This is a genomic window from Streptomyces sp. NPDC002209 (assembly GCF_042890265.1).
Lineage (GTDB): Bacteria > Actinomycetota > Actinomycetes > Streptomycetales > Streptomycetaceae > Streptomyces.
In genome coordinates this window covers 1-54,957 of sequence record NZ_JBIARX010000028.1, presented here as the reverse complement: position 1 = coordinate 54,957, position 54,957 = coordinate 1, and the positions used below count along the sequence as shown (strand labels likewise).

Annotated in this window: 52 protein-coding genes, 1 tRNA gene and 2 pseudogenes (1 of these 55 only partly in view); 23 read left to right on the top strand and 32 right to left on the bottom strand. The window is 71.2% G+C overall.

Annotated elements, in window-relative coordinates:
• Positions 1 to 217: the 5' portion of a TetR/AcrR family transcriptional regulator gene (locus ACFYXK_RS32065; RefSeq protein ID WP_389414343.1), read on the bottom strand. The gene continues 419 nt to the left of window position 1, outside the view; only the first 217 of its 636 coding nucleotides appear in the window; its start codon is at positions 215 to 217; its stop codon lies off the left edge, out of view.
• Positions 218 to 318: 101 nt separating this feature from the next.
• Here ACFYXK_RS32065 and wrbA point away from each other — a divergent pair, with 101 nt between their 5' ends.
• On the top strand, positions 319 to 930 hold the full coding sequence (gene wrbA / locus ACFYXK_RS32060; RefSeq protein ID WP_389414342.1) for an NAD(P)H:quinone oxidoreductase: 612 nt from the start codon (positions 319 to 321) through the stop codon (positions 928 to 930).
• 81 nt (positions 931 to 1,011) lie between these two features.
• Here the strand turns inward: wrbA and ACFYXK_RS32055 are convergent, their stop codons facing one another.
• From ACFYXK_RS32055 to ACFYXK_RS32045, 3 genes are all read right to left on the bottom strand, one after another.
• Positions 1,012 to 2,679: a PKD domain-containing protein gene (locus ACFYXK_RS32055; protein ID WP_389414341.1), complete on the bottom strand. Its 1,668-nt coding sequence runs from the start codon at positions 2,677 to 2,679 to the stop codon at positions 1,012 to 1,014.
• A 133-nt stretch (positions 2,680 to 2,812) separates the two neighbouring features.
• Positions 2,813 to 3,055, bottom strand: coding sequence for a DUF397 domain-containing protein (locus tag ACFYXK_RS32050; protein ID WP_389414340.1), 243 nt, complete (start codon positions 3,053 to 3,055; stop codon positions 2,813 to 2,815).
• Positions 3,052 to 3,912 (bottom strand): helix-turn-helix transcriptional regulator, encoded by an 861-nt coding sequence (locus tag ACFYXK_RS32045; protein ID WP_389414339.1) that lies wholly within the window; start codon positions 3,910 to 3,912, stop codon positions 3,052 to 3,054. The genes ACFYXK_RS32050 and ACFYXK_RS32045 overlap by 4 nt, the downstream gene beginning before the upstream one ends.
• A gap of 239 nt (positions 3,913 to 4,151) precedes the next feature.
• Between ACFYXK_RS32045 and ACFYXK_RS32040 the strand changes: the two genes are divergently transcribed.
• Entirely contained in the window at positions 4,152 to 4,514 is a 363-nt protein-coding gene (locus ACFYXK_RS32040; protein ID WP_389414338.1) for a hypothetical protein, read from the top strand.
• On the opposite strand, the gene ACFYXK_RS32035 is transcribed toward ACFYXK_RS32040, so the two are convergent.
• The 4 genes from ACFYXK_RS32035 to ACFYXK_RS32020 form a co-directional block, all read right to left on the bottom strand.
• The gene (locus tag ACFYXK_RS32035) at positions 4,439 to 5,323 is read right to left on the bottom strand and encodes an alpha/beta hydrolase family protein (RefSeq protein ID WP_389414337.1); all 885 of its coding nucleotides are present in this window, start codon (positions 5,321 to 5,323) and stop codon (positions 4,439 to 4,441) included. The genes ACFYXK_RS32040 and ACFYXK_RS32035 overlap by 76 nt on opposite strands.
• A gap of 166 nt (positions 5,324 to 5,489) precedes the next feature.
• Positions 5,490 to 6,695, bottom strand: a complete 1,206-nt coding sequence (gene kynU, locus ACFYXK_RS32030) for a kynureninase (protein WP_389414336.1) — start codon at positions 6,693 to 6,695, stop codon at positions 5,490 to 5,492.
• Entirely contained in the window at positions 6,688 to 7,533 is an 846-nt protein-coding gene (locus ACFYXK_RS32025) for a tryptophan 2,3-dioxygenase family protein (RefSeq protein ID WP_389414335.1), read from the bottom strand. The genes kynU and ACFYXK_RS32025 overlap by 8 nt, the downstream gene beginning before the upstream one ends.
• A gap of 203 nt (positions 7,534 to 7,736) precedes the next feature.
• On the bottom strand, positions 7,737 to 8,150 hold the full coding sequence (locus ACFYXK_RS32020; protein ID WP_383506307.1) for a DUF3151 domain-containing protein: 414 nt from the start codon (positions 8,148 to 8,150) through the stop codon (positions 7,737 to 7,739).
• A 199-nt stretch (positions 8,151 to 8,349) separates the two neighbouring features.
• On the opposite strand from ACFYXK_RS32020, the gene ACFYXK_RS32015 reads away from it, so the two are divergent.
• Positions 8,350 to 9,579, top strand: a complete 1,230-nt coding sequence (locus ACFYXK_RS32015) for an IS701 family transposase (protein WP_389414334.1) — start codon at positions 8,350 to 8,352, stop codon at positions 9,577 to 9,579.
• Positions 9,580 to 9,674: 95 nt separating this feature from the next.
• Here ACFYXK_RS32015 and fbaA read toward each other — a convergent pair whose 3' ends face one another.
• The 6 genes from fbaA to ACFYXK_RS31985 all read right to left on the bottom strand — a co-directional run bounded on the left by fbaA (position 9,675) and on the right by ACFYXK_RS31985 (position 15,631).
• Positions 9,675 to 10,697, bottom strand: coding sequence for a class II fructose-bisphosphate aldolase (gene fbaA, locus ACFYXK_RS32010; protein ID WP_389414333.1), 1,023 nt, complete (start codon positions 10,695 to 10,697; stop codon positions 9,675 to 9,677).
• Between the two features lie 245 nt (positions 10,698 to 10,942).
• Positions 10,943 to 11,482: an orotate phosphoribosyltransferase gene (pyrE, locus tag ACFYXK_RS32005; protein ID WP_389414332.1), complete on the bottom strand. Its 540-nt coding sequence runs from the start codon at positions 11,480 to 11,482 to the stop codon at positions 10,943 to 10,945.
• 27 nt (positions 11,483 to 11,509) lie between these two features.
• A complete protein-coding gene (locus tag ACFYXK_RS32000) occupies positions 11,510 to 12,298 on the bottom strand; it encodes an aldose 1-epimerase (RefSeq protein WP_389414331.1) in 789 nt (262 codons plus the stop codon).
• Positions 12,299 to 12,367: 69 nt separating this feature from the next.
• Positions 12,368 to 13,261 carry an SRPBCC family protein gene (locus ACFYXK_RS31995; protein ID WP_389414330.1) on the bottom strand — a complete coding sequence of 298 codons (894 nt, stop codon included), beginning with the start codon at positions 13,259 to 13,261 and terminating at the stop codon, positions 12,368 to 12,370.
• A gap of 47 nt (positions 13,262 to 13,308) precedes the next feature.
• On the bottom strand, positions 13,309 to 14,949 hold the full coding sequence (locus tag ACFYXK_RS31990) for a polyamine aminopropyltransferase (protein WP_389414329.1): 1,641 nt from the start codon (positions 14,947 to 14,949) through the stop codon (positions 13,309 to 13,311).
• Between the two features lie 139 nt (positions 14,950 to 15,088).
• Positions 15,089 to 15,631 carry a DUF2617 family protein gene (locus ACFYXK_RS31985; protein ID WP_389414328.1) on the bottom strand — a complete coding sequence of 181 codons (543 nt, stop codon included), beginning with the start codon at positions 15,629 to 15,631 and terminating at the stop codon, positions 15,089 to 15,091.
• A 697-nt stretch (positions 15,632 to 16,328) separates the two neighbouring features.
• On the opposite strand from ACFYXK_RS31985, the gene ACFYXK_RS31980 reads away from it, so the two are divergent.
• Both ACFYXK_RS31980 and ACFYXK_RS31975 read left to right on the top strand, forming a co-directional pair.
• Positions 16,329 to 17,519, top strand: a complete 1,191-nt coding sequence (locus ACFYXK_RS31980; RefSeq protein WP_389414327.1) for a pyridoxal phosphate-dependent aminotransferase — start codon at positions 16,329 to 16,331, stop codon at positions 17,517 to 17,519.
• Between the two features lie 156 nt (positions 17,520 to 17,675).
• Positions 17,676 to 18,824, top strand: a complete 1,149-nt coding sequence (locus ACFYXK_RS31975; RefSeq protein WP_389414326.1) for a hypothetical protein — start codon at positions 17,676 to 17,678, stop codon at positions 18,822 to 18,824.
• Positions 18,825 to 18,837: 13 nt separating this feature from the next.
• Here ACFYXK_RS31975 and ACFYXK_RS31970 read toward each other — a convergent pair whose 3' ends face one another.
• Positions 18,838 to 19,380 (bottom strand): YbjN domain-containing protein, encoded by a 543-nt coding sequence (locus tag ACFYXK_RS31970; protein WP_383506341.1) that lies wholly within the window; start codon positions 19,378 to 19,380, stop codon positions 18,838 to 18,840.
• Positions 19,381 to 19,509: 129 nt separating this feature from the next.
• Between ACFYXK_RS31970 and ACFYXK_RS31965 the strand changes: the two genes are divergently transcribed.
• Positions 19,510 to 19,806: a hypothetical protein gene (locus ACFYXK_RS31965; RefSeq protein ID WP_389414325.1), complete on the top strand. Its 297-nt coding sequence runs from the start codon at positions 19,510 to 19,512 to the stop codon at positions 19,804 to 19,806.
• Positions 19,807 to 19,878: 72 nt separating this feature from the next.
• Here ACFYXK_RS31965 and clpB read toward each other — a convergent pair whose 3' ends face one another.
• Positions 19,879 to 22,479, bottom strand: a complete 2,601-nt coding sequence (gene clpB, locus ACFYXK_RS31960; RefSeq protein ID WP_389414324.1) for an ATP-dependent chaperone ClpB — start codon at positions 22,477 to 22,479, stop codon at positions 19,879 to 19,881.
• Positions 22,480 to 22,635: 156 nt separating this feature from the next.
• Here clpB and ACFYXK_RS31955 point away from each other — a divergent pair, with 156 nt between their 5' ends.
• The gene (locus tag ACFYXK_RS31955; protein WP_389414323.1) at positions 22,636 to 23,049 is read left to right on the top strand and encodes a pyridoxamine 5'-phosphate oxidase family protein; all 414 of its coding nucleotides are present in this window, start codon (positions 22,636 to 22,638) and stop codon (positions 23,047 to 23,049) included.
• Between the two features lie 171 nt (positions 23,050 to 23,220).
• Here ACFYXK_RS31955 and ACFYXK_RS31950 read toward each other — a convergent pair whose 3' ends face one another.
• Positions 23,221 to 23,535 carry a hypothetical protein gene (locus ACFYXK_RS31950; protein WP_030299141.1) on the bottom strand — a complete coding sequence of 105 codons (315 nt, stop codon included), beginning with the start codon at positions 23,533 to 23,535 and terminating at the stop codon, positions 23,221 to 23,223.
• A 326-nt stretch (positions 23,536 to 23,861) separates the two neighbouring features.
• On the opposite strand from ACFYXK_RS31950, the gene ACFYXK_RS31945 reads away from it, so the two are divergent.
• Positions 23,862 to 24,875, top strand: coding sequence for a helix-turn-helix transcriptional regulator (locus tag ACFYXK_RS31945; RefSeq protein ID WP_078987796.1), 1,014 nt, complete (start codon positions 23,862 to 23,864; stop codon positions 24,873 to 24,875).
• Positions 24,876 to 24,959: 84 nt separating this feature from the next.
• Here the strand turns inward: ACFYXK_RS31945 and ACFYXK_RS31940 are convergent, their stop codons facing one another.
• The 4 genes from ACFYXK_RS31940 to dnaK are packed head-to-tail and all read right to left on the bottom strand — an operon-like array spanning position 24,960 to position 29,171.
• A complete protein-coding gene (locus ACFYXK_RS31940; RefSeq protein WP_383506354.1) occupies positions 24,960 to 25,430 on the bottom strand; it encodes a heat shock protein transcriptional repressor HspR in 471 nt (156 codons plus the stop codon).
• A gap of 1 nt (position 25,431) precedes the next feature.
• Positions 25,432 to 26,613 (bottom strand): molecular chaperone DnaJ, encoded by a 1,182-nt coding sequence (gene dnaJ / locus ACFYXK_RS31935; RefSeq protein WP_383506357.1) that lies wholly within the window; start codon positions 26,611 to 26,613, stop codon positions 25,432 to 25,434.
• A gap of 39 nt (positions 26,614 to 26,652) precedes the next feature.
• Positions 26,653 to 27,324 carry a nucleotide exchange factor GrpE gene (gene grpE / locus ACFYXK_RS31930; RefSeq protein ID WP_389414322.1) on the bottom strand — a complete coding sequence of 224 codons (672 nt, stop codon included), beginning with the start codon at positions 27,322 to 27,324 and terminating at the stop codon, positions 26,653 to 26,655.
• Positions 27,324 to 29,171, bottom strand: a complete 1,848-nt coding sequence (gene dnaK, locus ACFYXK_RS31925) for a molecular chaperone DnaK (protein WP_389414321.1) — start codon at positions 29,169 to 29,171, stop codon at positions 27,324 to 27,326. Before dnaK ends, grpE begins: the two co-directional genes overlap by 1 nt.
• 582 nt (positions 29,172 to 29,753) lie before the next feature.
• Between dnaK and ACFYXK_RS31920 the strand changes: the two genes are divergently transcribed.
• Complete coding sequence (locus tag ACFYXK_RS31920) at positions 29,754 to 30,236, top strand: sugar transferase (protein ID WP_389414320.1); 483 nt, start codon at positions 29,754 to 29,756, stop codon at positions 30,234 to 30,236.
• A 110-nt stretch (positions 30,237 to 30,346) separates the two neighbouring features.
• Positions 30,347 to 32,554 (top strand): annotated as a pseudogene (locus ACFYXK_RS31915) ((Fe-S)-binding protein); the annotation flags it as partial.
• A gap of 703 nt (positions 32,555 to 33,257) precedes the next feature.
• On the opposite strand, the gene ACFYXK_RS31910 reads toward ACFYXK_RS31915, so the two are convergent.
• On the bottom strand, positions 33,258 to 34,277 hold the full coding sequence (locus ACFYXK_RS31910) for a hypothetical protein (RefSeq protein ID WP_389414319.1): 1,020 nt from the start codon (positions 34,275 to 34,277) through the stop codon (positions 33,258 to 33,260).
• A gap of 315 nt (positions 34,278 to 34,592) precedes the next feature.
• Between ACFYXK_RS31910 and ACFYXK_RS31905 the strand changes: the two genes are divergently transcribed.
• The gene (locus ACFYXK_RS31905) at positions 34,593 to 35,516 is read left to right on the top strand and encodes a Yip1 family protein (RefSeq protein WP_389414318.1); all 924 of its coding nucleotides are present in this window, start codon (positions 34,593 to 34,595) and stop codon (positions 35,514 to 35,516) included.
• 48 nt (positions 35,517 to 35,564) lie between these two features.
• Here the strand turns inward: ACFYXK_RS31905 and ACFYXK_RS31900 are convergent, their stop codons facing one another.
• Positions 35,565 to 36,065, bottom strand: coding sequence for a phosphoribosyltransferase (locus ACFYXK_RS31900; protein ID WP_030152914.1), 501 nt, complete (start codon positions 36,063 to 36,065; stop codon positions 35,565 to 35,567).
• Positions 36,062 to 36,649, bottom strand: coding sequence for a dCTP deaminase (gene dcd, locus ACFYXK_RS31895; protein WP_352216878.1), 588 nt, complete (start codon positions 36,647 to 36,649; stop codon positions 36,062 to 36,064). Before dcd ends, ACFYXK_RS31900 begins: the two co-directional genes overlap by 4 nt.
• Before the next feature lie 481 nt (positions 36,650 to 37,130).
• Here dcd and ACFYXK_RS31890 point away from each other — a divergent pair.
• Positions 37,131 to 37,204, top strand: a tRNA-Gly gene (locus ACFYXK_RS31890).
• Between the two features lie 164 nt (positions 37,205 to 37,368).
• Here ACFYXK_RS31890 and ACFYXK_RS31885 read toward each other — a convergent pair.
• Positions 37,369 to 38,088, bottom strand: coding sequence for a DUF4232 domain-containing protein (locus tag ACFYXK_RS31885; RefSeq protein WP_389414317.1), 720 nt, complete (start codon positions 38,086 to 38,088; stop codon positions 37,369 to 37,371).
• Positions 38,089 to 38,404: 316 nt separating this feature from the next.
• Between ACFYXK_RS31885 and ACFYXK_RS31880 the strand changes: the two genes are divergently transcribed.
• The 3 genes from ACFYXK_RS31880 (at position 38,405) to ACFYXK_RS31870 (ending at position 41,618) form a co-directional block, all read left to right on the top strand.
• Positions 38,405 to 39,925 (top strand): helix-turn-helix domain-containing protein, encoded by a 1,521-nt coding sequence (locus ACFYXK_RS31880; RefSeq protein WP_389414316.1) that lies wholly within the window; start codon positions 38,405 to 38,407, stop codon positions 39,923 to 39,925.
• Between the two features lie 371 nt (positions 39,926 to 40,296).
• On the top strand, positions 40,297 to 40,644 hold the full coding sequence (locus ACFYXK_RS31875; RefSeq protein ID WP_389414315.1) for a GntR family transcriptional regulator: 348 nt from the start codon (positions 40,297 to 40,299) through the stop codon (positions 40,642 to 40,644).
• A complete protein-coding gene (locus tag ACFYXK_RS31870; protein WP_389414314.1) occupies positions 40,641 to 41,618 on the top strand; it encodes a DUF1648 domain-containing protein in 978 nt (325 codons plus the stop codon). The genes ACFYXK_RS31875 and ACFYXK_RS31870 overlap by 4 nt, the downstream gene beginning before the upstream one ends.
• Before the next feature lie 206 nt (positions 41,619 to 41,824).
• Here the strand turns inward: ACFYXK_RS31870 and ACFYXK_RS31865 are convergent, their stop codons facing one another.
• Positions 41,825 to 42,505 carry a response regulator gene (locus ACFYXK_RS31865; RefSeq protein WP_389414313.1) on the bottom strand — a complete coding sequence of 227 codons (681 nt, stop codon included), beginning with the start codon at positions 42,503 to 42,505 and terminating at the stop codon, positions 41,825 to 41,827.
• Positions 42,506 to 42,741: 236 nt separating this feature from the next.
• Between ACFYXK_RS31865 and ACFYXK_RS31860 the strand changes: the two genes are divergently transcribed.
• The 3 genes from ACFYXK_RS31860 to ACFYXK_RS31850 all read left to right on the top strand — a co-directional run bounded on the left by ACFYXK_RS31860 (position 42,742) and on the right by ACFYXK_RS31850 (position 46,241).
• On the top strand, positions 42,742 to 43,680 hold the full coding sequence (locus ACFYXK_RS31860) for an ABC transporter ATP-binding protein (RefSeq protein WP_389414312.1): 939 nt from the start codon (positions 42,742 to 42,744) through the stop codon (positions 43,678 to 43,680).
• On the top strand, positions 43,677 to 44,495 hold the full coding sequence (locus ACFYXK_RS31855) for an ABC transporter permease (protein WP_389414311.1): 819 nt from the start codon (positions 43,677 to 43,679) through the stop codon (positions 44,493 to 44,495). The genes ACFYXK_RS31860 and ACFYXK_RS31855 overlap by 4 nt, the downstream gene beginning before the upstream one ends.
• Positions 44,496 to 44,618: 123 nt before the next feature.
• The gene (locus tag ACFYXK_RS31850) at positions 44,619 to 46,241 is read left to right on the top strand and encodes a sensor histidine kinase (RefSeq protein WP_389414310.1); all 1,623 of its coding nucleotides are present in this window, start codon (positions 44,619 to 44,621) and stop codon (positions 46,239 to 46,241) included.
• Positions 46,242 to 46,532: 291 nt separating this feature from the next.
• On the opposite strand, the gene ACFYXK_RS31845 is transcribed toward ACFYXK_RS31850, so the two are convergent.
• Together ACFYXK_RS31845 and ACFYXK_RS31840 are read right to left on the bottom strand one after the other, a co-directional pair.
• Positions 46,533 to 47,039 carry a hypothetical protein gene (locus ACFYXK_RS31845; RefSeq protein WP_389414309.1) on the bottom strand — a complete coding sequence of 169 codons (507 nt, stop codon included), beginning with the start codon at positions 47,037 to 47,039 and terminating at the stop codon, positions 46,533 to 46,535.
• A 120-nt stretch (positions 47,040 to 47,159) separates the two neighbouring features.
• Positions 47,160 to 48,668: an MFS transporter gene (locus tag ACFYXK_RS31840; RefSeq protein WP_389414308.1), complete on the bottom strand. Its 1,509-nt coding sequence runs from the start codon at positions 48,666 to 48,668 to the stop codon at positions 47,160 to 47,162.
• Between the two features lie 141 nt (positions 48,669 to 48,809).
• Here ACFYXK_RS31840 and ACFYXK_RS31835 point away from each other — a divergent pair, with 141 nt between their 5' ends.
• A complete protein-coding gene (locus tag ACFYXK_RS31835) occupies positions 48,810 to 49,529 on the top strand; it encodes a TetR/AcrR family transcriptional regulator (RefSeq protein WP_389414307.1) in 720 nt (239 codons plus the stop codon).
• Positions 49,522 to 49,596, top strand: coding sequence for a DUF6204 family protein (locus ACFYXK_RS31830; RefSeq protein WP_389414349.1), 75 nt, complete (start codon positions 49,522 to 49,524; stop codon positions 49,594 to 49,596). Before ACFYXK_RS31835 ends, ACFYXK_RS31830 begins: the two co-directional genes overlap by 8 nt.
• Before the next feature lie 303 nt (positions 49,597 to 49,899).
• Here ACFYXK_RS31830 and ACFYXK_RS31825 read toward each other — a convergent pair whose 3' ends face one another.
• From ACFYXK_RS31825 to ACFYXK_RS31810, 4 genes and pseudogenes are all read right to left on the bottom strand, one after another.
• A complete protein-coding gene (locus ACFYXK_RS31825; RefSeq protein ID WP_389414306.1) occupies positions 49,900 to 50,337 on the bottom strand; it encodes a hypothetical protein in 438 nt (145 codons plus the stop codon).
• A 29-nt stretch (positions 50,338 to 50,366) separates the two neighbouring features.
• Positions 50,367 to 51,254: a restriction endonuclease fold toxin-2 domain-containing protein gene (locus tag ACFYXK_RS31820; RefSeq protein WP_389414305.1), complete on the bottom strand. Its 888-nt coding sequence runs from the start codon at positions 51,252 to 51,254 to the stop codon at positions 50,367 to 50,369.
• Positions 51,208 to 51,906 carry a hypothetical protein gene (locus ACFYXK_RS31815; RefSeq protein WP_389414352.1) on the bottom strand — a complete coding sequence of 233 codons (699 nt, stop codon included), beginning with the start codon at positions 51,904 to 51,906 and terminating at the stop codon, positions 51,208 to 51,210. Before ACFYXK_RS31815 ends, ACFYXK_RS31820 begins: the two co-directional genes overlap by 47 nt.
• 122 nt (positions 51,907 to 52,028) lie before the next feature.
• Positions 52,029 to 52,722, bottom strand: a pseudogene (locus ACFYXK_RS31810) (tyrosine-type recombinase/integrase); the annotation flags it as partial.
• 213 nt (positions 52,723 to 52,935) lie between these two features.
• On the opposite strand from ACFYXK_RS31810, the gene ACFYXK_RS31805 reads away from it, so the two are divergent.
• From ACFYXK_RS31805 to ACFYXK_RS31795, 3 genes are all read left to right on the top strand, one after another.
• Positions 52,936 to 53,601 (top strand): hypothetical protein, encoded by a 666-nt coding sequence (locus tag ACFYXK_RS31805; protein ID WP_389414304.1) that lies wholly within the window; start codon positions 52,936 to 52,938, stop codon positions 53,599 to 53,601.
• 290 nt (positions 53,602 to 53,891) lie between these two features.
• Entirely contained in the window at positions 53,892 to 54,476 is a 585-nt protein-coding gene (locus ACFYXK_RS31800; protein ID WP_389414303.1) for a DUF5994 family protein, read from the top strand.
• Between the two features lie 95 nt (positions 54,477 to 54,571).
• Complete coding sequence (locus tag ACFYXK_RS31795) at positions 54,572 to 54,838, top strand: hypothetical protein (protein WP_389414302.1); 267 nt, start codon at positions 54,572 to 54,574, stop codon at positions 54,836 to 54,838.
• Positions 54,839 to 54,957: the final 119 nt, after the last annotated feature.

Genomic DNA, 54,957 nt, shown 5'->3' with positions numbered 1-54,957 from the left:
GCAGCGCGAACAGCAGGCTGCTCACGTCGCCGAAGCGCCGGTAGACGGTCCCGACCCCCATGCCCGCGGCGTGGGCGACGGCGTTCATGGTCACCGCGTCCGGCCCCCGCTCGGCGACCAGCCGCGCCGCCGCGTCCAGGATCTTCCGCCTGTTCCTGGCGGCGTCCGCGCGCTCGGGCGGGGCCTGCCCCGTGACCGGGAGTTCGATGCGGCTCATACCCAGAGGCTACCGGACACCTCTTGCCAACCGGATGACTATCCGCTTTACTCTCACTCATTGAACCGGATAGCAATCCACTTATAGATGGGGTCCTCACCATGAGCGCCAAGGTCGCGGTCGTCTACTACTCCTCCACCGGAAACGTCCACGAGCTCGCCAAAGCCGTGGCCGAAGGCGCCGAGAAGGCGGGCGCCGAGGTCCGCCTGCGCCGGGTGCCCGAACTCGCCCCCGATGCGGCCATCGACTCCAACCCGGCATGGCGGGGGCACGTCGAGGACACCAAGGACGTCGAGGTCGCCACCCTGGACGACCTCGCCTGGGCCAACGCGTACGCGTTCGGTTCGCCGACCCGGTACGGCAACATCGCGGGCCAGCTGAAGCAGTTCCTCGACACCACCGGCGGCCTCTGGCAGCAGGGCGTCCTCTCCGACAAGCCGGCCACCGGCTTCACCAGCGCGCACAACGCGCACGGCGGCAACGAGTCCACACTGCTCGCCCTCTACAACACGTTCCACCACTGGGGCTCGGTCATCGTCGCCCCCGGATTCACCAGCCCGGACGTGTTCGCCGCCGGCGGCAACCCGTACGGCACCTCCCACCCGGGCAGCAGCGGCGCCGTCAGCGAGGAGACCCTGGCCGCGGCCCGCCACCAGGGCGAACGGCTCGCCCGGTTCGCCGCCCGCCTGGCCGCCACGACCGACCTCGTCTGACACCGACGGGAAGGGGCCCGTCCGATCAGCCGATCGGACGGGCCCCTCAGTGCTGTTCCGGGCTCCTGCGCGCCCGGGGGATCACCTGGTCTGGTAGACGCCGTAGACGTCGACGATGAGGTCGGCGTCCTTCCAGCCCTGGTTCCAGAAGTGGATCACACCGTGCTCACCGTCGCTCGCCTGTGCCAGGTTCGCGACGGTCTTGCCCGCGGTCCAGTTCAGGTTGGAGGACACCGGACGCGGCGGGACGGGTGCGCCGGGCTGGTCGTTCACCAGCCACGGGAACGGGCTCGGGGCCACCGAGAGGAACCCCGCGTCCGTCGTGTTGGTGACGGTCGTGTTCATGACGTAGGCCTCGTCGCCCGCCGGGTCGTCGATGACCGCGAACCCCTTCGCGATGTACCCGCGGGCCGGGAACTTCCCGCCCGGGTACCAGTCGCCGGGCACACGGGTGTCGAGGTACCGGTAGTTGCCCGTCGGCGAGTAGGCCGCCTTGCCGTCCTTGCTGTAGTAGCCGACGACGTCGACCACCACGTCGGCGGGGGACCACGAGCCGTTGAACACGTTGACCGACCCGTCGGGGCCGACCGGCACGATCACCGAGTTGGCCACCGTCTCACCGGTCGCGAAGTTCAGGCTGGACGCGGTCGGGACCGTGCCGCCGCCCGGGTACAGGGACAGGTGACCGGCGTCCTTGGGGTTGGTCGCCGTCACGTTGAGCGCCACCGCCGTGACCCCCTGGGGAACGCCCTTCACACCGCCGATCTGCGCGCCGAAGGACTTGCGGCCGGCGAGCTGGCCCTTGGGCGTACCGAGCCCGTCGCGGGTGTCGACGAACCGCGTCGGGGCCATCGTGGTGTAGCCGCTGGCCGGGGTGTGGGTGAAGTAGCCGGTGATGTCGACGACCAGGTCCACCGGGCCCCATCCGCCGTTGAAGAGGTCGACGTAGCCGTCGGCGCCGACCGGCACGATGACCAGGTTCGAGACGGACTGGCCGGCCGCGTAGTTGAGGTTCGACGTGTCGGGGATCCCGGTGTCGTCACCCCGCCACACCGTGATGTGGCCCGGCTCTGCCGTGTTCGTGACCGTGACGTTGAGGGCGACCGCCTCCACGCCGGTGGGCACGCCGGAACCGCCGGCGGGAATACCGCCGATGCCGGTCACCTTCACGCGGGTCGTGCCGCGACCGGCGACCTTGCCCGCCTTCGTGCCGGTGCCGTTGCGGGTGTCCAGCAGCCGGGTCGGGGCGTACGGGTTGAACTCGGTTCCCTGCGTGAGGTGCGAGAACCCGTTGACGGCCCGGACTCCGTTCGCGGCGTCGGTCACCGTCACCTTCACCTGGTACTCGCCGACCTCGGTGTACGTGTGGTTGTCCCACCGGTCGCCGGAGCCCTTGGTGGTCACCTTGTCCGTCTTGCCGTCGCCCCAGTCGATGGTCACGTCGAGCGGCACGTCCTCGCTCGTGATCGTGGACTTGATCTCGAGGCCGAGCGCGGTGTGGTCGGAGCCGGAGATGTCCAGGGCCAGCTGCGGGTTGCCGGCAGCGGACTGCGCCTGCGCGGCGGCAGCCTTGTTCCCCCCTGCGGGCAGCGCCGTGCGGACGGTCCGGTCGGCAGGGCTGTGATACGTCTTCAGTGCGGTCTTCCCGGGCTCCGCCCGGACGGGCGCGGCGGGTGCGGACGGGCCGTCCGCCGCCGAGGCCATGCCCGGGATGAGTCCGAGACCCGCCGCCATCAGGGCAGCGGACATTACGAGTCGGCGATTGCGCACCGGCCCCCCATGTTTTCGTTTTTGAACGCGATTCAGTGCGAAGCGCGATCAGCGTACACAGCGATTCGGACATCGCCTCCACGGGTTTCGGGCCAGGTCAGCGCACCTCCGGCTACGCCGCCACCCAGCCGGCGAAGCCGGCCCAGGCCGCGGGGGCCACGGCCAGGGCCGGGCCGGTGAGGTCCTTGGAGTCCCGCACGTGGACGGCGTGCGGGCAGGCGGCCACCTCGACGCAGTCACCACCACCGCCGTCGCTGTAGCTCGACTTGCGCCAGTCGTAGGCGACCTCGACGCAATCGCCGCCGCCGCCGTCGCTGTAACTGGACTTGAACCACTGCAGGGTGTTGGCGCTCATTTTTTCCGTTCTCCTGCCAACCGCTGGATGAGTTCCAGAGATTCATCGGGACTCAGTGCCTGTGAGCGGATCTTCGCATACCGCTGTGCGAGTCGGGACACCTTTGCCGGGTTGCTGATGAGGAGGCCCTCGTCGTTGATTTCCATGTAGACGACGTGATGATGATCCCCGGTTTCCACGACTTTCATCGGGCCGCGCTCGCCCGCGTGGGAGCCCTTCAGGCCCCGGCGCTTCGCCAGGACCTGCACCGATACGTTGTCGCGTTGGGCATCCTCCGCGAGCGACAGAAGCTGCCCTCGTTGGACGTCCCAGCTCCCGTACGGACGCTCGAGAACCCCTTCCTCGACGATCAGTTCGATCATCGCCACCGGGTCGCGATCGAACAGCGCCTTGCGCGCCATCCGGGCCTCGACGAGCTCCTCCGCCCGGGCGTCCGACACCGGCGGATAGCTGCCCTTGAACACCGCCCGGGCGTACGACTCCGTCTGGAACAGGCCGTCCATCACCATTGTCTGGTACGAGGAGAGCATGAGGGCCTCGGCTTCCACCTGCGAGAACTTCCGGAAGCGGACCGGGTACTTCTCCATCAGGACATACTTCCGCGCGCTCTCGAAGAAGCCGCGTCGGTCACCGATCGCCACCTCCAGGCCCACCAGCATGTTGTCGCTCACCGGCTGCGCACCCGTTTCCATGGCGCTGATCGCCGAGCCGGTGTAGCCGATCATCTCCCCCACCGCCACCTGCGTCAGTTTCTTCTCCAGCCGGAGGATACGGGCGATCTCTGCGACGTACGACGTCGCCGGTCGCTCGTCGTCGTTGTCATTTTCCCTGTCCTTGTTGGCCGCAGCCTTCGACATTGCGAACACCCCCGAAACTAAACGAACTCAAATGGTCTCCAGCACGTAATGCTCATATCCCAGACTTCTCACCTATCAAGTCCGAGACCTAGAAAACGGTAGACCTGAGCCCTCACGCTTGGCCCATGAACACTGAAAGTCACGCACCCAACTCCCGCACGCCCAGCTGGATTCCGGCCGCCGGTATCGGAATCCGCAAGGCAGGAGTGCTGTTTGACGCAGTACGTGTGGACGGTGACATGGGACGGGACCTGGCCGATCTCCTCGTCACGCTCACTGGCGGTGACCCCGGGCCGATCGTCGTCCAGGCCAACGGCAGGCGGCCCGTGTACTTCCTGATCCCGGTCGGGAGTGCCGCGTACCGGATCTGGCCACCGGGCTTCACACGGCTCGCTTCGGGGCCGCACCGGACCACGTACATCCCCGTCCCGGCCCTCGACGGCGCCTGGCCGCTGGCCTGGCGGTGTCCGCCGGCGCGGGAGGACCGGTTCGTGCACGCCCTGCTGCTGTACCGGGCCGCCGGCCTCTACCAGGCGAGCTGCGAGATCTCCTCGGCCACCACCGCGCAGGCGTCCGCGGCCGGGTCGATCAGCGGGAAGTGACCGACCCCGTCCAGCAGGGTCAGGCCCACGGTCTCCCCGGCCTTGGCCGCGGCGGCCACGTACGACTCGGCCACCGACGGCGGGACCACGATGTCCTCGCGGCCGTGCACGACGGCCGTCGCGATCCCGGTCGGCAGCAGGACCGCCGGGTCCGCGAACGGCAGGCGCTCCGCCCACTGGTCGGCGCCGCCCAGCAGCTGCGCGGACGCGCCGCCGCACACGCCCAACTCCTCCGCGGCCACGAAGTCCGCGATGGGGGCCAGCGCCACCACGCCGCGCAGCGGCGGCGGGGAAGGCAGCCTCCAGGCGGCCGGGGATTCGGGCGGCAGGACGTGCCGGGCGGCCGCCCACAGTGCGAGATGGCCGCCCGCCGAGTGGCCGGTGATGACCGTACGGCGGCGGTCGGCCTGCGGGAGGTGGGCCGAGGCCAGGCCCGGGAGGGCGTCCATCGCGGCGGCGACGTCGTCGAAGGTCTCCGGCCAGCGGCCGGCCACGTGGCCCCCGGCGTTCTGGCGGGGCAGGGAACTGCCGCGCCGGTACTCGACGTTGGCGACCGCGAAACCCCGGCGGGCCAGGAAGTCCGCGAGCGGGGTGATGTGGTGCCGGTCGTAGGGGGCCCGCCACGCACCGCCGTGCAGGACGACGACCAGCGGGGCCGCGCCCGCCTCGGTGTCGCCGCGCGGGACGTAGAAGTCGATCACCTGGTCGGGGTGGTCCCCGTACGACCCGGTCGCATCGGGGGCGACCGGCGGGTGGGAGAAGGCCGAGGCGGCCTCGGCGGCGTCCCGTTCGACTGCGGGGTCCGTCATCGGCTCGACCTCTCGGTAACGCGTGGGACTGGTGTTCCGGCAGAGCGGGACCGTATCAGGCCGGAACAGAACCTTCCGTGGTGGGCGGCGGCTACGGACGGAATGTGCGGGGGCGGACGGGGCCGAAGCCCCGCCCGCCCGGTTGCCGTGACGTTTCTCCCCTACATCACCCGAAAATGTGACCCAGTGTCCGGGCGGCCCGCTCCGCATCGGCGAAACCGACGTAGAGCGGGGTGAAACCGAAGCGCAGGACGTCCGGGGCACGGAAGTCCCCGATCACACCTCGGGAGATCAGGTCGTCCATGACCTCACGGGCGTTCTCGGTGCGCAGCGAGACCTGGCTGCCGCGCCGGTCGTGCTCGGCCGGGGTGACCGATTCGACCTTGCCGGCCGGGACGTACGCCGCCACGCACTCCAGGAAGAAGTCCGTCAGGGCGAGGGACTTGGCCCGTACGGCTTCCACCGGGACCCCGTCCCAGGCGTCGAGTGCGGCTTCCAGGGCCAGCATGGACAGGATGTCCGGGGTGCCGACCCGGCCGCGTATCGCACCGGCCGCCGGGGCGTAGTCCGGGGTCATCGCGAAGGGTTCCGCGTGGCCGTTCCAGCCGGGGAGCGGGGAGTCGAAGGCGGCCTGGTGCCGTGCGGAGATGTAGAGGTACGCCGGGGAACCGGGGCCTCCGTTCAGGTACTTGTACGTACAGCCGACCGCGAGGTCGACGCCGTGCTCGTCGAGGTCGACGGGGAGGGCTCCGGCCGAGTGGCACAGGTCCCAGACGCTGACGGCCCCGGCGGCGCGGGCCGCCGCGGTGAGGGCCGGCAGGTCGTGGAGGCGGCCGGTGCGGTAGTCGACGTGGTTGAGGAGGACGACGGCGGTGTCCTGCCCCATCGCCCCGGCCGCGTGGGACGGGTCGACCGGGACGACGGTGAGACCGGTCATCCGGGCGGCCGACTCGGCGATGTAGCCGTCGGTGGGGAAGGTGGACGCGTCGACCAGCAGCTGCGTGCGGCCGGGGCGGGCCAGGCGGGCGGCGCCGACCAGGGCCTTGAACAGGTTGACGCTGGTGGAGTCGCCGACGACCGTCTGGCCGGGGGCGGCGCCGATGAGCGGGGACAGCTTGTCGCCGATCCGCTCGGGGGCGGTCCACCAGGTGCCGCTGCTCCAGGACTGGATGAGCTCGGTGCCCCACTCGTGGGTGATGACCTGGGCGATGCGCTGGGCGACGCCGGTCGGCAGGGCGCCGAGGGAGTTGCCGTCCAGGTAGACGACGCCGTCGGGGAGGGTGAAGCGGTCGCGGAGCTTGCCGAGCTCGTCGGCGGTGTCCAGCTCTGCGGCGCGGGCGGCCAGGTCCGCAGGGAAGTTCGCGTCAGACATGGCTTCGCGCCGTCCAGAGCTCGGGGAAGACGTTCTTCGTGGCGCGCTTCTCGAGCCAGGTCACGCCGGCCGAGCCGCCCGTGCCGGTCTTGGCGCCCATCGCGCGGCGGGTGGCGACCAGGTGGTCGTTGCGCCAGCGCCAGACGAGCTCCGCGACGTCCGTGAGGACCTCGCCGAGGCGGTGGAGGTCGAGCTGGGCGTCGGGGTCCGCGTACAGGGAGGTCCAGACGGCCTCGACCTCGGGCGAGGGCTCGTACCGCTGGGAGAGGTCGCGGTCCAGGACCGCGGCCGGGACCGGCAGGCCGCGGCGGGCCAGCAGGCGCAGCACCTCGTCGTAGAGGCTGGGCTCCTGGAGGGCCTTCTCCAGCTCCGCGTGGACGCGCGGGGCGCCGCGGTGCGGGACGAGCATGGAGGCCGACTTCTCGCCGAGCAGGAACTCCATCCGGCGGTACATCGCCGACTGGAATCCGGAGCCCTCGCCCAGGGCGGCGCGGTAGGCGTTGAACTGGCCCGGGGTGAGCTGGGCGAGCGGGCGCCAGGAGGCGTTGAGGGCCTCGAGCTCGCGGAGGGATCGTTTCAGCGCATCCATCGCGACGGGGATGCGGTCCTCGCGGAGGGCCTTCGCGGCCGTCTCCCATTCGTGGACGATGACCGTGAACCACAGCTCCATGACCTGGGTCGTCACCAGGAAGACCATCTCGCCCGGGTCGTCCGAGCGCAGGTGCTGGAGGTGGGTGAGGACGTCCGCCTGGACGTAGTCCTCGTAGGGGGTCGTGCCGGCGAAGTCGAGGTTCGGGGTGTCCGAACCGGCTCCGGAGGCATCAAGGGTGTTCGACATCGCTGTCTCCTCGACACGTGCTTCCGGGTAGCGGTCCGCTCCTTCCGATGGGTGAGTGGAGCCCCGGTCCCCTGCCCGCATCATAGGACCGGTTGCCGGACTCCCTCCAGCGCGGTGTGACCGGGGTCACGGTCACTTTTCGGACACTACGGCCGGTCGGGGCCCCGCTGCGAGGGCCCCGACCGCGTACGCGTGCGCGCGGTTCAGGCGCCGAGGGTGTCCGCCGCCGTCTCGGACGAGTCGCGCAGGAAGGTCGAGCAGCGCTCGTACTCCTCCTTCTCGCCGATCGCCTCGGCCGCACGGGACAGGGCGTACAGGGCGCGCAGGAAGCCGCGGTTCGGCTCGTGCTCCCACGGCACCGGTCCGTGGCCCTTCCAGCCCGCGCGGCGCAGGGCGTCGAGGCCGCGGTGGTAGCCCGTACGGGCGTACGCGTACGACTCGACGGTGCGGCCGGCGGCGAACGCCTCGTCGGCGAGGGTCGCCCAGGCGAGGGAGGAGGTCGGGTGCGCGGCGGCCACCTCGACGGCGGGCGTGCCCGCGGCCAGGGCCTCGCGGCCCGGCTCGTCGGGGAGGTGGGTGGGGGCGGGGCCCCCGAGCAGGTTCTGGTGAATGGACATGGTCCAAGTCTGGGGCATCGGGCCCCTGTGCGGTGCGGTGGTGGCGCGTACCGGCGGTGGTCCAGCCACCGCTGCGGCTGCCGTGGGTGAGGGGTGGTGGGCGCCCCACCACCAGTCGGCCCAGTCGTGTGCCCGGCGCACCTCCCCGGCGAGGGGGCCCCGGGCGGACGGTAGGAGGGCCATCGACGAAGGGGGAGTCGTGAACACCAGCATCAGCAGCGCGAACAGCAGCACGTACCAGGGCGTCCGGGCGGGACGACGGAAGCTCGCGGACGAGGCCGTCGAGGAGCTGTGCGCGGCGGTGTTCACCTCTCTGCGGCGCAAGGACCAGCGGGAGCGGGGACGGCAGTACGTACGCGGGCTGCTCGCGGCGGAGGGCCGCAAGTCGATCCGCAACATCGCGCAGCAGCTGGGGGCGGGGGCCGGCGCCACGGCGGCGGAGCAGAGCCTGCACCACTTCATCGCCGCGTCGACGTGGGACTGGCAGCCGATCCGCGCGGCCCTGGCGCAGTACCTGGGGCAGGCGGCTCCGCTCAACGTGTGGGTCGCGCAGCCGATGGCGATCCCGAAGGGCGGGGAGCACTCGGTGGGGGCGGGGCACCGCTTCGACCCGCACCGGGGCCAGATGTTCCGCGGGCAGCAGGCGTTCGGGATGTGGTTCACGTCGCCGGGGGTGGTCACGCCGGTGGGCTGGCGGCTGTTCCTCGGCGAGGAGCCGGAGGCCGCGCAGACCGAGTCGTACGAGGGCTACGAGGAGTGCGCGGTGACGGGCGTGCTCGACACCCTGCGGGAGTCGGGCCTGGCGCCGCGGCCGGTGGTGCTGGACATCCGGGACATCGCGACGCGGGCCACCCTGAACCGGTTCGCCGGGGCGCGGGTGCCGGTGGTGGGGCGGATCAGCCCCGAGGCGCGACTGCTGGTGACCGACCCTCGGCTGCCGGGCTTCGGCGCGGGGACGCTCGCCGCGCGGGACATCCTGCAGAACGTCAGGGGGCTGCGGATGCCGGTGGAGTGGGCGGCTCCCGACGCTCCGGGGGCGCGGCGGACGTCGCTGGTGGCGGCGGTGCGGGTGATGGTGCCGGATCCGGCGCCCGGGCGGCGGCGCGAGGTGCTGCTGTTCGGCGAGTGGGAGTCGGCCCGGCGGCTGCCGACGCAGCTGTGGGTCACGGACATGGTGCGGACGGATCCGGGGGCGCTGGTGCGGATGACGAAGACGGCGCACCGGGTGTCGGCGGCGGCCGGCCTCAGCGTGCAGGAGATCGGGCTCCGGGACTTCTCCGGCCGCTCCCTGCCGGGCTGGCACCGGCACGTGACCCTCGCGTCGGTGGCCCACGCGGCCCGCAGCCTGGAGCCGATGGCGCCCCCGGTTCCCGGCCGGCACAGCCTGCTGCGCCGTCCCCGCCCGCACCCCGCCCTGGCGGCCCGCTGACCCGGCCCCGGCCGCCCCGGCCGGGCGACGAAGGGCCCGGCCCGCCGTTTCGGTACGGCGGGCCGGGCCCTTCGGCACAGCGGGTGGAGCGGGTGCTACTTCAGCTTCGTACCGGTCGAGCGCAGGTTCGCGCACGCCTCGGTGACGCGCTTGGCCATGCTCGCCTCGGCGAGCTTGCCCCAGGTGCGCGGGTCGTAGGTGGACTTCTTGCCGACCTCGCCGTCGACCTTCAGGACACCGTCGTAGTTGCGGAACATGTGGTCCGCAACCGGGCGGGTGAAGGCGTACTGGGTGTCGGTGTCGAGGTTCATCTTCACGACGCCGTTCTCCAGCGCGGTGGCGATCTCCTGCTCGGAGGAGCCGGAGCCGCCGTGGAAGACGAAGTCGAACGGGCTGGTCTTGCCGTACTTCTCGCCGACACCCTGCTGCAGGTCCTTCAGCAGCTCGGGGCGCAGGACGACGTTGCCCGGCTTGTAGACGCCGTGCACGTTGCCGAAGGAGGCGGCCAGCAGGTAGCGGCCCTTCTCGCCCAGGCCCAGGGCCTCGGCGGTGCGGATCGCGTCGTCGACGGTGGTGTACAGCTCGTCGTTGATCTCGTGGGTGACGCCGTCCTCCTCGCCGCCGGTCGGGGTGATCTCGACCTCGAGGATGATCTTCGCGGCGGCGGCCTTGGCGAGCAGCTCCTGACCGATCGCCAGGTTGTCGGCCAGGGTCTCGGCGGAGCCGTCCCACATGTGCGACTGGAAGAGCGGGTTCAGACCCTTGGCCACGCGCTCGGCGGAGACCTCGAGCAGCGGGCGGACGTAACCGTCCAGCTTGTCCTTGGGGCAGTGGTCGGTGTGCAGCGCGACGGTGACGTCGTACTTCGCCGCCACGATGTGCGCGAACTCGGCCAGGGCGACCGCACCCGTGACCATGTCCTTCTTGTACTGGCCACCCAGGAACTCCGCACCACCGGTGGAGATCTGGATGATGCCGTCGCTCTCCGCCTCCGCGAAGCCGCGCAGTGCAGCGTGCAGGGTCTGGGTCGAGGTCACGTTGATCGCCGGGTAGGCAAACTTGCCTGCCTTCGCCCGGTCGAGCATCTCGTTGTAGACCTCGGGGGTTGCGATGGGCATCTGTCCGCTCCTTGGATGTGCGGGGAGTGTGCGATTGCTGGCCCTGACCTGGGGGCGACGTAACCGTCGGGCTCATCTTTCCAGACTCCGCGCGACACTCCACCCGTGCCGACCGGACCGTTTCACGTGAAACATCGGGCCCGGTCGGGAAAGAGCAGGTCAGGACCTGTGCCCGGAGCCCCGGGGAGCTGAGTCATCAGTTCTCCGGGGGGCCAGAATGCGAGATCGGGCGAGATCGGGCGGGATCAGGCCAGGTCGAGGTCGGCGAGCTGGTAGCCGGTGAGGTAGGGCAGTCCCGCTGCGGCGATGGCGTCCGCGGCCCCGCGGTCCACGATCGTGGCGACGGCGACGACCTCGCCGCCGGCCTCGCGGACGGCCTCGACGGCGGTCAGCGGGGACCCGCCGGTGGTCGAGGTGTCCTCGACGACCAGGCAGCGCTTGCCCTTCACGTCGGTGCCCTCGATGCGGCGCTGCATGCCGTGGGCCTTCTGCGCCTTGCGGACGACGAAGGCGTCGAGGCGGCCGCCGCGCGCGGCGGAGGCGTGGAGCATCGAGGTCGCGACCGGGTCGGCGCCCAGGGTCAGACCGCCGACGCAGTCGAAGTCCAGGTCGGCGGTCAGGTCGAGCATGACCTGGCCGACCATCGGGGCAGCCTCGCCGTCCAGGGTGATCCGGCGGAGGTCGATGTAGTAGTCGGCCTCCTTGCCGGAGGAGAGGGTCACCTTGCCGTGCACGACGGCCTTGTCCTTGATCTGCTGCAGAAGCGCATCGCGTACATCACTCATGACCCCGAGCTTAATTGGGCGCCGGTGCTACGAGAGCCGCCGCCAGGTCCACGTCGTGGAGATCTCCAGCGGGTCCACGGGGCTGACCAGGCGCGGCAGGGTGTTCAGCCCGTTCGGCGGGCCGGACTGCGGCTCCACGCAGACGGCCTCGGGCTGCTCGTCGTACACGACGACCCATTCCGCCCGGCTGGTGATCTTCAGTTCGAGTGCGCCGGGCCAGGTCAGGGTCGCCTCGACGCCGTCCGGCATGCCGAAGCAGTCGTCCCAGGGGCCGGGCAGGGGGTCGATGCGCTTGCCGGTGGGCAGGTGGTCGGCGCCGCGCTCCTCCTGCCAGGCGGGTGCGAAGTCGAGGCGCACATCCTCGCCGCCGGTGCCGAGGTTGCGGTGGAACCAGGGGTGCCAGCCCGCCTGGGCCGGAAAGGAGTCCCCGTACGTCTCGACGCCCAGGGTGAGGGTCAGCGAGTCGGGGCCCAGCTCGACGATCTGCGTGACCCGGCCCGGGTACGGCCAGGGCTCGGCGAGGTCGTACGTGAACGCCGCGTCGGTGGCGGTGACGCGGGCGGGGCGCCAGGACGCGTCGCGGCCGAGGCCGTGGATGGCGTGCGGCGGATGGTTGGCCGGCAGCTGGTGGACGACGGCCCCGTCCCGGAACTGCCCGTTCGCCGTGCGCCCGCACCACGGCACCATCGGAAAGCATCCGTAGTGGGGGCCTTGGCGCAACAGCTCCGTGCCGTCGATGCGCAGGCTGCTGATCCGGCAGCCGTTCTCCTGGTCGACGGTCACCTCGGCGCCGCCTGCGCTCAGTTGCGTACTCATGCCGCCGACTCTAGGGGGTGTCGTGGGGATCCAACCCGGCATGATCCACAGGACACCCCTGGCGGGGCGTCAGCGGCGGCGGCGCAGGGCTCGGCCGACCACGACCGCCGAGGCCAGCGCCAGGGCGGCGGCCGGGGCGATCCAGCGCAGGTTCGCGCCGGCGCCGGCGGCCGCGGGGGCCGGGACCGGGGCGTAGCGGCCGCGCGGGGGTGCGTGGTCCACCTCCTCGGCGCTTCGGCCGATCATGGTGCGGCGGGCGTGGGCGGCCTCGGCGGGGGGCTGCGCGGCAGCACCGAACCCGTCGATCCCCCCGCTCTCCCCGCTCTCCCCGATCTCGCCGCCCTCCCCGATCCGGCCGAAGTCCGGGAGGCCCTCGAAGTCGCCGTCCATGAACGGGTCCAGGGACGGGGGCGGCACGTCGGTGTCGAAGACGGATGCCGTGACCTCCGTGACGCCGCCGTCCTCCCCGTCGGGTACGTCGCCTTCCGCCTCCTCGGCCTCGGCGATGACGTCGGTGACCGGCTCCGCCGCTTCGCCCGCCAGCGCCGCGAGCTGTTCGGCGGCCCGCTCCAGGAGCCGCTGGACGGCGGTCGCGGTGGCTTCCGGCGGGAAGGCGGCGGCGCGCCCGTCGGCGGCGGCCTCGGCGGTGAACCCCAGCCGGGTCCCGTCGTCCACCGGGGTCAGCAGCAGCGCCAGCGACAGCTTGACGGTCCCGCTGCCGCGGATCTCCGTGCCCTCACCGGCCACGGTGAAGACGTACGGATCCCGTTCGGTGACGGACAGGGCCCCGCGGTAGGTGACGGTGTTCCCGCCGACCCGCAGTTTGAGGCGCCCCGACACGGGCCCGGACGCCGCGTCGGCGTCCTGCTGGAGCCCGGGGACGCAGCGGGCCACCCGGGCGGGGTCGCGCAGCACGGCGCGCAGATCGTCTGCCGGTACCGGAACGAACACCTGATGCTCCATGTGGTCGAGCCTACCGACGAGAGACCCTCCCGCACCCGGTCCGGCGCTTACGAATACCGCGGGTGCGGGAGCGTCGAGGGCGGCAGGCCCGCCACCCGGGTGCGCTCCGCATCGCGCGCGGCGTCCTGCAGGGACTGCGTGGACAGCGAGCGCAGCCCCGGCGTGTCGCGGCCCACGCGCAGCTCGGGGACCCGGTCCCGGCCGGCCAGTACCAAGCCCCAGTCCTGCGGCGGCCCGCCGGTCGTGCCGAGGCTGCGGTCGGGGCCGGCGGCGAAGCCGGAGAGCCGGCCGCCCGCGCTGTAGGGAGCGGTGTGCAGGCCGGCCGCGCGCAGGGTGGCCTCGACCGTCCAGTACGTGCGCGGGCGCGTGACCAGCGGCCCGGCGTGTACGGCGAGCCGCCCGCCGGGGCGCAGCGCCCGGGCGGCGAGCCCGTAGAACTCCTGCGAGTACAGCTTCGTGCTGGGCGTGATGCCCGGGTCGGGGAGGTCGGAGACGATGACGTCGTACCGGTCCCGGGCGGCGGGCCCCCGCAGCCAGCGGAACGCGTCCTGGGTGACGACCCCGAGGCGCGGGTCCTCGTACACCCGGCCGTTGAGCGCCGACAGCATCGGGTCGGTGCGGGCGAGCCGGACCACGCCGGGGTCGAGCTCGACGACGGTGACGGAGGTGACGTCGCGGTAGCGCAGCACCTCGCGCGCGGCGAGCCCGTCGCCGCCGCCGAGGACCAGCACCCGGGCGTGCGGGCCGGTCATCGCGGGGTGCACGAGGGCCTCGTGGTAGCGGTACTCGTCGTAGCCGCTGACCCGCAGCCGGCCGTCGAGGAACAGGTCGAGGGAGCGCGGGGAGCCGGTGGCGGGACCGGTCAGCACGAGCTCCTGGACGCCGGTCTGCTGCGCGACCCGGACCTCTGCGCCGTAGACGGCGCGCCGGGCGACCCGCTCGAAGTCGTCGGCGAGGACCGTCGCGCAGGCGAGGACCGCCAGCACGGTGACGTTCGCCGTGATCAGCAGCCAGCGCGAGCGCCTGCTCAGGTCACGGCGGAACAGCCACAGGACGAGGCCCGCGCCGACGACCGCGTTGACCGTCCCCGTCAGCATGGCGCCGGTGAGCTGGCCGAGCACGGGCAGCAGCAGGAACGGGAAGGCCAGCCCGCCGACCAGGGCGCCCACGTAGTCGGCGGCGAACAGGTCGGCGACGGCGCCGCCCGCGTCCTGCCTGCGGATCCGCTGGATGAGGACCATCAGCAGCGGGATCTCGGCGCCGATGAGCACGCCGATCGCGAAGGAGAAGGCCACGAGGGCGGGCCGGGACTCGCCCAGCCACGCGAAGCTCGCGTACAGCGCTATCGCCGAGAGCCCGCCGAGCAGGGCCAGGCCCGCCTCGATGACGGCGAATCCGAACGCGGGCCGCCTGCGCAGCCGTTTGGCCAGCAGGGAACCGACCCCCATCGCGAAGACCATGACGGACAGCACGACGGACGCCTGGGTGACGGAATCGCCGATGAGGTAGGAGCCGAGGGCGAGCAGCTCCAGTTCGTACACGAGCCCGCAGGCGGCACAGACGAACACGGTGGCCAGGACGAGGAGTCGGCCGGTCCGGGGCCGTACGGGCAGGGCGGCCGGGAGGGCCGCCACGCCCCGCGGCTCCGGAGCCGGGAGCACCCGGCGCGGGACGGAACGGTCGATCATGAAGCGAACGGTACGTCACCGCACACTCGCATCCCGTCACCCACATGGGTGCAAGTGACCTGCCGTTCCAGCCAGTTGGCGCAACCATGTGGGGACGCACGCGGCGCACGCGCCCCGGAACTCCCAGCCCAGTCCCGCACTACCGTGCGGCGGACTCCACGGCGCCCGCGGGTGCGCCCGTGCGCACACCGACCCTCGTACGAGTGGCCACCAACTGGCCTTCCTGCGGGTACGCGTGCCAGGTCCGCCAGCGCACCTGCCCCTCGTGGCGCTGCGCGAGCAGGGCGGTGAAGGCGTGCGGGCTGCCGGGAAAGGTTCCGGCCAATCCGTTCGGGTGATCCGCGACCAGCGCCAGCAGCTCCTGCGCACGCCCCGCGAAGGAGCCCTGCGACAGGGTCTCGACCCGCGCGGCGAACTCGTACTCCCAGCCCCCCATCCGCTTGGCCACGCCGAGCGGCAGCGGCGTGCTGCTGCCGGGCATGCAGGCGACCGTCTCCGAGCAGAGCACCCGGCCCTCCTCCAGGAGCACCTGGTGCGAGGCGCCGAGCAGGCGCAACTCCACCTTCGCGCCCGCCAGTTCGAGGTTCAGTACGGCCAGGGCGGGCAGTCGGTCCCGACCCAGGGCCCAGGCGAGGTCGGCGGCACGCGTGTCGGTGTAGGTGGTCTGGAGGGTCGTGAGCATGAGTCGGCTCCGCAAACGCGCGAGGGAGATGGGCCGGGGCCCGCCAGCGGTAGTCAACGGGTGGGGGGACACCGGCACGGGTCCACAGGAAGTCCAGGGAGGTCCGAGGACTGGTCTACTCAACCGAGGGAATCATGAAAGGCACGGCACTCACAGCGTTTTTACCCAACTTGATTGGGTTTACATCCCCCCGGGGGCTACACAGTTCACGTGTTCAACCACGGGCGTCCCGCGCGTCGCACCACGGCCGGCCGGGGAGCCCGAACATGAGGGCGCCCGACGGCAGTTAGCACCGCCGGGCGCCCCGACGCACGCGGCGCCAGCTGCCCCGTGTCAGCTGGAACCGCAACCTCCGCCGCCGCAGGAGGACGATCCTCCTCCGCACGACGAGGAGGAACCGCAGGAGGACGAGGAACCGCAGGACGAGCCGCCCCCGCACGAGCTGGAGGACCCGCTGCCGTTCGCCCACCACGACGAGCGGGAGCCGGAACCGGAGCCGGTCCAGGCGCGGACCACCTTCCGCACCAGGAGCACGAAGCCCAGGACGACCAGCGCCACGAACCCCAAACCGAAGACAGACATGACACCCAACCCCCGTTCACGTTCAGCGCCCCGGTCCCCCGGGGTGTGAAGGGGGGATGCCCGCACGCCACCCGGGCCAAAGCACACTTGAGCAAGTCCAGAGGTTCCCCGCAGGATGGCGCCCATGAGCGCACCTGTGGGCGGCAGCCGCCCCCTCCTGAACCGCCGCCTGGCCTCCTTCGGCACGACGATCTTCGCGGAGATGTCGGCCCTGGCCGCCCGCACCGGGTCGATCAACCTCGGCCAGGGCTTCCCCGACACGGACGGCCCCGCCGAGATCGCCGAGGCCGCCTCCCGCGCCGTGCTCTCGGGCCTGGGCAACCAGTACCCGCCCGGCCCCGGCATCCCGGAGCTGCGCACCGCGATCGCCGAGCACCAGCAGCGGTTCTACGGCCTGGCCCACGACCCGGACACGGAGGTGCTGGTCACCGCCGGCGCGACGGAGGCCATCGCCGCCTCGCTGCTCGCCCTGCTCGAACCGGGCGACGAGGTCATCGCCCTGGAGCCGTACTACGACTCGTACGCGGCCTGCATCGCGATGGCCGGCGCCACCCGCGTGCCGGTCACCCTGCGCCCGGACGCCGGAGCCTTCACCCTCGACCTCGACGAACTGCGGGCCGCGGTCACCCCGCGTACCCGGCTGCTCCTGCTGAACACCCCGCACAACCCGACGGGCACGGTCCTGACCCCGGCCGAGCTCGCGGCGATCGCGGAGCTGGCGGTGGAGCGCAACCTCCTCGTCGTCACGGACGAGGTCTACGAGCACCTCGTCTTCGAGGGCGCCCACGTCCCGCTGGCCTCGCTGCCCGGCATGCGCGAGCGCACGGTCACCATCAGCTCCGCCGGCAAGACGTTCTCCTTCACGGGCTGGAAGGTCGGCTGGATCACCGCCCCGCCGGAGCTCGTCTCGGCGGTCCGCTCGGCGAAGCAGTTCCTGACGTACGTCTCCTCGGGCCCCTTCCAGTACGCCATCGCCGAGGCCCTCAACCTCCCCGACAGCTACTACGAGGGCTTCCGCGCCGACCTGGCCGCCAAGCGCGACATCCTCGCCGACGGCCTCACGGCGGCCGGCTTCGAGGTCTTCCGCCCCCGGGGCACGTACTTCATCACCACCGACATCACCCCGCTCGGCGAGAAGGACGGCCTCGCCTTCTGCCGTGCGCTCCCGGAACGCTGCGGTGTCGTCGCCATCCCGAACCAGGTCTTCTACGACCACCGGTCGGCAGGAGCCACCCAGGTCCGCTGGGCCTTCTGCAAGAAGGACGAGGTCCTCGAAGAGGCCGCCGCGCGCCTGCGGCGGCTCTGAGCGGGGCGCTCATCGCGGGGACGCCTGCGGGCCGGGCTGATTTCACCGGAGATTCCGGGGGCATTCACGCCCGCGGGCAGGTGGTGAGCTTTAGGGTGCCCGAGGCTCTCCTCGTCGGGATGGGCGTACGCACGCAGCGCGGGAAAGACGGGGTTCATGACGGCGACGGGCAGTGCGTCGGTTTCCGTGCGGCCGCAGCAGCTCCGGACCGGCAGGGTGCCCGCCGCCCTCGTCGCGCTCGGGGTGTTCGCCGCCGTCCGGGCCGGCGGGGCCCTGGTGCTCACCGTCGGGGCGTGGTGGGCCGGCCGGAGCCCCGTACGCGTGCTCGGGCACTCCTGGGACTCCGTCTGGTACCTCGGGATCGCCGTGCACGGCTACGGCCGCACCCAGATGTGGGCCGGGTCGGGGCTGGTGCAGAGCGACTACGCCTTCTTCCCGCTGTACCCGCTGCTCGTCCGGCTGGCCGGGGCCACCCCCTGGGCCGGGCTGTTCGTCGCCTGGACCGCCGCGGCGGTGGCCGCCCTCGGGGTGTACCGGGTCGGGGAGCTGGTGCTCGGCCCGCGCGCCGGGGTGCTGCTGGTGGCGCTGTGGGCGGCGACCCCGTACGCGGTGGTGCTCACCCTCGCCTACACCGAGCCGCTGCTGGCCGCGCTCGCCGCGTGGGCCCTGTACGCCGTACTGCGCGGGCGCTGGGTGTGGGCCACGGGCCTCGCCGTTCTCGCCGGACTGACCCGCCCGACCGGGATCGCCGTCGCCGCCGCCGTGTCCGCCCTGGCCCTGCACGCGCTGCTCGTCCGCAGGTCCCGCGCGCCCGAGGTGTGGGCGGCCGCGCTGCTGGCCCCGGCGGGCTGGGCGGCGTACGTCACGGCCGTCGGGATACGCATCGGGGATCCGGCCGGGTACTTCACCGTGCAGCGGCGCTGGGGCTCCCGCTTCGACTTCGGCTCGTACACGACGGGCACCGTCTGGCGGGTCCTGACCGGCGGGCACGTACCGCTCGCCACCGTCGTGACCGTGGCCGTGCTGGCCGCGGCCGGGCTCCTGGCGGTGCTCCTGCTGCTCGACCGGATGCCTCCGGCGCTGCTCGTGTACACCGCCGTACTGCTGCTGATCACCTACGGCGGGGCCGGCTACTTCGAGTCGAAGCCGCGCTTCCTGCTGCCGGGGTTCCCGCTGCTCCTGCCGGTCGCCGCCGCAATGGCGCGAGCCCGGCCGCGCTCCGCGGTCGTGGTGACCGCGGGGCTGGCCGGGCTCTCGTACGGCTACGGGCTGTACCTGCTGCTGATCGCCCGCGTGCCGCTGTGACGGGTGGCGACGACTAGTTGTCGTCGTCCCCGTCCTTGTCGTCACCGTCGGTGGAGTCGATCTCCTTCTCCAGTCCGAGCTGCTCCACGAGCCACTTGTCGAACTCGATGGAGGCACGGACCCAGCTGACCGTGGAGGAAACGAAGTGCTCCAGGTTGACGCCGGTGCCGATCAGCATCTGCGCCTCGCCGATCAGGCGGACGGAGCCGTCGTCGTGCGTGTGGCTGTAGACCTTCGGCCACAGGGTGCGGCGGTTCCAGTCGTCGATCGACTCGAGGAGCTGGGGCTTGTCCTCGATCGCGTGCGGACGGTCGTAGAAGGTCCGCACCGAGAAGACCTGCTGCTCGTCCTCGCCGCGGAACATGAAGTACGTACGGAACTCCTCCCACGGCGCCGCGAGGTCACCCTCGTCGTCGACGACGTACTTGAGCTCCATCTGCTCCAGCAGCTGCTTGACCAGATCCTGGTCGGGGACGACGGGGCCCGCCGGTCCTGTGGCCTGCGGATCGGGCTGCTGCCCTCCGAAGTTCGGAATCGAGGCCGGGTCGATGCTCACCGTGATTTCCCTTCGTGCGGATGATGTCATCCTCCCCCATGGCTCCCACCCCCTGTCCACCCCCGGCCGCTACGATCCGCGCAGGGCGGACAAGGAGTGGGCCGCCGACGCGGTGGAAGACGGGGACCCATGGCGGGGCGGGGCGGCATACGCGGGCTCGCGGTCGCGGTGCCGGCCGCACCGCTGATCATCGGCGTCGCCGGTGCGGTGTGGCTGTGGTGGGCGATGGGCCACTGGGGCGACGACGCCGCGGACGGCCCCGGGAGCACCGGTACGGCGATCGCCTGCGCGCAGGCCATGGAGTTCGCCCGCGCGAGCCGTTCCGGATGGACCGGAGCGGGCTGGACGCGTGGCTGGCCGCCGCCTTCCCGCAGAGGCAGGAGCACGGGCGCAAGCAGCGTCCGGTTCGTCGCGCACGACGCGTGAGGGCCCGGCCGCACGAGGGGGGCCCTGGCCCCCCTCGTGCGGCCGGAGCGCACCAGGGCTTGTCAGAGGGTCTCAGAGGGCCTTGCCGACGATGAGGTCCTCGCCGGCCACGTCGACGCGGACCGTGTCGCCGTCGCGGACCTCGCCCGCCAGGATCTCCTTGGCCAGGCGGTCGCCGATCGCCGTCTGGATCAGGCGGCGCAGCGGGCGGGCGCCGTACGCCGGGTCGTTGCCCCTGTCCGCCAGCCAGGCCAGGGCGTCGGGGGTGACGTCCAGGGTCAGGCGGCGCTGCGCCAGGCGCTTGGCGAGGCTGCCGATCTGGAGCTCGGCGATGTGGGCCAGCTCGTCCTTCGTCAGCGCGGAGAAGACCACCAGGTCGTCGAGGCGGTTGAGGAACTCCGGCTTGAAGGAGGCGCGGACCACGTCCAGCACCCGGTCGCGCTTCTCCTGCGCCGAGGTCGAGGGGTCCATCAGGAACTGGCTGCCCAGGTTCGAGGTCAGGATCAGGATCGTGTTGCGGAAGTCCACGGTGCGGCCCTGGCCGTCCGTGAGGCGGCCGTCGTCCAGGACCTGGAGCAGGATGTCGAAGACCTCGGGGTGGGCCTTCTCCACCTCGTCCAGGAGCACCACGGAGTACGGGCGGCGGCGCACGGCCTCGGTGAGCTGGCCGCCCTCCTCGTAGCCGACGTACCCGGGCGGGGCGCCGACCAGGCGGGCCACGCTGTGCTTCTCCGAGTACTCCGACATGTCGATGCGGACCATGGCCCGCTCGTCGTCGAAGAGGAAGTCCGCGAGGGCCTTGGCCAGCTCCGTCTTGCCCACGCCCGTCGGGCCCAGGAAGAGGAACGAGCCGGTCGGGCGGTCCGGGTCCGCGATTCCGGCCCGGGTGCGGCGTACGGCGTCCGAGACGGCCCGTACGGCCTCGCCCTGGCCGATCAGGCGGCGGCCCAGCTCGTCCTCCATGCGCAGCAGCTTCTGCGTCTCCCCTTCGAGGAGCCGGCCCGCCGGGATGCCCGTCCAGGCGCCCACCACGTCCGCGATGTCGTCGGGGCCGACCTCGTCCTTGACCATCGTGCCCTTGGAGGTTCCGGTCTTGGAGGCCTCTTCCTCCTCCTCGGTGGCCTCCGCCAGCTCGCGTTCGAGGGTCGGGATCTCCCCGTAGAGCAGCTTGGAGGCGGTGTCGAAGTCGCCGTCGCGCTGTGCGCGCTCGGCCTGGCCGCGCAGGTCGTCGAGGCGCTCCTTGAGCTCGCCGACGCGGTTGAGGGACTGCTTCTCCTTCTCCCAGCGGGCGGTCAGGCCCCGCAGGTCCTCCTCCTTGTCCGCGAGGTCCTTGCGGATCTTCTCCAGGCGCTCGATCGAGGCCGGGTCGGACTCGTTCTTCAGCGCCAGCTCCTCCATCCGCAGCCGGTCGACCGAGCGCTGGAGCTCGTCGATCTCCAGCGGCGAGGAGTCGATCTCCATGCGCAGCCGGGACGCGGCCTCGTCGACCAGGTCGATGGCCTTGTCGGGCAGGAAGCGGGAGGTGATGTACCGGTCGGAGAGGGTCGCGGCGGCCACCAGGGCGCTGTCGTTGATGACGACCTTGTGGTGGGCCTCGTAGCGTCCCTTGAGCCCGCGCAGGATCGCGATGGTGTCCTCGACGGACGGCTCGGCGACCAGCACTTGCTGGAAGCGCCGCTCCAGCGCCGGGTCCTTCTCGATCCGCTCGCGGTACTCGTCGAGCGTGGTCGCGCCGACCATCCGCAGCTCGCCGCGGGCCAGCATGGGCTTGAGCATGTTGCCCGCGTCCATGGCGGAATCGCCGCCGGCGCCAGCGCCGACGACGGTGTGCAGCTCGTCGATGAAGGTGATGATCTGGCCGTCGCTGGACTTGATCTCGGCGAGGACCGTCTTCAGCCGCTCCTCGAACTCGCCGCGGTACTTCGCGCCCGCGACCATCGCGCCGAGGTCGAGGGAGACCAGCCGCTTGTTCTTGAGGGACTCGGGGACGTCGCCCTTCACGATGCGCTGCGCGAGGCCCTCGACGACGGCCGTCTTGCCGACGCCGGGCTCGCCGATGAGCACCGGGTTGTTCTTCGTACGGCGCGACAGGACCTGGACGACGCGCCGGATCTCCTGGTCGCGGCCGATGACGGGGTCGAGCTTGCCCTCACGCGCGGCCGCCGTGAAGTCCGTGCCGAACTTCTCGAGGGCCTTGTACTGACCCTCGGGGTCGGGGGTGGTCACCCGCCGTCCTCCTCGTGCGTTCTCGAAGGCGTCCAGCAGCTTCTTCGCCGTCGCGCCCTGGGTGGAAAGGACCTCACCGGCCGCGCCGCCCTTGGCGGCGATGGCGATGAGGAGGTGTTCGGTGGAGAGGTATTCGTCGCCGAGCTTCCCGGCCTGCTGGTCGGCCTCCGCGAGTACGGCGAGCAGCTCGCGGGTGGGCTGCGGGGGCGCGACCGTGGAGCCCGTGACGCTGGGCAGGGCCGCCAGCAGCCGCTCGGCGCCGCCCCGGACCGCCGCCTGGTCGGCCTCGGTGGCCGCGAGGAGGTCGGTGATGTTCTCGTTGTCCTCGCCGGCGAGCAGGGCCAGCAGCAGGTGCGCCGGGGTCAGGTCCGCGTGGCCGTCCTTCACGGCCCGGCTGGTGGCCGCGTTCAGGGCGTCCCGGCTCTTGTTGGTCAGCTCGGCATCCACGTGCGACTTCTCCTCTCAGACAGGTCGGGCACGGGCTTGAGTCCCGCTCTTCGAGTCTCGTTGCTTCGAGTCTCGCGCTTTGACTATGGCAGCGTGCGCAAAGTTGAGTCTATTCCACTCAAGGGCGAATTCGGCGCCCTCCCGTACCCTCGGGCCATGGCTCTTGACGTACTCAACCCGACGCCCGAGTACCTCGCCTTCTGGCGGGAGCGGCACGTCTGCACGCTGACCACCCCGCGCCCCGACGGGACCCCGCACATGGTGCCGGTGGGCGTCACGTACGACCCGGAGGCCGGCCTGGCCCGGGTGATCAGCAACAAGAACAGCAAGAAGATCCGCAACGTGCTGGCGGCCCAGGGGACGGCTCAGGGCCCGGCCCGGGTGGCGGTGTGCCAGATGGCGGGACGCCGCTGGGCGACGCTGGAGGGGCACGCGGTGATCCGTACGGACGAGGCCTCGGTCGCCGAGGCGGTGGCGCGCTACGCGGAGCGCTACGGACGGACGCCCTCGCCCAACCCGGACCGGGTCGTCATGGAGATCGCCCTCGACCGGGCGATGGGCCGCGCCTGAACCGACGCAGGCACCCGAGCCCGCACGGACGCGGAAACAGTTCAGCTTTCACCTTGTCCGGTTCAAGGACTGGACGCGGACATCACAACGGCGCCATCGTGGTCAGGTCCACGATGGCGCCGTTGTGTGGGGGAAGCACCTGGAGCGATCTGCAACGACGGGGGAATCGCTTCAGGCACTGCGGGGGGTGGCGGTGGTGATATCGGGTTCGAAGAGCTGGTGGTCGCGCTGATCAAGGTTGACGAAGACCATTCCGTAGCGCACCTCGCAGCGGACGGGCTGCGGCGCGCCGCGGGGGCGGCGCAGGCACCGGTACGCCCGGACGTCCTCGTCCTCCTCGCGCGTGATGACGATGGGCTGTCCGAACAGGGTGACCATCAACGAGTCGCCAGGGTGGGGGATGGCCGTGGCGAGATCGATGAACTGCCAGCCGGAGCGGTAGGCAGAGGCCATTTCGCGACGGAATCCGCGGTCGTCGGGGGTCATACCGCGGTCTCCACAGCAAGGGTGCCGGCATCGGCGTCGACGGGGGCCGAGCGCCATCCGCTGTCCATCGGTGCCGCGCGCCATCCGCTGTCCTCGAGCGGTGCCGCCTGGAGGCCTGCGGCACCCCCTTCGGCGCCCCCCAGGGTGACCCCGGCAAGTCCCAGACCGGCCACAGCCGAGAAGATGACGGTGGCAAGCGCCGAGCGAAGCATTCTCTTGTTCATGGTCGGCTTCGTCCTCACTTGATGAAATCCTCTCCCCCGCCTGTCAGACGATGGCTCATTCAGGCACATCACTGCCACAGGGACGATGCATCATGTTCTTGCATGTTCAGGACCCTGGGGGGTGGAGATTTGACCATAAACAGAACAAAAGCGACACATCCCCACTCGGTCACGGAGCTGTGCAGCGAGGGGGCGCGGCTCTACACGAGCGCGCTGCGGACCGGACGTATCGCACGTGGGGACGTCAAAACGGCACCCTGCCTGCTCGATCTGGCGTTGTTGCAGCCAGACCCTGATGACGCCAATTCGCTCCGTCCGGTTCCACCGGCGGTGGCACTCGCACAGCGGCTGCATCCGATCGAACGGGAGATCCGCGACAGGCGCCGGGATTCCCTCGAACTGTCCGAGGCTTTCGAGCCGTTTCTCGCCATCAGTGCGCAGAATCCGGCGAGCACCCACGCCATCACCGTGCTCGAAGGCTTCGACCCCATCAACGCGGCCCTCAACCTCGCCACGGCCGAGTGCCACACCGAGATGCTCACCATCCAGCCCGGCGGCGCCCGCCCCAGCCTCGAGCTCACGGAGGCCCTGGAGCGCGACCAGCCGCTGACCGACCGCGGTGTCCGGATCCGGACCCTCTACCAGCACACCGTCCGGCACAGCCGCGGCACGCTCGCGTACGTCGACCTCCTCAAGGCGGGCAAGGTCGAGGTGCGCACGCTGGAGGAGCTCTTCGAGCGCCTCATCATCTTCGACCGGACGGTCGCCTTCATCCCGGCCAGCGACGACCGCCAGGTCGCCCTGGAGCTGCGCCACCCGGGGCTCGTCGACTACCTCATCAAGGTGTTCGAGCAGCTGTGGCACCGCGCCGTGCCCCTCCAGGAGGAGGTCACGTACCAGCACACCCGCGGCGGCATCTCGGGCGTGCAGCGCACCATCGCGCAGCTCCTCATCGAGGGCCACGTGGACGAGGCCATCGCCCGCCGGCTGGGCATGAACGTACGCACCTGCCGCGCGCACATCGCGAAGCTCGCCAGCACCCTCGGCAGCGGCAGCCGCGCCCAGCTCGGCTTCCTCATCGCCCGCTCCGGGATCCTCGAGGACGAGGGCGACTGAACCGCACCGCAGCGCGCAGGCCCCGCCCGGGGATCCCGGGCGGGGCCTGTGCGTTCGGGTACGCGGACGAAGCCGGCGCGGGCGTCAGTCGCTCTGCCGCTTCGGCGCGGGGCGCCAGACGACCAGGGCGTTGCCCGGCACCGGCGGCTGGTACTTGACCAGATCTCGCCGGTACGAGGCGTGCACCTGGGCCTCGCGCTGCTGGAGCACGGCCGCCGCGCCGTCCACCGCCGCCGAGAGCTCGGCCACGCGCTGCTGGAGCGCGGCGACCTGGTTCTCCAGCTCGATGATCCGCTTGATGCCCGCCAGGTTGATGCCCTCGTCCTGGGACAGCGCCTGCACCGTGCGGAGCAGTTCGATGTCGCGGGCCGAATAGCGCCGGCCGCGGCCGGCCGTCCGGTCCGGGGAGACCAGGCCGAGGCGGTCGTACTGGCGCAGGGTCTGCGGATGCAGGCCCGAGAGCTGGGCGGCCACCGAGATCACGTAGACCGGGGTCTCGTCGGTCAGTTCGTACGCCCCGCTGCCGAACCGGGGCGGTCGTCGGCGGCCGTCCATGTCATGCTCCCTTCGCGGACTCGAACAGCACGGCGCGCGGGTCCTCCGACTCCGTCGCGTCGCGGTACATCTCCAGCGCCTCGCGGGCCTTGTCCGACAGGGAGGCCGGAACGGCGACCTCCACCGTCACCAGCAGGTCCCCGCGGGTGCCGTCCTTGCGGACCGCTCCCTTGCCGCGGGCCCGCATCGTGCGTCCGCTGGGGGTGCCCGGCGGGAGTTTCAGCGTCACCGAGGGGCCGTTCAGGGTCGGGACCTTGATGTCGGCGCCCAGGGCGGCCTCGGCGATGGTCACCGGGACGGTGACCGTCAGGTTGTCGCCCTTGCGGCCGAACACCGGGTGGTCGTCCACGTGGACCACCACGTAGAGGTCGCCGGCGGGACCGCCGCGCTCGCCCGGAGCGCCCTTGCCGCGCAGCCGGATCCGCTGGCTGTCGGAGACGCCCGCCGGGATCCGGACCTGCATGGTGCGGGAGGACTTGGCCCGCCCGCTGCCCTTGCAGACGTCGCAGGGGGTCTCCGCGATCAGGCCGCGGCCCTTGCAGTCCGCACAGGGGTCGGTCAGCGAGAAGCCGCCGCCGCTGCCCCGCGAGACCTGGCCGGTGCCGACGCAGGTCGGGCACACGCGCGGCGTGCCGTTCTTGTCGCCGGTGCCCGAGCAGGCCTTGCAGGGCGCCTGGGAGGACATCCGGAGCGGGACCGTGGCCCCGTCCACCGCCTCCGTGAAGGAGAGGGTGACCTCCGACTCGATGTCCTGGCCGCGGCGCGGCTGGACCCGCGTCCCGGGGCCCGCGCCGCCGCGGTTGAACAGCCCGCCGAAGACGTCGCCCAGACCGCCGCCGCCGAAACCGCCGCCCGCGCCGCCACCCGGCTGGGTGCCGCCGAAGAGGTCGCCCAGGTCGAAGTTGAACGAGCCGCCCCCGCCGGGACCGGGGCGGAAGCCACCGTTCCCGAACAGGGCGCGGGCCTCGTCGTACTCCTTGCGCTTCTTGGCGTCGCCGAGGATGTCGTTCGCCTCGGAGATCTCCTTGAAGCGCTCCTCGGCCGAGGCGTCGCCCTTGTTGGCGTCCGGGTGGAACTCGCGCGCGAGCTTCCGGTACGCCTTCTTGATCTCGGCCTCGGTGGCGTCCTTCGGGACACCGAGGACCTTGTAGTAGTCCTTCTCGACGAAGTCCTTCGTGCTCATCCCCGGTGTCCCTCCTCTCGGGCCTCTACGGTTGCTGCGTCAGCCCTTGTCGGGGGCATCCGCGTCCTTGTCCGAAGGCGTGTCGCCGTCCGCGGACTCGGACTTGGGGGCCGCCCCGGGCTGGGGCTCGGCCACCGCGACCCGCGCGGGGCGGATCGTACGCTCGCCGATCCGGTACCCCGGCTGCAGGATCGCCACGCAGGTGTCCTCGGTGACGTCCGGCGCGTACGAGTGCATCAGGGCCTCGTGGATCGTCGGGTCGAAGGGCTCGCCCTCCTTGCCGAACTGCTGCAGGCCCATCTTGGCCGCGGCGGTCTCCAGCGATTCGGCCACCGACTTGAAGCCGCCGACCAGCTCGCCATGGTCCCGCGCCCGGCCGATGTCGTCCAGGGTCGGGAGCAGCTCCGTCAGGAGGGACGCGACCGCGATCTCCTTGACGGCGATCCGGTCCCGCTCCACCCGGCGGCGGTAGTTCTGGTACTCCGCCTGGAGCCGCTGGAGGTCCGCGGTGCGCTCACCGAGCGCGGTGCGGGCCTGGTCCAGCTGCGCCAGCAGAGCCGTGTCCTGGGCGGACTGGGCTGCGGAGTCCCCGGCCGGGGCCGCGGCCTCCTCCTCGGAGGAAGCAGCGGCCTTCGGCTCGGCGGCGTCGTCAGGCGTGCCGTCGGCGGGGACTTCGGGCTTCTCCTCGAAACCCGGGGTCTCCTCCGACATCAGGCAGCGCCGCCCTTCGGCTTGTCCTCGTCCACGATCTCGGCGTCGACGACGTCGTCCTCGGGCTTGGCCTGACCCGCGTCACCCGCGCCGCCGGCGGCACCCTGGGCGGCCTGCGCGTCGGCGTAGATGGCCTGGCCGAGCTTCTGGCTGACCGCGGCGAGCTTCTCGGTCGCGGTGCGGATCTCGGCGGTGTCCTCGCCCTTGAGCTTTTCCTTCAGCTCGGCGACGGCGGCCTCGACCTCGGTCTTGACCTCGGCCGGGACCTTGTCCTCGTTGTCCTTGACGAACTTCTCCGTCTGGTAGACGAGCTGCTCGCCCTGGTTGCGGGACTCGGCCGCCTCCTTGCGGCGCAGGTCCTCGTCCGCGTACTGCTCCGCCTCCTGGCGCATGCGGTCGACCTCGTCCTTGCCGAGCGAGGAGCCGCCGGTGACGGTCATCTTCTGCTCCTTGCCCGTGCCAAGGTCCTTGGCCGTGACGTGCATGATGCCGTTCGCGTCGATGTCGAAGGAGACCTCGATCTGCGGGACGCCACGCGGGGCCGGCGGCAGGCCGGTCAGCTCGAACATGCCGAGCTTCTTGTTGTACGCCGCGATCTCGCGCTCACCCTGGTAGACCTGGATCTGCACGGACGGCTGGTTGTCCTCGGCCGTCGTGAAGATCTCGGACCGCTTGGTCGGGATCGTGGTGTTGCGCTCGATGAGCTTGGTCATGATGCCGCCCTTGGTCTCGATGCCGAGGGACAGCGGGGTCACGTCGAGGAGCAGGACGTCCTTGACCTCACCCTTGAGGACACCGGCCTGGAGGGTGGCGCCGATGGCGACGACCTCGTCCGGGTTGACGCCCTTGTTGGCGTCCTGACCGCCGGTCAGCTCCTTGACGAGCTCGGCGACGGCCGGCATGCGGGTGGAGCCGCCGACCAGGACCACGTGGTCGATCTCGGACAGCTGGATGCCGGCGTCCTTGATGACGTTGTGGAACGGGGTCTTGCAGCGGTCCAGCAGGTCCGCGGTCAGCTGCTGGAACTGGGCGCGCGTGAGCTTCTCGTCCAGGTGCAGCGGGCCCTCGGCGGAAGCCGTGATGTAGGGCAGGTTGATCGTGGTCTCCGTGGAGGAGGACAGCTCGATCTTCGCCTTCTCGGCGGCCTCGCGCAGACGCTGGAGCGCCATCTTGTCCTTGGAGAGGTCCACGCCGTGGCCGTTGGCGAACTGCTTCACCAGGTAGTCGACGACGCGCTGGTCCCAGTCGTCACCACCGAGGTGGTTGTCGCCGTTGGTGGCCTTGACCTCGACGACGCCGTCGCCGATCTCGAGGAGCGACACGTCGAAGGTGCCGCCACCGAGGTCGAAGACGAGAATGGTCTGGTCGTCCTTGTCGAGGCCGTAGGCCAGGGCGGCGGCGGTCGGCTCGTTGACGATGCGCAGGACGTTCAGACCCGCGATCTCGCCGGCCTCCTTCGTCGCCTGGCGCTCGGAGTCGTTGAAGTAGGCCGGGACGGTGATGACCGCGTCCGTGACCTTCTCGCCCAGGTACGCCTCGGCGTCGCGCTTCAGCTTCTGCAGGATGAAGGCGCTCATCTGCTGCGGGTTGAAGTCCTTGCCATCCAGGTTGATCTTCCAGTCAGTGCCCATGTGGCGCTTGACGGAGCGGATGGTCCGGTCCACGTTCGTGACCGCCTGGCGCTTGGCCACCTCGCCGACGAGGACCTCGCCGTTCTTGGCGAAGGCGACGACGGACGGCGTGGTCCTGGCGCCCTCGGCGTTGGTGATGACGGTGGGCTCGCCGCCTTCGAGAACGCTGACGACGGAGTTAGTGGTGCCCAGGTCGATGCCGACCGCACGTGCCATTTTGATTTCCTCCAGCTGACTTGAGTGGAACAGACTCAACCATGCCGTAACGCCGCGCCGTCGTCAACAGAGGTGAGTCCATGCGGCTCAACTTTTATCGGCGCCTTACGCTCACACGGGCCTCGGGGGCGGCCCGGCACAGTCGGCGGGGCGACCGGCCACAGGGGGTCCCACCTGCGGAAACACCCCACGGGGGCGGGCGGCCGAGGCGGGCCGGGAGCGGGTACAGGACCGCTCGAGGCGGGGCTCCGGGGATCCACCAGGGGGGTCTCCCGGGGGCCTCTCGGGGGCCTCGCCCGGGCCTCGCCGGGGGCCTCGGCAGGGGCCTCGCCGGGGGCCGAGCGGGCGATGCTGGGGCCGGCCGCTGCGCGGCGTCCGGCAACCGCCGGGGGCGCAGGGCAGGGTGCCCCCATGCCGCTGCCGCCGCTCCCGCTCCCCCCGATCCGGCGCCTCGTGCGGCGGCGACCGGCGACTCCACGCCCGTCCGCACCCCCGACGGCGTCTGCGTCCACGCCTCCGCCCGCCCCTGCGTCCGCGTCCCGGTTCCCGTTCCCGCACCGCCCGGACCTCTCGGCGAAGCGGGTGGTCGACCTCCTCGGGGCCGCGCTGCTGCTCGGGGTCTTCGCGGTGCCGCTGCTGTGCGCCGCCGCCCTGCTGTACGCAGCCCAGGGCGGCCGGGTCTTCGTACGGGAGCCGGCGGCCGGGCTGGCCGGGCGGCCGTTCCGGACCTGGCGGCTGCGTACGGACGCGGCGGGCCGGCTCGGCGCGGCCGTGGAGCGGTGCGCCCTGGACGGCATCCCGCAGGTGCTGAACGTGCTCCGCGGCGAGATGTCACTGGTCGGGCCGCGCGCGCAGGCGCGTACGGACCGGGCCGACCGGCTCCTCGTACGGCCCGGAATGACCGGTTTGTGGCAGGTCAGCGCACGTTCCGACCTCCCCTGGGAGGAGATGGCCCTGCTGGACCGGCACTATGTGGAGAGCCATTGGCTGGGGATGGATCTCGCGATCCTGGCTCAGACCCCTCGGGCGGCCTACCGACAGCGGTACCGACAGAGGCATGCCTGAGCGACACAGATCACCGCACGCTCACCTACATTGCGGCGCGGGGAATGGGTAACCTCAAGCCTTGACTCAATAAGTTACCGCTTAGTAAGTCCCGCCCGAGGAGCCCTCCCATGCAACTCGCCGCGATCATCGTGTCGCTGGTCCTGACCGTGGTCGGCGTCGCGCTGCTCGCCCGAGCCGTGGCGCAGATCTACCGGTTCGTGAAGCTCGGACAGCCCGTACCGGCAGGCAGCCGTACGGACGACCCGAAGGCACGAACGCTCACCCTGGTCCGGGAGTTCCTCGGCCACAGCCGGATGAACCGCTGGGGCATCGTCGGCTTCGCGCACTGGTTCGTCGCGATCGGCTTCCTGACGCTGCCGCCGACGCTGGTCCAGGCGTACGGGCAGCTCTTCCAGGCCGACTGGACGCTCCCGATCATCGGCGGCTTCCTGCCGTTCGAGCTCTACATCGAGTTCATCGGCATCATGACGATCCTCGGCATCGCCGTGCTGATCGTCATCCGCCTGCTGTCGCTGCCGTCGCGGGCGGGCCGCAAGTCGCGCTTCACGGGCTCCAAGGCCTGGCAGGCGTACTTCGTCGAGTACGTGATCCTCACCATCGGCCTCGCGATCCTGACGCTGCGCGGGCTCGAGGGCGCGATCCACCACGTGGACTCGTACGAGCCCGCGTACTTCGCCTCGTACCCGCTGGTCCTGGCGTTCAAGAGCCTCTCGCTCGGCACCCTGCAGAACGCGATCTACTTCACCGCGATGATCAAGATCGGCGTCTCGCTGATCTGGATGATCGTCGTCTCGCTCAACACCAACATGGGTGTGGCCTGGCACCGCTTCCTCGGCTTCCCGAACATCTGGTTCAAGCGCAACGCCGACGGCGCGACCGCGCTGGGCGCGCTCCAGCCGATGACGAGCGGCGGCAAGGAGATCGACTTCGAGGAGCCGGGCGAGGACGACGTCTTCGGCGTCTCCCAGGTCGAGCAGTTCTCCTGGAAGGGCATCCTCGACTTCTCCACGTGCACGGAGTGCGGCCGCTGCCAGTCGCAGTGCCCGGCGTGGAACACCGGCAAGCCCCTCTCGCCGAAGCTCCTGATCATGTCGCTGCGCGACCACGCGCACGCCAAGGCCCCGTACCTGCTCGCCGGCGGCGGCAAGGACATGGAGGGCAACGAGAAGGCGACGGCGGAGCAGCTGGCGAACGTCCCGGCGGCGGCACTGGCGGAGGCGGAGCGCCCGCTCATCGGCACGGCCGAGGAGAACGGCGTCATCGACCCGGACGTGCTGTGGTCCTGCACGACCTGCGGTGCCTGCGTGGAGCAGTGCCCGGTCGACATCGAGCACATCGACCACATCGTCGACATGCGGCGCTACCAGGTGATGATCGAGAGCGCGTTCCCGTCGGAGGCGGGCACGATGCTCAAGAACCTGGAGAAGAAGGGCAACCCCTGGGGTCTGGCCAAGAAGCAGCGCGTGGAGTGGACCAAGGAGGTCGACTTCGAGGTCCCGATCGTCGGCAAGGACGCCGAGGACCTCTCCGAGTACGACTACCTGTACTGGGTCGGCTGCGCGGGCGCTCTCGAGGACCGCGCGAAGAAGACCACGAAGGCCTTCGCCGAGCTGCTGAACATCGCGGGCGTCAAGTTCGCGATCATGGGCGGCGACGAGAAGTGCACCGGTGACTCCCCGCGCCGCCTGGGCAACGAGCCGCTGTTCCAGCAGCTGGCCCAGGAGAACGTGGCCATGCTGAACATGGCCTTCGGCGAGGACGACGACGACCCGTCGACGAAGAAGCCGAAGTCGGCGAAGCGGATCGTCTCCACCTGCCCGCACTGCTTCAACACCATCGCGAACGAGTACCCGCAGCTGGGCGGCGAGTACGAGGTCATCCACCACACGCAGCTGCTCCAGCACCTGATCGACGAGGGCCGGCTGACGCCGGTCACGCCGGTGGACGGCCTGATCACGTACCACGACCCCTGCTACCTGGGCCGGCACAACAAGGTCTACACGCCGCCGCGCGAGATCATGTCGGCCGTGCCGGGGCTGCGCCAGCAGGAGATGCACCGCCACAAGGAGCGGGGCTTCTGCTGTGGCGCCGGTGGCGCCCGGATGTGGATGGAAGAGCGGATCGGCAAGCGCATCAACAACGAGCGCGTCGACGAGGCCCTGTCCCTGAACCCGGACATCGTCTCGACGGCCTGCCCGTTCTGCCTGGTGATGCTGACGGACTCGGTCAACGGCAAGAAGAACGACGGCCAGGCCAAGGAATCCGTCCAGGTCGTCGACGTGGCCCAGCTCCTCCTGGAGTCGGTGAAGGCCCCGGCCCCGACGGAGGCGGAACTGGCGGCCGAGGCCCTGGCCGCCGAACAGGCGGCGGAAGCCGCGGCGAAGGCCAAGGCCGAGGCGGAAGCCAAGGCCAAGGCCGAGGCTGCCGCCAAGGCCGAAGCGGAAGCCGCGGCCGCCGCAGAGGCGGAGGCTGTTGCGAAGGCCGAGGCGGAGGCGGAGACCGAGGCTGCGGCCGCCGCGAAGACCGAAGCCGAGGCCGAGGCGGGGGCTGCCGCGAAGGCTGAGACCGAAGCCGAGGCCGAGGCGGAGGCTGACGCGAAGTCCGAGGCTGCGGCCGCCGCAGAGGCGGGGGCGGAAGCCGAGGCCACGGCGGAGGCCGGCACCGAAGCCGAGGCGGAGACCGAAGCGGAGGCGAAGGCCGAGACGGCGGCTGCGGCAGAGGCCGAGACGGCCGCCGCAGAGCCCGAGGCCGAGCCGAAGGCCGGGACCGCCGCCGAGGCGAAGCCTGAGGCAGGGGCTGCCGAGGCCGAGCCGAAGGCGTCGGCCGAGGGCGGCAACGCCAAGTAGTCCGTCCGTCCGCACGCACGGACAACGCGACGCCGGAACGGCCGGTCCCCGCTCGGGGGACCGGCCGTTCCGGCGTTCGGGGGCCCGGGGGCGCAGCCCCCGGTTTCGGGAAGGGGCGGGGTGGGGGAGACGGCCCCGCGCAGCGGCCGGCCCGGCCCCGGCCCCGGCCCGGTCAGGACCGCTCGGCGCGCCCCCGCTTCAGCAGGGCGAAGCCCAGCCCCGCCGCCCCCACGGCAGCCATCCCCCCGCCGGAGGCAACCAGCATCGGCGTGTCACCCGCAGAGGCCCCCTCCGCCCCGGCCTTCACGCCGCCCTTCGGCACCACACGCTCCCCCGCCACCACCTTCTTCGCGTTCGCGCCCGCGCCCGCGCCCGCCGCCTCGGCGGTGTACTTCTCGATCAGCTTCCCGTCGAAGTCGTACACCCAGCTGCTCGCGCCGCCCTTCCCGTCGATGACGACGAACTTCACGCGCTTCCCGTCCCGGACTAGCCGGTACGTCCAGCCGTCGTTCTGCACGCTCGGACGCTTCCGGTCGACCGTCCCGAGCAGGTTCCCGTTCGGCATCGAGATCTCGACGCGCTTGCCCTTCGGACCGTCGATCAGCTTCGCGATCCGACCGTCCGGCATGGTGATCCGGACCGAGCTCTCCTTCGTGACCTCGTGCTTCGGCTTCTCGACGGGCTTCGGCTTCTCCACCGGCCTCGGCCTCGGCGTCGGCTTCTGCTCCCCCTCCACCCACGAGGTCACGGTCCCGTTCGGCTGCAGGACGACGTGCAGGCCGTTGTTCTGCCCGTACGCCGGTTTGCCCCCCTTGCTGACCAGCGTGTCCTGCTTCGTCGACCCGGCGAGGATCTCGGCCTCGAAGTGGCTGTCGCCGATCTTGTAGACCTTGGCGATCGACCCGTCCGCGAGCTTGACCGTGGTCACGAACGCCCGGGTCGGCTTCTCCGGCTCGACCGGCGGCGTGGTCGGGCGGACCGTCGGGGCCACGGACGGCACGGGGTCGGCCGGCGGAACCGGATCCGTCGGACCCGTCGGGTCGGTCGCGGGCTGCTCCACCCCGGGCAGAACCTCCGGCCCCGGCACGGACGGCGAATCCGCGAACGCGGACCCGACCGGAAGGGCCAGAACGGTGGCCGCGCCGGCGAAGACGGCGGCGGTACGAAGGGTGGTGCGGCGAGTGCTGCGCATGTGGGGGCTCTTCTCGTAGCTCGATGCTCTGTGCTCGTTGCTCGTTGCTCGTTGCTCGGAGTCGGTGCCAACTGCTCATGGCTCGTCGGCGACAGACACGAAGCTACGGACCCGACATCTACGTAATCCGTAGGCAATGTAACGAACCACCACAGGCACCCCAACAGCCAGGTAAACCCGACAATTCACCCCCCTCCTCCTCGGTGGGGACAGCCCCCCGGGGTTCCCCTAGGGGATGTCACAGGTCAGCCGCAAAGGGTGCTTATTCCACCGGCCCGCCCACCACCGCTCGCCGGACCAGGTACGTTCGATCACGTGGCTGGATTCAGGATCGGACGCGGCAGGGACAACAACCGCGCTCCCCAACAACCCCCGCGGCAGCAGCCGTACGGTCAGCAGCAACCGCAGCAGGCGCCGTACGGCCAGCAGCCCTACCCTCCCCAGCAGCAGTGGCCTCAGCAGCCCGCCGCCGGAGGCCATGGCGAGCCCGAGTACTTCGACCCGTACGGACAGCCGTACGGACAGCAGCAGCCGCCTCCCCCGGGGCAGCAGCAGCCCCCGTACGACCAGGGAGGCGCGGGCGGCGGCTCGTACGCGAACGACAACCCGGGGCACACCCAGGTGTTCGCGTACGGCGAGGACCCGTACAGCCAGGGCGCGACGTACCACGCGGGCGCCGCGGCGGCCGCGCCGACGGGTCCGCGGCTGCCGTGGAAGGAGCTGCTCCGCGGCATCGTGATGCGGCCGGGGCCGACGTTCCTGCAGATGCGCGACTACGCCGTCTGGGGCCCCGCGCTGATCGTGACGTTCCTGTACGGCCTGCTCGCGGTCTTCGGCCTCGACGACGCCCGCAAGGACGTCATGGGCGCCACCCTCGCCAACGCCGTCCCGATCGTCCTCAGCGCGGGCGTGGCCTTCGTCATCTGCGGGCTGATCCTGGGCGCCGTCACGCACACCCTGGCCCGCCAGCTGGGCGGCGACGGCGCGTGGCAGCCGACCGTGGGCCTGTCGATGCTGGTCATGTCCATCACGGACGCGCCGCGCCTGCTCTTCGCCGTGTTCCTGGGCGGGGACAACATGCTCGTGCAGGTGCTGGGCTGGGTCACCTGGCTGGCGGCCGGCGCCCTGTTCACCTCGCTCGTCAGCAAGTCGCACGACCTGCCCTGGCCGAAGGCGCTGGGCGCGTCCGCGATCCAGCTGGTCGCACTGCTGTCGATCATCAAGCTGGGCACGCTGTAGCAACGCGAAAGGGCCCCGGCGCAACAGCACCGGGGCCCTTCCGAGCACTCAGGCGTCGAGAACCTGGCCCTCGCGCTTCACGACGGGCGGCTCGACCGACCACGGGAAGTTGATCCACTCGTCGGTCTTCTTCCACACGTACTCGCACTTCACGAGCGAGTGCGACTTCTCGTAGATCACGGCGGAGCGGACCTCGGCGACGTGGCCCAGACAGAAGTCGTGGACGAGCTTCAGCGTCTTACCGGTGTCGGCCACGTCATCGGCGATCAGCACCTTCTTGTCGGTGAAGTCGATCGCCTCGGGCACGGGCGCCAGCATGACCGGCATCTCCAACGTGGTCCCGACGCCCGTGTAGAACTCGACGTTCACCAGGTGGATGTTCTTGCAGTCGAGCGCGTACGCCAGACCGCCTGCGACGAAGACGCCGCCGCGGGCGATGCTCAGGATGATGTCGGGCTCGTAGCCGTCGTCGGCGATGGTCTGCGCGAGCTCGCGGACGGCGCGCCCGAAGCCCTCGTAGTTCAGGTTCTCGCGTACTACGTCACTCATGCCTCGTGCCTCACCTGGGTGCGGTGGAAGTTCTGGAAGGAGCGCGAGGCCGTGGGGCCGCGCTGGCCCTGGTACCGCGATCCGTACCGCTCGCTCCCGTACGGGAACTCGGCGGGCGAGCTGAGCCGGAACATGCACAGCTGCCCGATCTTCATCCCGGGCCACAGCTTGATCGGGAGGGTGGCGAGGTTCGACAGCTCGAGCGTGACGTGCCCCGAGAACCCCGGGTCGATGAACCCGGCGGTCGAATGCGTCACCAGCCCCAGGCGGCCCAGGCTGGACTTCCCCTCCAGTCTGGAGGCGATGTCCTCGGGCAGCGAGATGACCTCGTACGTCGAGGCGAGTACGAACTCCCCCGGGTGCAGGATGAAGGCCTCGTCGCCCTCCGGCTCGACCATCCGGGTCAGATCCGGCTGCTCGGTGGCGGGGTCGATGTGGGCGTAGCGGTGGTTCTCGAACACCCGGAAGAAGCGGTCGAGACGTACATCGATGCTGGAGGGCTGCACCATCGATTCCTCGAACGGGTCGATGCGAACCCGTCCGCTGTCGATCTCGGCCCGGATGTCTTTGTCTGAGAGAAGCACGTCCCGAGGATACGCAGTGCGCGCGGGCCTCCCGCAATCGAGAGCGGGCGCCCGCGCGCCTCTCGGACTATCGCTTGACAGCCGCACCGACGGGCACGGCATGCCTCAGCCGCGCACACCGCGGGCACCGCAGCAGCCGCCCGGGCCCGATCCGGCCGGCACCGAGGTGCTGCAGCGGGAACGAAGCGGTACTGAAAACGTGCCCTTCGGCACAACGGACGACGGTGTTCTCCATCGAGTCCCTTTCCCCAACCTGCCGTACTGCGACGAATCGCCACATTAGGGGATGATCGCGACCTGCTCCAGCCGCCACTCCAGCGGCCCTCGAGCACCACTGCACACCCGTACGTTACGCCCCAACTCCCGCCCCCACGACCCTCCGTGCACCCCACACACGACGACGACCCCGCGGCCGATTCACCGGGGGTCGATCATGGGGTAGAGTGTGGAACGCTACCGATCCAGGCAACTGGAACGTTATGCGGATGTAGTTTAATGGTAGAACATGAGCTTCCCAAGCTTATAGCGCGGGTTCGATTCCCGTCATCCGCTCCACTGCAAAGCCCCAGGTCAACGACCTGGGGCTTTCGCGTTGCCTAGACCTTTCTAAAGGTCCCGTGCCAGATCCGCGCCAGACGCCTTGGCCCGGCCCGCACCATCGTGTCCCTGCCCGCCCGGCGACACACCCAGCGGGACGGCCGCGGCCCCCGGAACTCCGTTCAGAAGGCGCTCAGCGCATCGCGGGTGTTGGTGCGGTACAGGCCGACCTTCGGGTTGGCGACGCTGCCCGGCTTGGTCAGCTGGAGGCTGACGCCGTCCGCGTTCGGCATGTGCTCCTTGTCGGCGAGGACGTTGACCTCGTCGGCCACCGGGCCGTTGCCACCCGACGGGTTGAGGTCCACGGCCGCGTACGCGGTGGCGCCGGGGTGCACCGGGTACGCCGGGGCGCCGCCCAGTCCACCGGGGGCAGTGGCCTGGAGACCGAGCGCGCCGCCCTTGGCGCTGAAGCCGACGGTGGGGAAGTAGTCCAGACCGCAGGAGGTGGAACCGTTGTTGGTCACGGTGATGACGCGGACGGTGGCCGGAGTGCCCGTCGGGGAAGTGACCTTGACGGTCAGGTCGCGCGCCGAGCAGGGGTGGGTGTAGGCGTAGGAGTCACCGGTGGTGTCCCCCTTGTTCTTGCCGCCCGAACCGGCCTTCGCCGGGGTGGCGGTGGCCGTGCCGGTTCCGGTGACCTTGCCGGCGGACGGGGCGGTGGAGGCGCCCTCCCCGGACGGCGTCACGCTCCCGGTCGAAACCTGCTTGTCCGCGCTCTTGGTCGCAGCGGGGTTCGCGGTCGGCCCGGCGGCGCTGTCCGAGCCGCCGCAGGCGGTCAGGGCCAGAGCGAGGCCGGCGGTGGCGGCGGCCAGGGCGGTGGTGCGGAGTCGGTAGGTGCGCATGGGGAACTCTCCGTATCGGTGCGGTCGTCAGACGGAGGCTTCCGCTTTCCGCCTGACGGACGTTGGGTGGGGCTGCTGTTCCGGTCGGCTGCTGCCGCAAGCGGCCGAGGGCGGTCGGTGGGGCGGGTGGGAGCCCTCCCGTTGCGACCGCCGAATCCGAGGGCGGACCGACCGGCTGATGACGCAACTGTGGGGCCGGTTTCGTCCCAGTGGCGTCTGGACCTGGATAGTTGGAACCCTGGAACGCTCCCGACCCCTCTCACCTGGGCGATCGGGCGACCCTGGAACGTGCTTCCGGGATGAGGGGGAGGGTGGAATGGCCACGGAGACGGAGCGGTTCGCGGAGCTGATGCGCGGATTCAAAGAGCGCTCGGGGCGCAGCTACGGCACGCTCGCGAAGCGTCTGCACTCCAGCAACTCGACGCTGCACCGCTATTGCAGCGGCGCGGCGGTGCCGACGGACTACGCCCCGGTGGAGCGGTTCGCCCGAGTCTGCGGTGCCTCGGCCGACGAGCTGCTCGCGCTGCACCGACAGTGGCTGCTGGCGGTGGTGGAGCGGCGGCGGGGGGCGACGGAGGGGCAGGCCTCGGGGGCGGGGGCCGCGAACTCCGCGGCGCCGCAGGGCGGTGACGCCTCGCCGGAGGTGCCGCCTGCATCGGCGGTGGTGGTGGCGGCTGGGGAGGCTTCGGAGGTCCGGCCGCAGGCGGAGACCGACCCCGAACCGGCCCCGGCGTCCTCGGCCGGGTCCGCCCCAGCACCCGGACCTGCCGCTGCGGAGACACCCGCCCCCGCAGCGGCAACGGACGCACCCGAACCGGCGGAGCCACCCACCCCAACGCCTACCCCCGCTCCCGCGCCGGCACCGGCGGAGGCCCCCGCCGCCGTTGTCCAGCCGGGCCCCGCCCGGGCCTCCGTACCGGGGGCCCGGCGTCCTCGGCTGCTGCTCGCCGTTGCGGCCGCCGTGGCCACCGCCGCGGTGGCGGGGACCGCCGCCGCCGTCTCCGCCACGGGAGACACGGGTCACGGGGACACGCGCCACGGCGCCGCCCAGCCGTCCTCGCGCGAGCGGGCGGCGGGCCCGGCCTTGCCGTCCGGCGGGTCGTCGTCACCCATGCCCACAGCCGATTCCGCACCCCCGTCCAGCCCCGGACCGTCGTCCCCCTCGACGACGTCCGCGTCCACCTCGCCGGCCACCGCCAAGGAGGGGGCCTCCCCCACCGCCCCGTTCACGGTCAACGTCCTGCCCGACAACTGGGACAGCCCCTGCGACCAGTGGTTCGCCCTGGACAAGGCACCCGGCACGGTCCCCCCACCCCCCGCCGGGCAGGCGACCGAAGGGTGGGCACGGGCCCTGGACGCCGTCCCGGCGGGGCACCTGCGCATGCAGCTGACCGTCCAGGGCACCGAGGGCAAGGCCGCGGTCCTGCACGGGCTGTACGTCCATGTCGTGAGCGGCCGCAAGGCTCCCGGCTGGAACGCGTACACCATGGGCGCCGGTTGCGGCGGCGCACTGGTGCCGGCGTCCTTCGCCGTGGACCTGGACGACGCCTCCCCGAGGGCCAGGCCCGTACCTGGCAAGGAGGGCGAGCGGCCGACGGCCTCGACCGACTTCCCGTACAAGGTCTCCGCCACCGACCCCCAGGTGCTGAACATCGACGCCGCCACACTCGGTCAGGACGTCAGCTGGTACCTGGAGCTGGCCTGGAGCAGTGGCGACCGCAAGGGCACCACCCGCATCGACGACCACGGCCGCCCGTTCCGCACGGTCGCCCTGAACGCAGGCCACAGCTACTGGTACAACGCGAATAACAACGCCTGGCTGCCGTACACGGAATGAAAGGGACCAACGCGAAGGGCGTGCCCCAACCGTGCCCTCAAGGACGGTCAAGAGCGGCCACAACCGGTTCGAGACAGGGTCCCGAAAGTCACCCCGCAGATCCTATCCATGCAGGTCAGCACCCATGCGAGTGCGCCAAGGGCAGTAGATTCCCAAGCTCATAGCGCGGGTTCGATTCCCGTCATCCGCTCCACTGCAAAGCCCCAGGTCAACGACCTGGGGCTTTTTGTATTGCCCAGACCTATCGGGGCCCGCATGCCATTCGCGCGCCACAACTGCCCTCACAGGGCAGTGGGTTGTCGCCAAGCCCCGCGCGGAGGACCTTCAGGCCCATATGATATTGGATCGATAGCGCTATCGTCATTAGCATCATGTTGCTGAGACTGGATACCACGGACAGTCGTCCCCTTCACGAGCAGGTAGCGGGGGCGATCCGACGGGCCATTGCCGAGGGCGAGTGCGCGCCGGGGGACCGACTGCCTCCGGCGCGGGACCTGTCCCGGGCGCTGGGCGTGAACGCGAACACCGTTCTCCGCGGCCTGCGCGCCCTGCGCGACGAGGGAGTGCTGGAGTTCCGGCGCGGCCGCGGCGTCACCGTTGCCCAGGCCGCCGACCAGCGGGCGCAGCTTCTCGAGCGGGCACGGCAGTTGGTTGCCGACGCGGCGCACCTCGGATACAGCAAGAACGATCTCATCGAGATGCTCAGGGGGCTTTCGTGACCGACCGTACGAAGAAGAACGGCGCCCAATGGGGGGCGGCGGCATGGGTGGCCGGGGTGTTGGCCGTCTTGGCCGCCCTTCCGTTCGCCGCAAGCGGGCGCCTGCCGGACCGGCTCGCCACGCACTGGGGTGGCGCGACTCCGAACGGCTCGATGCCCCTGTGGGCAGCGGCGCTGTTACCGGCGCTCGTCTGGGCCGTTCTGGCGCTGTCCATCGCCTTCGCCGGCCGACGTGGAGGATCTCCCTCGGGACCCTGGGTGGGCGCATCGCTGCTGTCCGGCGGGGTGTTCCTGGCAGGTGCCCAGGCGTCGATCGTGAGGGCCAACCTGGACCGGACCGACTGGAAGGACGCCGCGTCGGTCGGCACGGGAGTCGCGATCACGGCTGTCGTTGCGGTGGCCGCGGGCGCGCTCGGCCGGCTGGCCGGTCGGCGTGCGGAGCTGCCGACCGGGCCGATCCGGCCCGCCGAGGGTGACGTCATGGAGATCCCTGCGGGTGAGCGCCGCGTCTGGCTCTCCCGCACGTCGAACCCCTGGCTCCACCTCATCGGCGTGCTCACGGGCCTGGTGGCCGCGGCCGGCACTGCGGCAGCCGCGGGCGGCCTGATCGGCGTGGAGTGGGCCCTGATCGCTCCGTTCGCATTCGCCTCACTCGGGATGTTCGCCTTCGCCTCGGTGCAAGCACGCGTGACGGAGGCCGGGCTGGAGGTTTCCTTCGGCCCCCTGGGCTGGCCGGCGCGCCGTTGGACGGCCGGCAACATCGTCTCGGCGCGCGTGGAAAACCGCAGGCCGGCGCAGGTAGGAGGCTGGGGCTACCGGCTCAGTGGGCTGGGAACCACCGTCATGCTCCGGTCCGGCGAATGCCTGGTCATCCACGCCCGCAAGGGCCCCGAGTTCGCCGTGAGCATCGACGATGCCGAACGCGGCGCCGCGCTCCTCAACGCTCTCGCCACGAAGCAGCAAGCGGGCGCATGAGCCAGACTTTCGCGGCCCTCGGCCCCGCCGTTCAAACCTGGCCCGGCGCCTTCTCGAATCTTGCCGACGGCGCCGGTCCGCACAGCGTGCAGCGGCGCGCCGGCCGGCCTGGAGAGGTCTGCTGCCTCCGACACCCGTGACCACATGACCACGCAGGTCATCCACCGCTCCCTACGGGCCCCAACAGCCCCTCACCTTCCCGCGGGTCAGCGGGGGCTGGGCGGGATCAGGCCGGCCTCGTGCGCGGCGATGGCCGCCTCCACCCGGTTGCGCGCGTCCAGCTTCGTCAGCACGGCGCTGACGTGTGCCTTCACCGTGCCCTCGACGAGGTGCAGTCGGCTCGCGATCTCCGCGTTGGACAGCCCTGCGCCGAGCCCGGCCAGCACATCGCGCTCCCGCTCCGTCAGCCGGTCGAGGGAGCGGTGGGGGTGTGCCGACCGGTGGGCGCGCATCCCGGCGATGACCCGGCCGGCGACACGCGGCGACAGGTAGGCACCGCCGGCGGCAACCGCCCGTACGCCATTGAGGAGTTCCCTCGGATCGTCCGCCTTGAGCAGGAAGCCGTCCGCGCCTTCCTCCAACGCCCTGGTGATGTAGTCGTCCTGGCCGAAGGTCGTCAGCATGATCACACCGACCGGCGTCGGTTCCCCGCGGAGCCGCGCCACCGCCGTCAGCCCGTCGAGGCCCGGCATCTGGATGTCGAGCAGGACCACGTCCGGCCGGTGCCGGCGGGTGAGTGCGATGGCCTCGCGCCCGTCGCCCGCCTCGCCGACCACGTCAACGTGCGGGTCCCGAGCCAGGATGGCGCGTACGCCGGCCCGGACCATCGCCTCGTCGTCGGCCACCAGGACCCGGACCGGACGGTTGTGCGGTGTCGTCTCTTCCACGCGACGAGCCTACGGTCGTCCCACCGCCCCGCGGGGCGCCGCGATCCGCGGATCCGTCCCGGGTCGCAGCGCCCCCCGACGAAAGGCAGGGCGCCCCTTCCCTTCGGCCCATGGGCGTCGGCCGCGGGCGCTCGTAGCGTCGCTGCCGTACGGAGGTCGTGGCCGCTGCCACGTGCCGTACGCCGCGCTCCGCGTCCCGTGCGCCGAGCTCCGCGGCCGACAGCGAAGGAACTTCCGTGATCAGCCTCCGAGGACTGACCAAACGCTACGGCGACACCCTGGCCGTGGACGACCTGACGCTCGACATCCGTGCCGGTCGGGTGACCGGCTTCCTCGGCCCCAACGGGGCCGGGAAGTCGACGACGATGCGCATGATCCTGGGCCTCGACCACCCCACGCGCGGACGGGCGTTGGTCGCCGGCCGGCCCTACGCGGACCTGCGTCGTCCGTTGCGGGCGGTCGGCGCGATGCTGGACGCCCGGGGCGTCCACCCGGCCCGCTCCGGCCGCGCGCACCTGCTGGCCCAGGCCCGGTCCAACGGCATCCCGGCTCGCCGCGTGGACGAGGTACTGGAGACGGTGGGCCTGACGAAGGCGGCCCGCAGGCCGGCCGGCACGTACTCGCTGGGCATGAGCGGGCGCCTGGGAGTGGCGGGCGCTCTGCTCGGCGACCCGCCCGTACTGATCCTGGACGAACCGGTCAACGGTCTCGACCCGGACGGTGTGCGGTGGATCCGCCGACTCGTGCGCGACCAGGCAGCGGAGGGGCGCACCGTGTTCCTCTCCAGCCATCTGATGAGCGAGATGCAGGTGACGGCCGATCACCTCGTCGTCATCGGGCGGGGGCAGCTACTGAGCGACACCTCCATGGCGGAGTTCCTGGCCGCCGCGTCGCCCTCGTCGGCGCGCGCCTCGGTGCCCGATCCGGAGGAGCGGTCCAGGTTGGTGCGCCGCCTGGTGGCGGTGGACGGCGTGAGCGTCGAGACAGCGGCGGACGGCACGGTGGCCGTTGCGGGCAGGACCGCTGCCGAGGTCGGCGACCTCGCCCACCACTGCGGAGTACGGCTGCATGCGCTGAGCGACATGCGGGTGTCGCTGGAGCAGGCGTACATGGACCTGACCGCGCGAAGCGTCGAGTACGCGACGGGCACCATCGACGATGGGGGACGACGGTGAGCACGACGACGGCGGGGATGACCGACGGTGGGCGGAGCGTGGGCGACGGGCCGGAGCCGGAACGGCGCTCGACCGGCGGTTTCGCCGGGGCCGTCGCCTCGGAGTGGACGAAGCTGTGGTCCGTCCGGGCCGCCTCCCTCAGCCTCGTGGCGGGCCTGGTGATCACCGGGGTCTTCACCTTCTACTACGCCTCGATCGCCCGCATCAACGAGCATCCGGTCCAGCCCGTCGGGAACGCGGCGGCCTCCTCCGTCGTCGTCACACAGTTCCTCTTCGTCGTCCTGGCCATGGTCGCGGTGACCTCCGAGTACACAGCGGGAACGGTGCGCGCCTCGCTGCTGTGGGTGCCGCGGCGGCATCGGGTCCAGGCGGCCAAGGCGCTGGTGGCGGGCGCGGTCGCGTTCTTCGGCGGTGCCTCGTTCGCCGTCGTGGGGACGGTCGTCGCCTGGTCGGCATTCGACGGTCGGGCCTCGTTCGACGCGGGCACGACCCTCGGGCAGGCCGTCGCCGTCGGCGTCTACCAGGGGCTCGTCTCCGTGCTCACCGTCGGCGTGGCCTTCGCCGCGCGGCACCCGGCCGGCGCGCTGTCGGTCCTGGTCGCGCTGTTGTGGGCGCTGCCGAGCGTGCTCCTGGGGCTCGGCGGCGACACGCTCGCGGCCGTGAACGACCGCCTGCCCTACGGAGCGGGCGACCACTTCATGCGCGTCGGCGGCGACGGCCCGTACTCCTCGGCGACAGCCGTCCTCACCGTGGCCGCGTGGACCGCGGCGGCCCACGCGATCGGCCTGTACGTGCTGCGCCACAGGGACGCCTGACGCGGCGTCGTCCCCGGTCCGGTCACCTGCCGGTGCCGGCGGCCCGGCGGGCGACCGGGCACGTCCCACAGAATCGACCGAGTACGTACGCCATGTCATCGGCCGGAAGGACATCCACGCACCATGCGGCACCCGCGCCATCCCCCGGTCAGGTTCGTACTCGTCGACGGGGCGCTGTGGGGCGTGCTCGCCGCCGCTACCGGGTACGGGTTCCGGGACGCGGGCGGGACCTCGCCGGTCGTGGACCTGCTGCTCCCGCTGTCCGTGCTGGCGGTGGCGGTGCCGCTGTCCCGCGCCCGGCCGGGAGCCTCGGTGCTCCTCGTCAACGGGCTGTGCGCGCTGGGCCTGGCCGACACGGCGACCCCTGCCAACGCCCATGTCCTGTCGCTGGCGGTGGTGAGCTGTCTGCTCGGTGGCCGGGTCGCCCGTGCCCGGGGCCCGCTGCTGGTGCTCGCCTCCTGCCTCGCCGTCGACATGACGGCCTGCGCGGTGCTGCAGGTACCGGCCGTGTGGTGGTTCTACGCGCTGGCCGTGCTGCCCACCGCCCTCCTGTTGCCGTGGCTGGCGGGACGGCACTGGCGCGGCCGGCGTGAACTCGTACGGGAAGGGTGGCGGCTGGCCCGAAGCCTGGAGGAGCGGCAGCACCTCGTGGCGGAACGGGCCCGGCTGACCGAACGGGCGGACATCGCCACCGACATGCACGATTCACTCGGCCATGCGCTGAGCCTGGTCGCCCTGCGCGCCGGGGCCCTGGAGCTCTCCCCCGACCTCACCGAAGGCGACCGCGCCGACCTCGCCGAGCTGCGCGGCACGATCGCGGACGCCGTCGAGCAGCTGCGGGAGACCGTCGCCGTCCTGCACGAACCGCGCGAACCGGGGACGGGCCCCTCCGGCTCGCCCGTCAAGGACACCGTGGAGGACCTTCTCAGCCGGGCGGTCGCCTCGGGGGTGCCGGTGCGCTGGGAGCGGCGTGGAGCGGTACCCGCGCTCCCGCCGATGGTCGAACACGGGATGTACCGGGTGGTGCAGGAGGCCCTCACCAACGCCTTGAAACACGCCCCGGACAGCAAGGTCAGCCTGGCGATCGACCACGAGTCCGACCGCACCCGCGTGACCGTCGTGAACGCGGCCTCGCCGGGGGCCGGGGGGTCGGGGCGGTCCGGAGGCCGGGCGGCGGACATCGGCGGCCGGGGACTGACCGGGCTGCGGGAGCGGGTGACGGTCCTCGGTGGCACCCTGCGGACCGGCCCGCACCGGGGCGGCTTCCGTGTCACCGCCGTCCTCCCGCACCGGCCCCCGGCCCGAGCGACGCCCCCCGGCACCGGTACGGCCGTCGGCCCCGCCCAGGAGGCCACCGAACGGCACGCGGCGGTACGGCGCTCCGCACACCGCCGGTCGATCGCGGCCTTCGCGGCGCCGGTCGTCGCGGCGGCGTTCTTCGTACCGGCCGCCGTCTACCTGGCCTGGCAGCTGACGACCGGTGTGCTGCCACCGTCCCGGTTCGACGAGCTGGAACCGGGCCGGTCCCGCACCGAGCTCACCCGTCTGATCCCGGACCGTGCCTTCCCGTACCCTCCCGACCACGCCCGCTCCGCACCCCGACCGCCGGGCGCCGCTTGCGAGTTCTACCGCTCGGGCCGCGACCTGTTCGACCAGGTCGACCTCTACCGCCTCTGCTGGAGCGACGGCCGCCTCGTTGCCAAGGACACCTTGGAGGCGACCGACACCGGCCGTAAGTCCGGATGATCCGGGCTTCCTTCCACTTCCGTCCAAAGGTCGTCCGCTTCCCGCCATTGAGCTCGCGCTCCGCGGACCGTACCCGGACACCGACGTTCGCGGGGATCGACGTCGTGCCGGCGCAGGGCGGCCTGCTCCCCCGGCGGGGGCGCTCCGACTCCGGGATGGCGGGGGCGCCGTACACAGGTGCCGGCTGTGAATGGCCGGGACGGGAGTTGGGGCGGGTACTGAGTAGCGGACGATGGTGAAGTGCGGCTCTGAGAACGGGTACACGAGCCAACCGTCGAAGACTCCGCCGCCCTAGACGTCAAGCTCACAGCCGGGCCGAGGCCACCGCTTTATGACCTTTGCCGGAAATTCCGGGGCCGGCCACACCTGGATACGGATCTTCTCAGTCGTTTCGGGGCTCTCGTCAGAGTCGATGTCGGCCTGAGTTGCCCGAGCCAAGTTGCTCCGAGACACGCGAGCGCGATTCCAGCCCGACGGGACCTCGAACGTGGCCGCATCGGGGGCATGGTCCGTGCAGCCCAGAACCATCAGACGCCCCAACGACACGTTGAGGCCGGCCTCAACCACGTGATCGAATTCCGAGCTGTCATCACTCGGCTCCTGAGTCAGGACAACGACAGTTACGGATACGTCGACATTGACCGACGTGCCGATGCCCAGCGCATCCGGTGCAACCGCGAGGTGGTCAGCAACGGCCTGATCCGTCCACGCGTCGCTTAGATCACCGTCCGAATCCGCATCGGACATGTGTATCTGAAAGTAGTCGGCGAAGAGGGTGAGCTCTGTCGTTGTCGTCATGGCGGCACAGTGCCATGCAGCACTGACTGCCGAGATGCGGTACAGCAACCCCAGCAACCGGCCCCGCCCGGCAAGATTCACTGAGGACCATTGGGGGAGGCCCAGGCCGACTCCCTCTTCCTACCGCTGTGCTGCTTCCGGCTGCGGGGCCGGTCGCTCTTCGGCGAGCGGCGGGGTGATGCCTCGTCGCGGGCGGAGGAGTAGCGCGACGAGGAGCGCTGCGGCGGCCAGAGTGGCGCTGCCGCAGCGCAGCGCCAGGTGGAGGGCGTCGATGAAGGCGGCGTTGACTGCGTCGCGGACTGGGGCGGGGAGGGTTGTGGTGCTGTCCGGGGCCATGCCGGGGAGATGGCGGCCGAGTTCGGACGGTGCGCCGAGGCGGTGCAGTGAGTCGGTCAGGGTGGTGGTGAGCCGGCTACTGAGGACGGCTCCGAGGACGGCGACGCCGATGACTCCGCCGATCTCCCGCAGGGTGTTGAGGGTTGCGGAGGCCATGCCGGCCCGCGCCGGGTCGACGCGGTGCATGACCGTGATGGACACGGGGGTGAACGTCACCCCCATGCCGAGGCCCATGGCGAGCAGTACCCAGACGTACTGCGCGTAGTGGGCCTGTGCGCCGTAGAGCGAGAGAGCGCCGAGCCCCGTGGCGCACAGGGCCAGGCCGGTGACCAGCGGGAGGCGGGGGCCGTGACGTGAGGTGAGGGCGCTCGACAGCGGCGCGGCGACGACGATCATCGCGGTCATCGGCAGGCCCGCCAGGCCGGCGTCCGACGGGGACCAGCCCATCACGTCCTGCATGAGCAGGGGCAGGAAGAAGGCGGCTCCGAACATGCCGAAGCTGATCATGAACCCGCTGACCGCGGCACCGGTGAGCACCCGGTCCCGGAAGAAGCGCAGGTCGAGCATGGGGTCGGCGCTGCGGGCCTCGACGGCGACGAAGGCGGGCAGGGCCAGCGTCGCGACGGCGGCGAGGGTGAGCACCCGGGTGTCGGTCCAGCCCCGGCTGGACCCCTCGATGAGCGCGTACACCAGCGCGCCGAATCCCAGCGCGGAGAGCGCCTGGCCCGGCAGGTCCAGCCGCTTGGTGCGGGCGGCGAACTCGGGGAGGACTCGGGACGCGAGCAGCAGGCCCGACATGCCGATGGGGACGTTGACCCAGAAGACGGCGGCCCAGCCGAAGGCGTCCACGATCGGCCCGCCCAGGACCGGGCCGACGGCCAGGCCCAGTGCGGAGACGCCGGACCAGAGGCCGACGGCCCTGGCCCGCTCCTTCTCGTCCGTGAAGACGTGGCGCAGGATGGACAGGCTGCCGGGTGTGAGGAGAGCCGCGCCGAGGCCCTGGAACATCCGGGCGGCGATCAGCGTGCCGGTCGTACCGGACAGCGCCGCGGCAGCCGAGCCCGCGGTGAAGACGGCCAGGCCGGTGAGGAAGATCCGCCTGCGGCCGTACCGGTCGCCGAGGGTGCCGCCGGTGAGCAGCAGGGCCGCGTAGACCAGGCTGTAGCCCTCGACCACCCACTGGAGTCCGCTGAGGCCGGAGTGCAACTGCTGCCCGATGCGGGGCAGGGCGTTGTTGACGATGACGTTGTCGAGCATCGCCATGAACATCGTGGCGCACAGTGTGGCGAGCACGAGCCCTTTGTGTCGGGCGGGCGGCTTCGTCATCACGCTCCCTAACGGTGTTAGTCGATCGGTCGGTGCGCCTAGACTGCCCCTAACGGTGTTAGTCGCGCAAGCGGGATTCCCGACGGGACCCGCGTACGGAGGTGGCCGATGGCAGTGGAGAGCAAGAGCGACGACGCCCCGTCACAGCCGGGGCTGACCCGCCAGGCGCTCGTCCAGGCCGCCCTGCGGGTGCTGGAGCAGGAGGGCGTCAACGGCCTGTCGATGCGCAAGGTCGCCGCGGAGCTGGGGGTGAAGGCGGCCTCGCTGTACTGGCACGTGCGCAACAAGGAGGAACTGCTCGACCTGCTCACCGACGAGCTCATGGCCGACGCCGAGGCGCCGCCCCGGGAGGGCGGCTGGCGAGAGCAGTTGCGCGAGTACTGCGTGCGCTACCGCCGGCATCTGCTCGGCAAGCGCGACGCAGCCAAGGTCGTCGCGGGCCGGCTCGTACCGGGCCCGCACCTGCTGCGCCTGATGGAGGACCAGCTCGGCCGCCTGCGGGAGGCCGGCTTCTCCGACGCCGACGCCGCCATGGTCAACTACGCACTCGGCGCTTTCGTCCAGGGCTTCGTGCTCCAGGAGCAGGGGCCCCTCTCGGCGTCCGAGGCCATGGGTGCCGACCGCCGAGAGGTCGCCACGGCCGCAGGGGAGCAGCTGCGCCGGCTGCCGCAGGAGACCTTCCCCAACCTGGTCGCGCTCGCCGGCGACCTGACCGACCCGTCCATGGAGGCCCGCTTCTCGTTCGCCCTCGAACGCCTCCTGGACGGATTGTCCACTCTGCTGGAGCAGGGCTCCGACGTACGAACTGAAGGGACGTCCCATGAGTGAGCGCACCTACCGGGTCATCGTCCGCGGCGTGTTCGCCGACCTGGACGACACCCAACGCACCGAATGAGGGAGATCCGCTCCACGGCCTCGTGCACCGCCCGGGGGCGGGAGGCGAAGTCGTAGTCCGCCGCCCCCTCATCAGCATCCAGGGCAGCCTCCGCGGCCTTGAGGATGTCGTGTTCGTCAGCGGACGCGAGGCTCTCCTGACCACGGGGAGAGGCGCGGCGCGACCACCTCGACAGGCTGGGGCGTGGATACGCCGATGGGCCGGGCACGGCGTGCCTGGCCCATCGGAGGGAACCGCCCGGGCCATCTCCAGGACCAGTGTCTTCTCGTACGCGGCGACAACCGCTGCATCGCCGCTTTGCACTCATTCCAGGCCGGTGGCTTCGAGGTGGGCGATGAAGGCTGCGATGAGCCGGGGGCGCGTCACTTCGGGGACGGCCGCGTCAGGCAGATCCTCTTCCAGACCCCACGCGGTGTTGAACGTCATCGCCACACCTTCCGGGACGACGTGCTCCCTGAGCCAGCCTACGAAGTTCGCAGCCGCCTGGGCGGTGGAGTCGAGGATCGAGATGCCTTCCGGCTGGACCCGTGCGTACCCTTCGAGCTCTTCGCCGTCGAGGGTGATGCCGTAATGCATGGCCGAGCCGCGGATCTGCCCGCCCTCCTGGATCCGGATGAACTCGTCCGGATCGCGCTCCAGGAGCCTGGCCTTCAGGCTGTCGTACGTCAGCCCCCAGGTCTGTCCCTCTACGGGGGTGAAGACGTACATGGTGCGCAGTTCGGCGAGCTGGGACGCGTCCACGGGTGTACTCCTTGGCGGTGCAGGGTGGGTCAGGGAACGTAGCGGGCATAGCCCTTGACGCCGTGTGCCGCCATCATCACGCGCCAGTAGGCGACGGAGTCGGGATTGTTGGTGACCGTTTCCACTCCGCGCATCTCGGTGTTACGCGGGTCGTTCAGTGCGGCGGCGTACTTCCGCAGCTCGTTCCGGTCGGGGTCGAAGAGGAACTCCTTCTTGCCCGTCTGGTGGTTGGCGCGGAGCTCTTCGAGCGACCGGTAGCACTTCCTGCCCGGGTTGTTGACGTACTTGGCCTCGACGGCCATGCCGTCGCTGTCGCGGAAGCCGTCGACCATCAGCGTGGTGCCTTTGCCGGTGCCGGGGGCGATGGGGACTTCGTACTCGGGATAGCCGGCCACGCGCAGTTGATAGGCGACCTCGGCAGGCTTGCCGCCCGAGACGTCGCCCGCACGCAGCGAGTTCAGCCAGGTCTGGAAGTTCTGCTGCTGCGGTGGCGTGAGGGGAGGAAACCGCGGGTTGGGCGGCGTCGGTGGCGCTATCGGCTGCACCCGGGGCCCGTTCGCGGGGCGGTACGCCACCGGGACCAGGAGGGGCGCACGGACGAGGGGCGCCAGGAAGGGCGGCAGCGATGGCAGGAAGCCGCCGCCGTCGGGCTGGGGCATGGGGACACGGGCCTGGGAGCTGTCCATGGCGGGCGGGATCTTGCCCAGGCTCGCGATGCGTATGTCGGCGGAGACCAGCTCGTGCAGCCCGCCGTCGTGGCCGTCGCCGCCGAATCGGGCACGGTCCCAGGGGAGCAAGGTGTCACCCGTGATGGGGTTCGACTCCTGGGGTATGCGCTTCGATGCCGTTTCGACGTGGTCCGCGTACGCCTCACACGCCTTGGCGATCATGCGACATGCGGTGGGGAGGTTCGCCATCAGGGTCTCTTCGCCACCCACTTCGCTGGGTGGCGGCGTCTTTCCCACGAACAGGTTGAAGAACTGCTCCACCGCGGTCGCCGTCTCGCCCTGTTGGTTGGCGGTCGCGGTCTTCCATGCTGTCCCGGAGTCCCAGTAGGCGTCTTCGAAGATCTTGGCGGCCGAGTTCCAGACAGCTGCTGTCTTGCGCAGCTTGTCGCGTTGCCCGTGGAAGGCGTTTATCGAGCAGGTACTGGTCGGTCCAGCTTGTCTCGCCGACGACCTCGGGAAGATCCTCGGCCTTGTGACTGGCGCGTGGGTTGCAGTCCGGGCCGGACGGCTGCGAACCGATACCGGGGGCGGCCGGGCTCTGATCGAGGAACGACGCAGCGATCTCGCTGTTCTGCCGGACGAAGTCCTCGGCAGCCTTGAGAAGGGTGCCAGCTCCGTTCGCCATGACTTGGTGCGCGCGGCCCACCGAGGCGAACACGGTCGCCACCGCCGGCTTGTACACAGCGGCGAAAGCCCGCCCGGCGCCGTCGTCTCCCGCCATCCCACCTTGCTGGCTCAGCTCGGTGAACAGCAGGCCCACCATGTCGTAGATGAGGTCCCGGAGATCCACCATGGACCATGACGCGTTGACAAAGTTCTCTGTCCGGTGCTCCAGGTCCAAAGCTCCCCCTCCTGATGCCTGATCGCTCTGGAACCGTACACGCGTACTACGACTTCTCCCTGGCGCCGGGATGGGCTTCCGCCATCCCGGCCCAGATCATCAGGCTTCGCGGACCTGCCTCGGCGGGGCTTCGCCTTGTCACGGGCTGCTCGCACCCGCGCGTCGATGCCCCCAGCGACCTCCTGCTGGCGTTCGTCGTCGGAGGGCTGGTAGATCATCGCGGCTTTCTCCGAGGACTGGCCGGCTCGGACCATCGTGCCCTTCAGCGTCGCGCCGGACTGCGTCGACAGGGTGGCCCGTGTGGCGCAGGTCGTAGAAGCGGAGGTCCTTCGGCAGGCCGACCTTCGCGCGGGCCTTGGCCCGCTTCCGGCCGAAGGTCGTGCGCCGGAACGGCGCCCCCTTCACCCCCACGAACAGCAGCCCGTCGGGCTCCTTCTCGGCGAACCAGTCCAGGTGCCGCTTGACCTCCATGCAGAGGAAGGCCGGCAGGTGGATGGTGCGGACGCCCGCTGCCGACTTGGTGTCGCTCTCGACGCGGCGGCCGGTGTTCAGTTCCGGGGCCGCCTCGGCGATCCGCACGACGAGGGGATCGAGGGTGACCGAGGTCGGGCGCAGGGCCGCCTGCTCTTTCGGGCGCATCGGGCCGTAGGCGCAGAAGTAGACCGTCAGCCGCCACCGTGGGCCCATGGCCTCGGCGAGTTCGTCGACCTGGGCGACGGTCGTGGTAGAGCGCTCCTTGGCCTGCTCGCTTCCCGCGCCCCTGATGCGGCACGGGTTGCGGCGGATCAGCTCGTCGCCGGTCGCCGTCTCCACCGATGGCCGCAAAGATCCGTACGTGGTCGGGCCGATCGTCTTCGGGAACGGCAGCACGACCGTGGGGGCGGGTACGGGGCCAGGACAGGAGTTACCCCGGCAGCAATCGGCGGTGGTCTACCCGGTCAAGTGGCCCGCGTGGGACAACCGGCCGGCACCCCGGCCGGTGCCGACGGTCTCGTATCCGATCGTCTTCCCCAGCCTGGGGAGCGGCCGGTGACCCGACGGGCGCCCGCAAGGTGGCGCAATCGCGGTGGCGCCTCACGGCGCCGCAGGACCACGGGCTCGCAGGAGCCGGGACTGCTCGGGTTGGCGGCCCTGGCGGCCGTCAGCCTGGTCGTGGCGATCCTGGCGTGGCTGGCCGCCCACCCGTGGGTCTTGGCCTTGATCTCGGTCGCCGCAGTCAGTGCCGGCTGGCTGCGGCGGCGCCAGGAGGCGGCCCGGTGGGAGCGGGTCCGGGCACAGGGGCCGCGCTACGCCGTCGAGCACCTCGACGCGCTGCACTACAACGACTTCGAGTTCGCCATACGGGACCTCACCCCGCTCGAGTGGCTGCCGCCGGGCTCCCGGGGCGTCGTCCTCGTGCCTCGCTTCGCCGTCGACGTGATGCAGACCTTCGCTGTGCGTGTCAGCGTGATCAGAGAGGCATCCACACCCCACGCATCACGAGGAGTCGCCGTCATGGACGGTAGGCAGGACAAGCGCCAGGAGCCGGGCAAGGGGCGCGAGGCGCAGGAACACCATCGTCCCGGAGACCCCGCGCAGCCCCGGCCCGGCAAGGCCACCCGCGAGAAGGGACAGAAGCCCGGTCACCAGGAGACCTCGCGCCGCCGCGAGGACGACCTGCTGCGGGAAGAGGACCTGCACGACGAGGGGCTCTGACCAGCGCACCACTCGCCCACACTCCCCGGAGCCCGGCCGTTCGGCCGTCACTGAGACCGGGCCCTGTTGCAGGTGCAGGGATCCGGGGTCGGCCTGCCGCATCGGCGGCGCCGTCCCCGGATTCGGGTCCCGGCGGAAAATGGCTGGTCAGATCGGGTCATGGCCAGCCGTACGGGCGTACAGTGAAGGCACCGGGAGTACTTCGCGCACCGGCTTTCATGCCGGTGTCATTTCCGGCGATCGCCTAAAAGCCGGGCTGCCGACAGGCAGTCCGGGGGCAGGTCCGCATCATGACCACCACCCTCGGCCGGACCGCGCCCCGCGACCTCGCCGCAGAAGTCCCGGCCCGCTTGTCCCTCACCCCGAAGACCACGCTCGCCGGCCTGCTGGACGGGGCCTGGTGGCCCCGCTCCCGCGACCTCGAAGCCGAGCTCCCGCCGCTCGCCGCCGCCCTGGAGGCACCCTGGGGACGCGTCACCCGCGTCACCGTGAATCCCGCCCGCTGGCCCGTCGAACCGCGCAGGGTTGCCCTGGACGGACGCACGCTGCACGTCGGCTGGTTCACCGAACAGGACCCCGACAAGCTGATCCTGCTCTCCTACACCGTCGGCCGCTGGGACCTCCTCGTCATCCCGCCCGAGACCGCACCCGCAGCTGCGGCCCGTCTGATGGCCGCCGCGGCGATCCCGGGCAGCGTCCTCACCGCCGAAGTCCTGATGGCCAACGAAACCGTCATCGGGCGCGGCATCCGCGACGCCCGCAGCCGGGAAGCCGCCTGGGAGGGCGAAGGCGGGGCCTGCATGTCCCCCTTCGGGGAGCCGATGGGACGAAGCGCACTCCCGCTGCCCGCGAACGGCCTGCCGGCCGACCGGTGAGCAACAGACCTTCCTCCGACCGGGGGCAGCGGCCGGGGCGCCACGGCGCTCCGGCCCGCCGGCCCCACGCCCGCTCCGAAGGGAACCACGCCCACGTGAAGTACATCGAGACCCAGACACTGCCATCGCTCGGGCACGCCGAGGTACGGATCATCGCGCACACGCCCGAAGCCGCCCGAGCCGTCGCGGAGGCGCTCCGCCGCTGCTTCGCGGGCACGGAACAGCGCAGCTATCCCGGCCTCGACGGCGACACCCGCCTCCACCTCACCGTGGACACTGCAACACCCGCCGGCCCCGCCCGCTCCTGGCTGGCCACCAGCAGGACCCCCGTCGGCACCGGCGCCCACTCCGACGAGACCTGAGAGCCCCGATCCGGAAGAGACGGCCTAGTGTCCTGAGTCTGAGGTTGGTCGTTAGTTCGGTATGAGTCGTCCGGGTCCGAAGATTCCGCCGTTGTCGGTCACTGATGCCCAGCGGGCAG

Bases quoted from the DNA above. Each gene is read 5' to 3' on its own strand.
- wrbA (WP_389414342.1), top strand. From the start codon at position 319: ATGAGCGCCAAGGTCGCGGTCGTCTACTACTCCTCCACCGGAAACGTC.
- ACFYXK_RS32055 (WP_389414341.1), bottom strand. From the start codon at position 2,679: ATGTCCGCTGCCCTGATGGCGGCGGGTCTCGGACTCATCCCGGGCATG.
- ACFYXK_RS32050 (WP_389414340.1), bottom strand. From the start codon at position 3,055: ATGAGCGCCAACACCCTGCAGTGGTTCAAGTCCAGTTACAGCGACGGC.
- ACFYXK_RS32045 (WP_389414339.1), bottom strand. From the start codon at position 3,912: ATGTCGAAGGCTGCGGCCAACAAGGACAGGGAAAATGACAACGACGAC.
- ACFYXK_RS32040 (WP_389414338.1), top strand. From the start codon at position 4,152: ATGGGACGGGACCTGGCCGATCTCCTCGTCACGCTCACTGGCGGTGAC.
- ACFYXK_RS32035 (WP_389414337.1), bottom strand. From the start codon at position 5,323: ATGACGGACCCCGCAGTCGAACGGGACGCCGCCGAGGCCGCCTCGGCC.
- kynU (WP_389414336.1), bottom strand. From the start codon at position 6,695: ATGTCTGACGCGAACTTCCCTGCGGACCTGGCCGCCCGCGCCGCAGAG.
- ACFYXK_RS32025 (WP_389414335.1), bottom strand. From the start codon at position 7,533: ATGTCGAACACCCTTGATGCCTCCGGAGCCGGTTCGGACACCCCGAAC.
- ACFYXK_RS32020 (WP_383506307.1), bottom strand. From the start codon at position 8,150: ATGTCCATTCACCAGAACCTGCTCGGGGGCCCCGCCCCCACCCACCTC.
- fbaA (WP_389414333.1), bottom strand. From the start codon at position 10,697: ATGCCCATCGCAACCCCCGAGGTCTACAACGAGATGCTCGACCGGGCG.
- pyrE (WP_389414332.1), bottom strand. From the start codon at position 11,482: ATGAGTGATGTACGCGATGCGCTTCTGCAGCAGATCAAGGACAAGGCC.
- ACFYXK_RS32000 (WP_389414331.1), bottom strand. From the start codon at position 12,298: ATGAGTACGCAACTGAGCGCAGGCGGCGCCGAGGTGACCGTCGACCAG.
- ACFYXK_RS31995 (WP_389414330.1), bottom strand. From the start codon at position 13,261: ATGGAGCATCAGGTGTTCGTTCCGGTACCGGCAGACGATCTGCGCGCC.
- ACFYXK_RS31990 (WP_389414329.1), bottom strand. From the start codon at position 14,949: ATGATCGACCGTTCCGTCCCGCGCCGGGTGCTCCCGGCTCCGGAGCCG.
- ACFYXK_RS31985 (WP_389414328.1), bottom strand. From the start codon at position 15,631: ATGCTCACGACCCTCCAGACCACCTACACCGACACGCGTGCCGCCGAC.
- ACFYXK_RS31980 (WP_389414327.1), top strand. From the start codon at position 16,329: ATGGCGCCCATGAGCGCACCTGTGGGCGGCAGCCGCCCCCTCCTGAAC.
- ACFYXK_RS31975 (WP_389414326.1), top strand. From the start codon at position 17,676: ATGACGGCGACGGGCAGTGCGTCGGTTTCCGTGCGGCCGCAGCAGCTC.
- ACFYXK_RS31965 (WP_389414325.1), top strand. From the start codon at position 19,510: ATGGCGGGGCGGGGCGGCATACGCGGGCTCGCGGTCGCGGTGCCGGCC.
- ACFYXK_RS31955 (WP_389414323.1), top strand. From the start codon at position 22,636: ATGGCTCTTGACGTACTCAACCCGACGCCCGAGTACCTCGCCTTCTGG.
- ACFYXK_RS31950 (WP_030299141.1), bottom strand. From the start codon at position 23,535: ATGACCCCCGACGACCGCGGATTCCGTCGCGAAATGGCCTCTGCCTAC.
- ACFYXK_RS31945 (WP_078987796.1), top strand. From the start codon at position 23,862: ATGTTCAGGACCCTGGGGGGTGGAGATTTGACCATAAACAGAACAAAA.
- ACFYXK_RS31940 (WP_383506354.1), bottom strand. From the start codon at position 25,430: ATGGACGGCCGCCGACGACCGCCCCGGTTCGGCAGCGGGGCGTACGAA.
- dnaJ (WP_383506357.1), bottom strand. From the start codon at position 26,613: ATGAGCACGAAGGACTTCGTCGAGAAGGACTACTACAAGGTCCTCGGT.
- grpE (WP_389414322.1), bottom strand. From the start codon at position 27,324: ATGTCGGAGGAGACCCCGGGTTTCGAGGAGAAGCCCGAAGTCCCCGCC.
- dnaK (WP_389414321.1), bottom strand. From the start codon at position 29,171: ATGGCACGTGCGGTCGGCATCGACCTGGGCACCACTAACTCCGTCGTC.
- ACFYXK_RS31910 (WP_389414319.1), bottom strand. From the start codon at position 34,277: ATGCGCAGCACTCGCCGCACCACCCTTCGTACCGCCGCCGTCTTCGCC.
- ACFYXK_RS31900 (WP_030152914.1), bottom strand. From the start codon at position 36,065: ATGAGTGACGTAGTACGCGAGAACCTGAACTACGAGGGCTTCGGGCGC.
- ACFYXK_RS31885 (WP_389414317.1), bottom strand. From the start codon at position 38,088: ATGCGCACCTACCGACTCCGCACCACCGCCCTGGCCGCCGCCACCGCC.
- ACFYXK_RS31880 (WP_389414316.1), top strand. From the start codon at position 38,405: ATGGCCACGGAGACGGAGCGGTTCGCGGAGCTGATGCGCGGATTCAAA.
- ACFYXK_RS31875 (WP_389414315.1), top strand. From the start codon at position 40,297: ATGTTGCTGAGACTGGATACCACGGACAGTCGTCCCCTTCACGAGCAG.
- ACFYXK_RS31850 (WP_389414310.1), top strand. From the start codon at position 44,619: ATGCGGCACCCGCGCCATCCCCCGGTCAGGTTCGTACTCGTCGACGGG.
- ACFYXK_RS31845 (WP_389414309.1), bottom strand. From the start codon at position 47,039: ATGACGACAACGACAGAGCTCACCCTCTTCGCCGACTACTTTCAGATA.
- ACFYXK_RS31835 (WP_389414307.1), top strand. From the start codon at position 48,810: ATGGCAGTGGAGAGCAAGAGCGACGACGCCCCGTCACAGCCGGGGCTG.
- ACFYXK_RS31820 (WP_389414305.1), bottom strand. From the start codon at position 51,254: ATGGCGAACCTCCCCACCGCATGTCGCATGATCGCCAAGGCGTGTGAG.
- ACFYXK_RS31800 (WP_389414303.1), top strand. From the start codon at position 53,892: ATGACCACCACCCTCGGCCGGACCGCGCCCCGCGACCTCGCCGCAGAA.